Source organism: Lactobacillus helsingborgensis (assembly GCF_000970855.1).
Lineage (GTDB): Bacteria > Bacillota > Bacilli > Lactobacillales > Lactobacillaceae > Lactobacillus > Lactobacillus helsingborgensis.
Genome location: NZ_KQ034047.1, coordinates 166,551 through 223,324, shown reverse-complemented (window position 1 = coordinate 223,324; position 56,774 = coordinate 166,551). Strand labels below are relative to the sequence as shown.

General features: G+C 35.7%; 42 protein-coding genes and 1 riboswitch. Of the genes, 37 read left to right on the top strand and 5 right to left on the bottom strand.

The features are described 5' to 3' along the window. Positions 1-3,984 (bottom strand): pectate lyase-like adhesive domain-containing protein (locus JF73_RS06955; protein WP_179853387.1); only part of this gene is annotated, 3,984 nt, incomplete at its 3' end. Positions 3,985-4,335: 351 nt separating this feature from the next. Between JF73_RS06955 and JF73_RS06950 the strand changes: the two genes are divergently transcribed. From JF73_RS06950 to JF73_RS06895, 12 genes are all read left to right on the top strand, one after another. Next, entirely contained in the window at positions 4,336-5,679 is a 1,344-nt protein-coding gene (locus tag JF73_RS06950) for an MFS transporter (protein ID WP_046327559.1), read from the top strand. Between the two features lie 183 nt (positions 5,680-5,862). Then, positions 5,863-7,419 (top strand): SLAP domain-containing protein, encoded by a 1,557-nt coding sequence (locus tag JF73_RS06945; RefSeq protein ID WP_046327558.1) that lies wholly within the window; start codon positions 5,863-5,865, stop codon positions 7,417-7,419. A 423-nt stretch (positions 7,420-7,842) separates the two neighbouring features. Then, positions 7,843-9,198 (top strand): PTS sugar transporter subunit IIC, encoded by a 1,356-nt coding sequence (locus tag JF73_RS06940; protein WP_038523995.1) that lies wholly within the window; start codon positions 7,843-7,845, stop codon positions 9,196-9,198. Between the two features lie 18 nt (positions 9,199-9,216). Then, positions 9,217-10,314, top strand: coding sequence for a DUF871 domain-containing protein (locus JF73_RS06935; protein ID WP_046327557.1), 1,098 nt, complete (start codon positions 9,217-9,219; stop codon positions 10,312-10,314). Between the two features lie 129 nt (positions 10,315-10,443). Further along, a complete protein-coding gene (locus JF73_RS06930) occupies positions 10,444-11,514 on the top strand; it encodes a DUF871 domain-containing protein (protein ID WP_046327556.1) in 1,071 nt (356 codons plus the stop codon). A gap of 253 nt (positions 11,515-11,767) precedes the next feature. Beyond that, complete coding sequence (locus JF73_RS06925) at positions 11,768-12,661, top strand: alpha/beta hydrolase (RefSeq protein WP_046327555.1); 894 nt, start codon at positions 11,768-11,770, stop codon at positions 12,659-12,661. Between the two features lie 13 nt (positions 12,662-12,674). Beyond that, positions 12,675-14,111, top strand: coding sequence for a PTS transporter subunit EIIC (locus tag JF73_RS06920; RefSeq protein WP_046327554.1), 1,437 nt, complete (start codon positions 12,675-12,677; stop codon positions 14,109-14,111). Positions 14,112-14,150: 39 nt separating this feature from the next. Continuing rightward, positions 14,151-15,047, top strand: a complete 897-nt coding sequence (murQ, locus tag JF73_RS06915; RefSeq protein ID WP_046327553.1) for an N-acetylmuramic acid 6-phosphate etherase — start codon at positions 14,151-14,153, stop codon at positions 15,045-15,047. A 236-nt stretch (positions 15,048-15,283) separates the two neighbouring features. Next, a complete protein-coding gene (locus JF73_RS06910) occupies positions 15,284-16,258 on the top strand; it encodes a ribose-phosphate diphosphokinase (RefSeq protein ID WP_038523978.1) in 975 nt (324 codons plus the stop codon). Between the two features lie 157 nt (positions 16,259-16,415). After that, positions 16,416-18,017, top strand: coding sequence for an ATP-binding cassette domain-containing protein (locus JF73_RS06905; protein ID WP_046327552.1), 1,602 nt, complete (start codon positions 16,416-16,418; stop codon positions 18,015-18,017). Beyond that, positions 18,007-19,596 carry an ATP-binding cassette domain-containing protein gene (locus JF73_RS06900; RefSeq protein ID WP_046327551.1) on the top strand — a complete coding sequence of 530 codons (1,590 nt, stop codon included), beginning with the start codon at positions 18,007-18,009 and terminating at the stop codon, positions 19,594-19,596. Before JF73_RS06905 ends, JF73_RS06900 begins: the two co-directional genes overlap by 11 nt. A 91-nt stretch (positions 19,597-19,687) precedes the next feature. Continuing rightward, positions 19,688-21,280 (top strand): ATP-binding cassette domain-containing protein, encoded by a 1,593-nt coding sequence (locus tag JF73_RS06895; RefSeq protein WP_046327550.1) that lies wholly within the window; start codon positions 19,688-19,690, stop codon positions 21,278-21,280. A 53-nt stretch (positions 21,281-21,333) separates the two neighbouring features. Here JF73_RS06895 and JF73_RS06890 read toward each other — a convergent pair whose 3' ends face one another. After that, positions 21,334-22,692: an HD domain-containing protein gene (locus tag JF73_RS06890; RefSeq protein ID WP_046327549.1), complete on the bottom strand. Its 1,359-nt coding sequence runs from the start codon at positions 22,690-22,692 to the stop codon at positions 21,334-21,336. A 199-nt stretch (positions 22,693-22,891) separates the two neighbouring features. On the opposite strand from JF73_RS06890, the gene JF73_RS09345 reads away from it, so the two are divergent. From JF73_RS09345 to JF73_RS09430, 15 genes are all read left to right on the top strand, one after another. Continuing rightward, positions 22,892-23,722 (top strand): helix-turn-helix domain-containing protein, encoded by an 831-nt coding sequence (locus JF73_RS09345; protein WP_052727781.1) that lies wholly within the window; start codon positions 22,892-22,894, stop codon positions 23,720-23,722. Between the two features lie 475 nt (positions 23,723-24,197). Continuing rightward, positions 24,198-24,890, top strand: a complete 693-nt coding sequence (locus tag JF73_RS09860) for an ABC transporter transmembrane domain-containing protein (protein WP_257011504.1) — start codon at positions 24,198-24,200, stop codon at positions 24,888-24,890. 180 nt (positions 24,891-25,070) lie between these two features. After that, positions 25,071-25,802 (top strand): ATP-binding cassette domain-containing protein, encoded by a 732-nt coding sequence (locus tag JF73_RS09855; protein ID WP_257011503.1) that lies wholly within the window; start codon positions 25,071-25,073, stop codon positions 25,800-25,802. Between the two features lie 168 nt (positions 25,803-25,970). Continuing rightward, a complete protein-coding gene (locus tag JF73_RS09645; RefSeq protein WP_143435115.1) occupies positions 25,971-26,144 on the top strand; it encodes an MFS transporter in 174 nt (57 codons plus the stop codon). Positions 26,145-26,271: 127 nt separating this feature from the next. Continuing rightward, positions 26,272-26,676 (top strand): DUF1934 family protein, encoded by a 405-nt coding sequence (locus JF73_RS06875; RefSeq protein WP_046327548.1) that lies wholly within the window; start codon positions 26,272-26,274, stop codon positions 26,674-26,676. Positions 26,677-26,723: 47 nt separating this feature from the next. After that, entirely contained in the window at positions 26,724-27,278 is a 555-nt protein-coding gene (rpoE, locus tag JF73_RS06870; protein ID WP_046327547.1) for a DNA-directed RNA polymerase subunit delta, read from the top strand. A gap of 125 nt (positions 27,279-27,403) precedes the next feature. Further along, a complete protein-coding gene (gene pyrG / locus JF73_RS06865; RefSeq protein ID WP_046327546.1) occupies positions 27,404-29,023 on the top strand; it encodes a CTP synthase in 1,620 nt (539 codons plus the stop codon). A gap of 128 nt (positions 29,024-29,151) precedes the next feature. Further along, on the top strand, positions 29,152-30,426 hold the full coding sequence (murA, locus tag JF73_RS06860) for a UDP-N-acetylglucosamine 1-carboxyvinyltransferase (RefSeq protein ID WP_046327545.1): 1,275 nt from the start codon (positions 29,152-29,154) through the stop codon (positions 30,424-30,426). Between the two features lie 152 nt (positions 30,427-30,578). Beyond that, complete coding sequence (locus JF73_RS06855; protein WP_046327544.1) at positions 30,579-31,205, top strand: hypothetical protein; 627 nt, start codon at positions 30,579-30,581, stop codon at positions 31,203-31,205. A 269-nt stretch (positions 31,206-31,474) separates the two neighbouring features. Next, entirely contained in the window at positions 31,475-32,347 is an 873-nt protein-coding gene (gene scrK / locus JF73_RS06850) for a fructokinase ScrK (RefSeq protein WP_046327543.1), read from the top strand. A 221-nt stretch (positions 32,348-32,568) separates the two neighbouring features. After that, on the top strand, positions 32,569-34,608 hold the full coding sequence (locus JF73_RS06845) for a BglG family transcription antiterminator (RefSeq protein WP_046327542.1): 2,040 nt from the start codon (positions 32,569-32,571) through the stop codon (positions 34,606-34,608). Continuing rightward, entirely contained in the window at positions 34,605-34,910 is a 306-nt protein-coding gene (locus tag JF73_RS06840) for a PTS sugar transporter subunit IIB (RefSeq protein ID WP_046327541.1), read from the top strand. The genes JF73_RS06845 and JF73_RS06840 overlap by 4 nt, the downstream gene beginning before the upstream one ends. Continuing rightward, complete coding sequence (ulaA, locus tag JF73_RS06835) at positions 34,910-36,277, top strand: PTS ascorbate transporter subunit IIC (protein WP_046327540.1); 1,368 nt, start codon at positions 34,910-34,912, stop codon at positions 36,275-36,277. Before JF73_RS06840 ends, ulaA begins: the two co-directional genes overlap by 1 nt. A gap of 26 nt (positions 36,278-36,303) precedes the next feature. Continuing rightward, positions 36,304-38,304: a transketolase gene (gene tkt / locus JF73_RS06830; protein WP_046327539.1), complete on the top strand. Its 2,001-nt coding sequence runs from the start codon at positions 36,304-36,306 to the stop codon at positions 38,302-38,304. A gap of 94 nt (positions 38,305-38,398) precedes the next feature. Beyond that, complete coding sequence (locus tag JF73_RS09430; RefSeq protein ID WP_046327538.1) at positions 38,399-39,793, top strand: IS3 family transposase; 1,395 nt, start codon at positions 38,399-38,401, stop codon at positions 39,791-39,793. Positions 39,794-39,934: 141 nt separating this feature from the next. On the opposite strand, the gene JF73_RS06820 is transcribed toward JF73_RS09430, so the two are convergent. Then, positions 39,935-41,350, bottom strand: a complete 1,416-nt coding sequence (locus tag JF73_RS06820; RefSeq protein ID WP_046327537.1) for a C69 family dipeptidase — start codon at positions 41,348-41,350, stop codon at positions 39,935-39,937. A 376-nt stretch (positions 41,351-41,726) separates the two neighbouring features. Here JF73_RS06820 and JF73_RS06815 point away from each other — a divergent pair, with 376 nt between their 5' ends. Together JF73_RS06815 and JF73_RS06810 are read left to right on the top strand one after the other, a co-directional pair. Beyond that, positions 41,727-41,978, top strand: a complete 252-nt coding sequence (locus JF73_RS06815) for a hypothetical protein (RefSeq protein WP_046327536.1) — start codon at positions 41,727-41,729, stop codon at positions 41,976-41,978. A gap of 62 nt (positions 41,979-42,040) precedes the next feature. Next, on the top strand, positions 42,041-42,925 hold the full coding sequence (locus JF73_RS06810) for a phosphotransferase (protein ID WP_071196427.1): 885 nt from the start codon (positions 42,041-42,043) through the stop codon (positions 42,923-42,925). A gap of 72 nt (positions 42,926-42,997) precedes the next feature. On the opposite strand, the gene JF73_RS06805 is transcribed toward JF73_RS06810, so the two are convergent. Both JF73_RS06805 and JF73_RS06800 read right to left on the bottom strand, forming a co-directional pair. Continuing rightward, entirely contained in the window at positions 42,998-44,311 is a 1,314-nt protein-coding gene (locus JF73_RS06805) for a nucleobase:cation symporter-2 family protein (RefSeq protein ID WP_046327535.1), read from the bottom strand. Continuing rightward, positions 44,311-44,889: a xanthine phosphoribosyltransferase gene (locus JF73_RS06800; RefSeq protein ID WP_046327534.1), complete on the bottom strand. Its 579-nt coding sequence runs from the start codon at positions 44,887-44,889 to the stop codon at positions 44,311-44,313. The genes JF73_RS06805 and JF73_RS06800 overlap by 1 nt, the downstream gene beginning before the upstream one ends. 80 nt (positions 44,890-44,969) lie before the next feature. Beyond that, positions 44,970-45,067: riboswitch (purine riboswitch) on the bottom strand. Between the two features lie 164 nt (positions 45,068-45,231). Here JF73_RS06800 and guaA point away from each other — a divergent pair. The 8 genes from guaA to JF73_RS06760 all read left to right on the top strand — a co-directional run bounded on the left by guaA (position 45,232) and on the right by JF73_RS06760 (position 56,519). Continuing rightward, positions 45,232-46,809 carry a glutamine-hydrolyzing GMP synthase gene (gene guaA / locus JF73_RS06795; RefSeq protein ID WP_179853386.1) on the top strand — a complete coding sequence of 526 codons (1,578 nt, stop codon included), beginning with the start codon at positions 45,232-45,234 and terminating at the stop codon, positions 46,807-46,809. A 311-nt stretch (positions 46,810-47,120) separates the two neighbouring features. Next, positions 47,121-48,233, top strand: coding sequence for an ImmA/IrrE family metallo-endopeptidase (locus tag JF73_RS06790; protein WP_046327532.1), 1,113 nt, complete (start codon positions 47,121-47,123; stop codon positions 48,231-48,233). Next, positions 48,233-48,739: a DUF4411 family protein gene (locus tag JF73_RS06785; protein ID WP_046327531.1), complete on the top strand. Its 507-nt coding sequence runs from the start codon at positions 48,233-48,235 to the stop codon at positions 48,737-48,739. The genes JF73_RS06790 and JF73_RS06785 overlap by 1 nt, the downstream gene beginning before the upstream one ends. A gap of 136 nt (positions 48,740-48,875) precedes the next feature. Further along, complete coding sequence (gene budA / locus JF73_RS06780; RefSeq protein WP_046327530.1) at positions 48,876-49,586, top strand: acetolactate decarboxylase; 711 nt, start codon at positions 48,876-48,878, stop codon at positions 49,584-49,586. A gap of 488 nt (positions 49,587-50,074) precedes the next feature. Next, a complete protein-coding gene (locus tag JF73_RS06775; RefSeq protein WP_046327529.1) occupies positions 50,075-51,181 on the top strand; it encodes a hypothetical protein in 1,107 nt (368 codons plus the stop codon). A gap of 299 nt (positions 51,182-51,480) precedes the next feature. Next, a complete protein-coding gene (locus JF73_RS06770) occupies positions 51,481-53,082 on the top strand; it encodes an ATP-binding cassette domain-containing protein (RefSeq protein WP_046327528.1) in 1,602 nt (533 codons plus the stop codon). Further along, a complete protein-coding gene (locus tag JF73_RS06765) occupies positions 53,072-54,649 on the top strand; it encodes an ATP-binding cassette domain-containing protein (RefSeq protein WP_046327527.1) in 1,578 nt (525 codons plus the stop codon). Before JF73_RS06770 ends, JF73_RS06765 begins: the two co-directional genes overlap by 11 nt. A gap of 334 nt (positions 54,650-54,983) precedes the next feature. Continuing rightward, the gene (locus JF73_RS06760) at positions 54,984-56,519 is read left to right on the top strand and encodes an ATP-dependent nuclease (protein ID WP_046327526.1); all 1,536 of its coding nucleotides are present in this window, start codon (positions 54,984-54,986) and stop codon (positions 56,517-56,519) included. Positions 56,520-56,774 lie beyond the last annotated feature (255 nt).

The following is a 56,774-nucleotide window of genomic DNA, read 5'->3' as shown; positions in this document are numbered from 1 at the left end:
AGATACTCCTAAGTTGGTCTTAGCAGTATCTGCATCTTGTTTAACTTGTGCTTTAGCATTTTCTTTAAATGCGTTTAAGATATTTTCTTTAGCTGCTTTTTTTGCTTGGACAATATTTTGACTACTTGCAGCATTATCTTCAATTTTATCAATTGCCGCTAAGGCATCTGTCATGGCGGTTTCGGCTTTGCCAACTTGACCGAGGACATTTTCATAGACTTTAGTATAACCAACAATTTCTGCTTTAGCAGCTGCTTTGTTAATTAAACTTTTAGCAGCAGCTTTTCTCTTATTGATAATTTCGTCATCATCAGTGCCGTAAATAGATTTACTGGTATCACCAGTTGTAGTTGTCGTATCAGCAACCACTTGGTCTATTTCATCAAGATATTGTTTTTGTTCATCCTCAGATAAACCAGAGTTTTGAATCCGCTCTTTAGCTTGGGCAGCTGCTTCTTTAATATCTTTTGCTGCCTGGTCTTTTACTTTATCCGTATGTGTGCCATTAATCTTATCAATACAATTGTTAAGATTATCTTTAGGATTATTGCTGTTAATAATATCTTTGATAGCTTGATTTAAAGCAGCTTGAATTTCAGGTCGATCATCACCATACTGTGCTATTTGCTTTTTAGCAGCAGCTTCTAATGCTGCAATTGCATCAATAGTATCTTGCACACTTGGGAGTAGAGCTTTGGCTTCTTTTTGATGGTTATCAATAGCTTTTTCATTATCGTCTTGATCAAGATCACCGTCAGGAGCAACAATTTCTTTTGGCCGCTTGAGCTTGTCTTTTATACCGTTAATTAACTCGTCTACCGGTGATTTAACATTCTCATCCTTTGAGACTGCGTCAATAGCATTTTCGACTTTTGTAATTGACTGGTTAATATCAGTTTTTACATTATCTCGGTAATCTTTTCCTGCTTGATTAATGGCATTAATACCGTCATTAACAACCTGATCGATGTTGGTAGCGTTTGTTTCCGGAGCATCAACAGTGCTTATTGCCTTATCTTTTGCTGCATTTATTTTTTCTGTCTGTGAAGGAAACTTAGAAATTTGCTCATTAGCCTGGCTAGCTAACTTATCTTTTGCATCCTTTTTGGCATTTTCATATTCTGCTTGACTTTGGGCTGTTTGTACAGCCTTTTCTACCAAGTCTAAAACGGTCATTTTTCTATTATTTACTTCGCTAATTGCAGTCTTGGAAGGTTGCACCCCGTAAACTGATTTGCCGGAATCATAATTGCTGTCCCTACTATTTGCAGCATACTTAGCGGCTTCATTCAGTGCGTCAGTGAATGCTTTTTCCTGATCTGCAGTCAAACTATTTGGCTTATTGGTTTTAGCAGCATTAATAGCAGCTATAATTGCCTGAGCGGCTTCTTGTTGTATTGAACTAAATGGTTTAATTCCCAGACTAACTATAGTAGGTCGGTCGCCACTGGCAATGTCTAACGGACTATATTCAATGAAGTTTGCATGTGGAGTTAGTTGAATTGTGGCGTCTTTAGCCATCCTGGTAGTAATTTCGGCAGGAATGGTAATGGTGAAGGTGCCATCAGGAGCAACTTTAGCGGCAAACTTGGTAGGTAATGCTGCCAAATCATTTGCTTCACCGCGATAAGTATCAACAGTTTCAGCGTAGGGATTAGCGATTGTTGAATCAATAACAGCTTGACCATTTCTGTATACACCACTATCTTTAAACCTGGCTAAAACATAGGCTTCGGTACCACCAGGTAAGATGTTTTTGAAAAAGCTGTCACTATTTGGGCCGTCTTTTGCAGGATCATAGTATAATACATGGCCTTTGACCAGCTTGGAACCATCGTCTTGATTAGTTACTGTCACATCTTCTGGGTCAATGTCTAAGAAGCCACTTTGATTGGCTGGCGTAAATCTGATGTTATTGTAGCCTGGGTTGCTTTTACTGGAAAAAGCTGCTTCCACGATAGCCTGAAAAAGTTGGTCATAGCTTTGATGATTGTAAGCTTGCAACAATTCCTGGAAGTTTTCAGGTGCTTTACTAAGAATAGCGCTAAGCTGGGGACTATCTTTTTTGACTTTTTCCAAGTCGAAGATCCTTTGACCGTTTAATACTTCCAGTTTGTTAACTGCGACAGTTTTAGCAGTTTTTTCGACTTGTAAAACATGAAAAGGCGGCAAGACTAAGTTGCTGCCAAGAGCGGATCCATTTAAAAGTTCACCAAGGTTTAAGTACTGGCGAACATTTGTGACCGTGATTTTATTATCGCCGATAATGCTGGTGCGGTCATTGTTATTCAGATGGGCGTCCAACACAAGAGAAGTAGGGTTATTAACAATCAATTGCCCAGTATTGGCCACATCAACCAATTTTATTGCACCAGTACCGGCATCACCTACTAATTGAATTTCAAAGCCGCCGTTTTGCACGTTAGCTTTACCGTCAATTTGCACTAGCGAACCAGTATAATTACCCATGTTCTGTCCGGTAATCTTAAGAGCACCGCCAGAGTTAATGGCAAAATCGCCCCCAATATAAATCAGGTTTTGCTTATTTTTAGTTGAAATATTACCATTCGTGTTAACGGTAATTGCACCATTTTTGCTAATATTTACCTTTGAATTGGCGTTGTTTAAATAAATGGCTCTGGCCTGGCCATTATTTTGCTTGCCCGCATACTTAATTCCTTCACTTTGTCCGATGTTAATGTTCACCTGACCGTGAACAGTTACTTGCGCATCGTCACTAATGAAAATGGCACTGACTGGATTGCCGTGTTCACTGTTATTAGCACCATTTGAGCCATCGTACGTCTTAAGTGGGGTCAGGTTAACAACTGCTCCTTGTTCAACATTTAAAGAGTTGCCTTCTCCTCTCATTTCAATCAAAGTTCCGCCAAATGTTGAACCGTCAAAGTGGCAACCTGCTTTAAAAGTAATGCTGTTATTGCTATTGGTAAATTCTAAAAGTTGCTGATTATTACCGTCAAACCAACCGCCAATATTGCTTGGAATTTTGACAGTTTCCGCGTGAATTTGACCTTCAAAAATAATGTCAGTATTATTTTTGGTATATGTTAATTGTGAACCATAAAAATCAATATTTCTAAAAGTGATTTTAGCTGTTTGTCCTCTAGTCATATTATAGGTATCCGCGACACCATAGTAATCGGTACTTTTAAGTATTAAGTTTTCATAAGTAATATCTAAAGAAGAATTACCGGTAAGAGTAGGGTGGTTACTCTTGAAATCAAGAGTATATTTCGCATTACCTGCAGACTTAATTAATAATTTTCTACCTTGAAAAGCCTGGCGATTATGACCTGTCTCTCTGTCAGCAATAATATTATTGGTAATATCAATTTCACTTACATTACTATTGGTTAGGGCGCTAATAAAATCCTTCCAGTTACCCACGCTTCTTTTTTCGCCAACATCTCTTAAATCTCTGTTGGTGATTTTACTAGTTAAGCTGTCTTGCCTTTGTTCGGTTGGATCACTATCTGCAGTATTAACTACGGTAGAATCAACCATTTCATCTTGGCTTTTTTGCGCATTATCGTTTTGCATATTGCCAGTGACAGAATTCTGTTTGTCATCTTTAACCGCGTTGGTGTCTTCGCCGTCCGTTTTGACCCCTGCATTACTTTGCTCATTGTTGCTGCTATTTTCCCTTAAAAAAGAACTTAAGCCAGAAAACGTTCCTAAATTTGGTTCGCTTTCTGGCTTTGTGGTTTTGGTCATATTATTAGTAGCAGTAGTTGAATTTTGAGCAGCATTATCCCTAGGAGTAGGAGTAGGAGTGGGAGTTGCCTGAGCGTCAATTTTTGCTGTTACTCTTGACTTTTTGCTTATTTGTTGGGGCGGAATAACAGTATCAGCACTAACTGCTTTACTGCTAAGTCCTAGGTAAGTAAAGCCAAGCAATACTGAGGCAGCGCCAATACTCAATTTACGAATTGAGAAATGGTCTTGCTTAGCTTGCATTGCCATTTTTTTCACCCGTTCATTGTTATTATTCTTTCCTAACATACAAATGTCCTTTCTTATTTTCAACTACTATACAATTATCAATTTAGTAGATGCCTATATAAATGTCAATTATTGCGATTATAATATCATTAGTTTATACATAACAGGACTTAAAAATACAATGCTACTTATCATTTAGATAACAAAGTTTTTATAACTAAAACCAAATAAATTTAATAAAATTTTCATTTAGCAATTGATTTAAGCAAAATGATTAACAAAAATAGCAGATTTGTTAGGAGTCTGATATTGCAACACTATTGTAAAATACAAGAAAGTGCTATCATAAATTTAATAGAAGGAGGTTACATCATGTTTAAATGGATTATGAAACAACCTGACTCAGATAGGTTGGTTCCTCAAGCTAAAATTGCCAGTACCTACAGGTGGAGACAATTCGGGGTTTTGCTAGCAACATGTATAGGTTACATTGGTTATTACATTATTCGCTTGGTTTTTACAACTGAACAGAATGATATTATGAAAGAATATCATTTTACTACTGCTAATATTGGTTTGATTTTATCTTGTTTTGGTATTGGCTATGGAGTCGCAAAGCTTTTTATGGGCGTTTTAGCGGATAAATGTGATTCTAACCGTTACTTAATGATGGGACTTTTGTTATCAGCAATATTAAATATCTTTTTAGGTTCAACACGTAACCTGTATTTAATGATGCTGTTAATGTTCTTAATGGCTGTTACACAAGGAATGGGTGCTGCCGCATGCCAAAAAATGATTCAGTTGTGGTGGGGACCTAGAATGAGAGGAACAATGTATTCCATTTGGTCTTCCGCTCATAATGCCGGATCATTTATTTGTGTTGCGATTGTTCAATTGGCTGTTTTCTTGTTTTCAGGCTCAATACCCGCAGTCTTTTATACGTCATCTGCAATTTCATTTCTAATTTGTATCCTAATTTTGGTTTTAGGAGCTGATAGGCCTAGAGTTGTAGGCTTACCGGATATTTCTACTTATACAGGTGATAAAGTCATTTTGGATAACGGTCAGGTTTCTACTGCCGATCAAACGGATTTAAGTGTTGGTCAAATTTTTGTCAAATACATTTTACAAAATAAGTTAGTTTGGGCTGTTACCCTGACGTCAATGTCGCTTTACCTTGTTCGCTATGGGATTCAAAGCTGGATTCCATCATATTTAGTTCAAAATAAAGGTTTTGATCCTGCAGCTGCCAAATGGGTTATTGGTATTTTTGAATTGGCATCAGTTCCCGGAGTAATCATTATTGGTGCTATTTCGGACGCTCTCAAAGGACGCCGCGCACTAGTTTCAATTGCATGCGTGATTGGGACCCTAATTTGTTTAACGTTTTACTTTTTCAGTAATAATCATACTTTAATTATTATTGCGCTGATTATTATGGGTAATTTAATATATGCTCCATTGACTCTTGTAGGTTTAATGATCAATGAGGTTGTTCCCAAATATGCTGTAGGTGCTTCGACTGGTTTCATGGGCTTCTTTCAGTATATTTTTGGTGAAACTCTGGCAACAGCCTTAATTGGTATTCTGGTTGACAAGTTTGGCTGGATTGCCAGCAACTCGGTCTTATATATTGCTTCCTTTGCAGCCTTAATCTTTCTGTTTTACACAGCGATCAGTGAAAATAAACTGCGTAAAGAAGTAGCTAAATAATTAAGCTACCAGTAATTCGCGTTTTAACTTGCTTGAAAAAGATCAGTTTTACCGTATTTTTACATTTGTGCAATTGTATTAAGAAAAGGTAAGCAATTCTTTACTGACGGCTTGCGAACGATTTTTTAGTATACAATAAACAATGTTGATAGATTTTTAATATAATAACGAGGTAGAGAGTAAATGAAATTTAGTCATAAATTTATGATGGTATCGGCTGCTGCGTTAATTGGTATCAGCCCAGTATTAAGCGGCAATCAAGTTGCCGTAGTGCAAGCTGCTGATAAGCCTGCAGCAAAGAAAAACAATGTCAAACAAAATACGATCAAGTTAAATCATAATGCTTATGTTTATGATAAAAATGGTAAGAGGTTAAAAACCTATATGGGTAGTGCCAAAAGAACCAAAATTGGCAAGGGAATTACCCTAAACTTTAATACCAAAGTTACGATCAATAATAAAGATTACTATGATATAGGTGGCAATGCCTACGTTAAAGCAGCTAATGTAGGTTATGTTAATGGTAAAAAAGTTACTAAATCAGCACCTACAGCAAAAGCTAAGATTAAGCACAATGCCTATATTTATGACGCTAAAGGTAAGACAGAAAAGAAGAAGATTAAAAAAGGGCAAACAGTTACTGTTGATCAGTTAATTTACATTGGTAAAAAGCTTTTCTACAGAATAAATGGTCAAAATAATCAGTTTATTAAGGCAGCCAATGTGGGTAAAACAACTGGTGCAAAATTAAAACCTGTTAATAAAAAGCCCGGTAAAAATGATAATGCCCCGAGTGACAACCAAAATGATCCAACTGTAATTACCTTGAGCCACAATGCTTACATATATGATGGTAATGGTAAGTCTACTAAAGTCTTAATCAGAACAGGACAAAAGGTTACAGTTGATGAACTGAAATACATTGGCAAGAAATTGTATTATCACCTAAATGACACAAATTATCCGGGTGCTGATCAATGGGTAAAGAAGAATAATGTAGGAATTGTTAATGGTAAGCAATTAAAGCCTTCAAATTCCAAGCCGGAAAATGATACTGATATAACTACTGTCACTTTGGCACGGAATACAAATGTTTATAACAACAAGGGTGTAGTTCAACCTACCAAAACTTTTGCTAAAGGACATAGAGCACGAGTAACTGAACTTCGTTATATTTGGGTAAGTGCTGACAATAAGGCAGAATTATTCTATAAACTGCAAAGCGATAAGAATGGGTATCTTAAAGAAGAAGATATCAGCTTAGTAAGTGGTGCCAAGTTAACTCCGGTTAACACACCAGAAACTGCTAAGAGTGAAACTGTCACTGCCACAGCCACAGATAAAAAGGCACTTAGTGATTTACTAAGTCAGGATGCTGCAGTAAAAGCAAGTGATACCTATAAGCTTTCTGCTAAATCAGCTCGTGATGCTTATGATAGTGCAATTGCAACGGGCAATCAGGTTAACAGTGCAATCTCCACTGTTGCTCATATTACCGATTCTGTAAATCAGATCACCGCTACAAAAGCTGCTTTAAACGGTAAAAAAGTTATTGTCAATGACTTGAAGAATTTGTCTTTTGCAGAGTCCGAAGAAATTGTTAACTTGGTAGCTAGCGTGAATGGTGTAGACAAGAGTGCAGTGCAGTTTATTAATAATAATTCAATGCTAACTGTTACAAGTGCTAACGGTTTCCAGCAAATTTTAAATATTGCAGACTACGCTGCAACTAATAAATAGTTTTTAACAAATTTAAAAAAGGGTCTGGGAAAAAACTCTAACCTAACTAAAAAGGCTGACAAATCACGTCAATAAAACGTTGATTTGTCGGTCTTTTTAAATTGTAAATTTTTTAATTTAACTTCAAAGAGCACTTTTTTCCCAGACACTTTTGTTTGAATTATTTAGTATTCAATTGCATTTGCTGTGTTTAACTATGTTTATATTTTAATTTGTATATCTATTAAAATAAAAATGCAAAAAAATTATGGTATATACCACTTTTATATTGTATCAAAATACACTTTATGCGTACTGCACATTTTGGTGTATACCAAAGCCGAAAAACCTACGGCCGCAACAATTTTGGTGAAAAAAGTAAAGCGTTTCCAAACAATGTGGTATAATACAAGTGGAGTAAAAATTTAGTAGGAGGAAATAATTATGAATGCTTTGATTAACTGGTTAAATAAGCATGTCGTTCCGATTGCTGCTAAGATTGGTTCGATTCGCTGGCTTGTGGCGTTACGTGATGCTTTCATTGCAATTATGCCATTAACATTAGCCGGTTCTTTCGCTACCGTTCTTAATGCTTTAGTCAGGGACATCCCAACTAATTTTGGTTGGATTGGCTTTGTCAATTCGATGCAGTGGCTGATTAGTCTCAACTCACTAGTTTGGACGGGTACTATGGCCATTTTGGGTCTGTTATTCTCGTTCACTTTTGGTTATCAATTGTGTGTGCAATACAAAGTTGAACCAATCGCTGGTGGTCTAGTCAGTTTGGGTACTTTCATTATGGGATTACCACAAAACTTCACTGTTGATTTGAAGAATGCCTTAACTAAAGGTGATATTAAAACTTTAACTGACGCTGGTACTGCAGTAACTGGTAAAAATGTTAGTGCTTGGGGTTATTTTAACTTTAATAAATACTTTGGATCTGCCGGGTTCTTTACCGTCATGATTATGGGTGCTATTTCAGTTACAATATATATTTACTTGGTTAAGAAACATATAACTATTAAAATGCCTGATAGTGTCCCACCTGCAGTTTCTAATGCCTTTACTGGCATTATTCCTGCAACAGTAGGTTTGTACGCTGTTGGCGTAATTGATTACCTATTTAGTCTCAACCAAACAACGGTGATTGACTTTATTTCTAAGACTATTCAGGATCCTTTGCTTAAGATTGGTCAAGGATATGGTAGTGTGCTTCTTATCACTATTTTGGTCCAAGTATTTTGGTTCTTTGGTATTCACGGTACGAATGTACTTATGCCGATTACCGAAACTATTTGGATGACAGCACAGATTGCAAATATTAATGCTGGTCAAAATGGTAAACCGCTACCTTACGTTTGGACTAGAACTGACTTTGACTTTTATGTCTGGATCGGTGGTGCAGGTTCAACTCTGCTTCTAATTTTGGCTATTCTGGCATTTTCTAAGCGTGAAGATCAACGTGCAGTTGCTAAAGTTTCATTGGTTCCAGGATTATTTAATATTAACGAACCAGTAATGTTTGGTATGCCAATTGTTTTGGACCCGATTTACTTTATTCCATTCATTCTAGCTCCGATTGTAATGGTTTCAACTTCATACGCGGCACTAAATCTTGGTTGGGTAGCACCAATTAAGGCTAATGTGCCATGGTGTATGCCACCATTTCTAAATGCGTTTATCGGCACATTGGATTGGCGTTCAATCATTTTACAGGCGGTAAATATGGTTATAGGTTTCTTAATCTATGTACCATTTGTTAAAGCCGCTAACAATGTTAAACCTGCAGCTGAATAATCTTTTAAGGAGTTTTAAATGAAGCAATTAGGTATTTCACTTTATCCTGAGCAAAGTACATTTGAACAGGATAAAGAATATATGGATTTAGCCCATCATTATGGCTATAGCAGAATATTTACATCACTTTTGCAGTTAAAAAGTGCGAGTGGAGAAGATATCCTCGCAAAGTTAAAGAAAGATGTAGCTTATGCTAATGAACTAGGCTTTAAAACTGTAGTAGATATTAACCCTGTTTTATTTAAAGAATTAAAAATTGACTATAACGATCTGGTCTTTTTCAAGGACTTAGGTGTTTGGGGCTTAAGGTTAGATGAAGGCTTCAGCGGCATGGAAGAAGCTGCGATGACTCATAATCCCTATGGGCTTAAGATAGAGTTAAATATGAGTCGGGGTACAAATTATCTTGACAGTATTATGGCTTATGATCCTGAAGTTGATAATTTGATCGGTTGTCATAACTTTTATCCTCAGGAGTACACTGGATTAAGTGAAAAATTTTTTAATGAGTATTCGCAAAAATATCGTGATTATGGATTACATACAGCTGCGTTTATTTCATCAAAGAATGCGAAATTTGGTCCGTGGCCTGTTCATGAAGGGCTTCCGACTATGGAGAGCGATCGCCAACGCAATATTTTTAGTCAAGTTACTCACTTACGTTTGAGCAAAAAGATTGATGATATAATTATTGGTAACGCTTTTGCTAGTGAAGATGAATTAGCTGCTGCAGCTAAGGCTTTTAAGAGTCCTTTTGCCACTTTGACAATGGAATTTGATGAGGGAACTAAGCCAATTGAAAGAACTATTTGCTTAAAAGAACCACATTTATACCGTGGCGATGCTTCAGAATTCTTACTACGTGATACTCAGCCACGTGTTATTTATGCAAAGGAAGATATTCCAGCTCACAATAATAATAAACCAACTTTTGAACGCGGAGATATTGTAGTTGTTAATGACCAGTATCCTCGTTATAAAGGTGAATTGCAGATTGTCTTAACACCTTTTCCAAATGATGGTAGACGTAACTTGGTTGGACGTTTATGTGCAGATGATTTAGACTTATTGCAGAAAATTGAGCCGTGGAGTACATTCATTTTGCAAGAAAGTTAATACGTAGTTTTGTTTTAAAAACCGCGAACAAATTGTTCACGGCTTTTTTATTTGCTCATTTTTTACCATAAATAAAATAGTATAATAATTAATGTAAGTGATTTCATAAAAAGGGAGAAATAGAAACACATGCTAGGTTTTTCAATATATCTCAACCGCGATTTAACGGCTGCAGATTATAATTATTTGCTGGCAATGCGTAATGCTGGTTTAACCACTGTCTTTACCTCATTGCATATACCAGAAGATGATCAAAAAGTTGTTTTGAAAAGATTAGCTGAGTTAACGAAGTGGTGTCAGAATTTAGAAACAGACATAATTGCCGACGTTTCTGAGGAGGGATTAGAGCAATTAGGTATTGCATTAGATAACGAAAAGCAGATTGAAAGTCTGGGGTTAACTGGACTAAGAATAGATGATGGTGTGACGTCAGCTACTATAGCTAAACTTTCGCAGAAAATGCCCATTGCTCTGAATGCCAGCACTATAAATGAAGATGACATCACAGCTTTACGAGAACACGGCGCCAGTTTCGAAAATTTACAAGCTTGGCATAACTTTTATCCGCGCCCAGAAACTGGCCTAGATGCAAATTGGTTGGAACAAAAAAATAATTGGTTACACCAAATGAATTTGGAAACGATGGCGTTTGTTGCGGGCGATGATGTTCTGCGTGGACCTATTCATGCTGGACTGCCAACTCTTGAAAAACATAGGGGTGAGAATCCTTTAGCTGCCGCATTGGAATTGAAACAGCTTGGTTGCGATCATGTCTTTATTGGTGATGGTTCTCTAACAACGAATATGATTGACTGTTTTAAAAATTACATCAAACAGCAGACTATTACACTTCACGTTGATGGGAACCTGCCTGAATTATTCAATTATGAATGGAGCAATCGTCCAGATGTGGCGCGAGATGTAATTAGGTTGACGGAGGGGCGTAGCCGCCAGCTTTTTAACACAGAACCACAGACAAAAGTAAGTGCACGTCCTAAGGGAACAATTACCTGTGATAATAAATTATATCTGCGTTATCAGGGTGAATTACAAATAACTAAGCGTGATTTACCAGCAGATAAGAAAGTTAACGTTTTAGGACATGTCGTGCCTCAAGACTTACCGCTTTTAGATCAAATTGGTGCAGGTCAGAAAATTCATTTTGTGGAGCTAAAAAAAACTAGGAGTATTTGTGTATAAATTAAAAAGCCATCTAGCAGGAATGTCTTGATTTTTCCAGCTAAAATATTTGGGCAGGCAATCTATTAATCTTATAATTGGTATAGTGCAATAATTACCTAAAATTTAGATAATATATTTATAATATTGAAAATTGGTATAATTAATACTATACTTACTTTGTGTTGACACGGTTTTGAGTAAATATTTTTTCGAAGGATATAAAAATATTCACTTAAATTATTTTTCTGTAATCTTATTAAAGGAGTCGAAAATGAAAATTAAAAAATGCGGATTAGCAATTTTAACGCTACTTCCGATTGTCTTCTTCTTAGCTGGTTGTGGCAGTAAAAAGAAGGCAGCTAATCCTGCTGTCAAGCCAAATCAGAGTCAAGTAGTTACTACTACGATGTATTCCAAAAAAATGCACTTGGACTGGAATTATGATGTCTATCTGCCAGCGGGTTATGACCCTAGTGGCAGTAAAAAATATCCTGTTTTATACATGCTGCACGGTGTAAACGGCAATCACAGGAACTTACTTGAAAGGTTTAATTCTCAACAGATCTTGGATGGTTTAGTTCACCGCAAGAACAAGAAAATGATAGTGGTTTTTGTAGATGGGTTTAACAGTTTTTACGTTAATCAAAAAGACGGCTTGCCAATGGAAGATGCCATCGTTCACGACATGGTGCCGACAATTAATAAACTTTATAAAACTAAAACAGATCCTGATCACACGGCAATTGGTGGGATTTCAATGGGTGGCTATGGAGCAGCCAGATTTGTCCTGAAATATCCTAACTTGTTTGGTAAGGCAGTTTTGATTTCACCTTCAGTGTGGTATAACCTGCCTAACACTAACCCTATTAAAATGAGCATGCACGCGTTTACTGATGGAAAAAAGAGCTGGTCGGATAAAGTTTACCAGTCTTTATTCCCGACAAATTACCTTGGTGATCAATCAGCCAAAAGCAAGTTTTTTGTCGAAACCACATCATCAGATACTACTGTACCGGTAAAAGATGTTAACCGCTTTGTGAAAAAACTGCAAAGTAACAATATCAGTGTTAAATATGTCAAAGACAGTGGCGATAATCACAACTGGACTTATTGGGCCAAAGCTGCACCAAATGCCTATAATTGGGCTTTGGATGAAATGAACTAGTGAGGTGAGCAAAATGACAAAAAAATCTGATCAAGATTTAGCACAAGAAATATTAGAATTAGTCGGTGGTAAATCAAATATAAGTGAAATTGTTTCTTGTATGACAAGGTTGCGCTTAACTATCAAAGATAATTCACTAGTTAGTATTGATGCTTTGAAAAAAGTCGCTGGTGTTTTAGGAGTTGTACAATCAGAAACGCTGCAAATTGTTTTAGGACCCGGAAAAGTTACGAAAGTAGCTCAAATAATGGCTAATTTAGCAGATATCAACCTCACTACTGAAGATGGTAACAGTGATTTAGCAGAGGTGAAAAAACAAGCCCAGGAAAATAAAGCTGCCCAAAAGGCTAAGCATGACAAACCACTCCAAAGAGGGTTACATCATATTGCTAATGTCTTTGTACCGCTCTTACCAGGTATTATTGCCGCAGGTCTGGTAAATGGTATTACCAATGTTATTGACTACCAAACTGGCAGTGCATTTGCCAATAACTGGTGGTACATGGCTATTAAAACAATTGGCTGGGGCCTATTTGCGTTTTTACCAGTATTTGTAGGGATGTACGCCGCCAAAGAATTTAAAGGCAGTCCGATCCTTGGTGGTATTGGCGGCATCTTCTGTTTAAGTCTAGGTTTACCAACATTTCCTTTGGCTTCGCTTGCAATTTCTATGCCCTTCACAAATAAACCTTATGTTACGGGTGTCGGTGGCTTACTGACCGCTTTATTTATGGGTATTTTTATCGCACTGACGGAAAGATGGATTAGAACATGGATGCCTAATATATTCGATACATTTTTCACTCCGATTTTGACACTAATTTTTTGCTGCTTGATTTCAGTAGTTTTCCTGCAGCCTGTCGGAAATTGGCTAACAAATATTATTTATGTAGTCCTTGATTTCTTATATACCAAATTAAGCTGGATCGGTGGTTATCTGTTATCCTCAACATTCTTAGGCTTGGTTTCTGTAGGATTGCATCAAGCTCTAACTCCTATCCATGTTATGTTGAATGATCCTACTGGACCTACTCACGGAATTAACTATTTATTACCCATTTTAACAATGGCCGGTGGCGGTCAAGTTGGAGCTGGACTTGCTTTATACTTTAAGAGTAAGAACAAAAGGTTTAAGAAACTGGTCATGAGTTCAATTCCAGTTGCGATTTTAGGTGTTGGCGAACCTTTAATGTACGCTGTCACACTTCCATTAGGCAGGTCCTTTATTACTGCGTGTTTGGGTGCCGGCTTTGGCGGTATAGCAGCCTCACTCTTTCATTTAGGGACTGTTTCTCAGGGCGTTTCAGGAATTTTTGGTTTACTAATAATTCAACCAGGACAACAGTTACAATTTGTGATTGCCATGTTAATCGCATATTTAGGTGGTTTCATTTGTACTTGGTTCTTTGGTGTTGATCAAAACCGAATTAATGAACTATTTCCAGAATAAGATTTAACTCTGTCAATTAAAAAATAAGTTAGGAATAATATGGAAATAAAAAATTTAGTGACTGAAACTCGTAATCCAGCTACGACTCACATTGATACCATGTCCACACTTAATATGGTAAAGACGATTAATGCAGAAGATCAAAAGGTAGCTCAAGCTGTTGCACTTACAGAAAAACAAATTGCACTTGCGATTGATGAAGCTGCAAAAAGATATGCGCAAGGTGGCCGTTTAGTATATATGGGTGCTGGCACCAGTGGCCGTTTAGGCGTACTGGACGCTGCAGAATTAATGCCTACGTATGGTATTAAACCGGAGAGAGCAGTTGGTTTAATTGCCGGTGGTAAAGGTGCAATGTTTTCTGCCGTAGAAGGTGCAGAAGATTCTACTGTACTGGGCAGCACTGATTTAAACAAGATAAAAATAGCTATTAATGACGTGGTTATTGGATTGGCTGCTAGCGGTCGCACACCTTATGTTGTTGGCGGACTGGAATATGCCAAGAAAAAGGGTGCCTTAACCATTGCAGTAGCTTGTGTGCCAAACTCAGTTATTGGTCAAGCAGCCGAGATTGCGATAGAGGCAGTTGTTGGACCTGAGGTGGTCACAGGGTCAACACGCATGAAAGCCGGTACAGCACAAAAAATGATTTTAAATATGATTTCAACCGGTGTAATGATCAAACAAGGTAAAGTTTACCAGAATGTGATGATTGATGTGCAACCGACTAATGCGAAGTTGGTTGACCGTGCATGTCGCATTATAAGTGAGACTACAAGTGTTACCACTGAGGAGGCTTTAGCTTACTTAAAACAAGCCGATAACAAAGTTGATTTAGCGATAATAATGGCAAAAACTAAAAAAGATAAAAATGCAGCTGGCAAGTTGCTCACAAGATATCATGGCAATGTTAGCCGTGTATTACAGGGAGAATAAAATGTTTGGCTACGAATAATTTTGGCTAACCTTTCAGATGGTATTTAAACCAACTGAAAGGTTTTTCTTTGATAAATTATGAATTATTTTGTTAAAAAGTCCTATTTTACGGTTTAATCTAGTATTCAAGGCTTGAATGTCATTCATTAAAGTTGAATAATAATATAGGAAGTAACTTTTTCAGACAACTTTTGGTAAAATAATAAGTTGTTAACAATTTTAATACGGAGGAAATTATGTCTTATAAAGACAATATGATGTTGTTTGCCCTTAATTCAAACGTTCCGCTGGCAGAAAAAATTGCCGAACGTGTTGGGGTGCCCCTAAGTAAGTCCAGCGTTCAACGCTTTAGTGACGGCGAAATTCAAATTAATATTGATGAATCTGTCCGGGGTAAAGATGTATATTTAATTCAGTCAACCAGTGTGCCGGTTAATGATAACTTAATGGAATTGTTGATCATGATTGACGCTGTGCGCCGTGCCAGTGCACAGACGATTAATATTGTAATTCCTTACTATGGTTATGCTCGTCAAGATCGTAAAACAAGACCCCGTGAGCCAATCACTGCTAAACTAGTAGCTGATATGTTGCAAGAAGCTGGTGCAACTAGAGTTTTGTCACTTGATCTTCACGCCCCACAAATTCAAGGATTCTTTGATATCCCAGTTGACAATTTAATGGGTGCACCTTTACTTGCTGATTACTTTTTAAGGAATAATTTGCAAAAAGATGCCGTGGTAGTTTCACCTGACCATGGTGGTGTGACTCGTGCCCGCAAGCTAGCAGAGTTTTTAAAGACACCAATTGCAATTGTTGATAAGCGTCGCCCACGTGCCAATGTTTCAGAGGTAATGAATATCATTGGTAACGTTAAAGGTAAGCGCGCTATCATTATTGATGACATGATTGATACAGCAGGAACAATCACCCTAGCTGCACAAGCATTAATAGATGCTGGAGCAACAGAAGTTTATGCTAGTGCTACACATGCAGTTTTATCAGGTCCTGCTATTCAAAGATTAAACGATTCTCCGATTAAAAACTTGGTATTAACGGACTCCATCAATCAACCAGTTGAAAAGAAACTGGAAAAAACACTTTTAGTTTCGGTTGGTCCACTTATTGGGGATGCAATCAAGTGCATTCAAAAGCACGAAGCACTTAGTCCTTTATTTAATACCAGATATGAAAAAGATAAACACAAATAAAAGATAAACTAGAAGATCTGCTTAATTAAAGCAGGTCTTTTAGTTTGGGCAAATGACCACTTAGTTCAATAAAATGACCTTTTGGTAAAATTTGATTGCATTTAAAATTAAATTAAAGTTTAATAAAATCATAGTAAAAATGAAAGGACGAAAAGCGATGTCACTCAAAGAGCTATTAAAAACTAATATTCCACGAGCAATTTTCATTCTGTTTATCTTTTTTGCCTATGCCGTGGGTGGAACAATCTCGACCTATCTTTTTAAATATGCAATTAATGATTTAACTAAAGGTAATTGGGAAAGATTTGTATTGTGGATGCTTATTGATTTTGCTTTTTCGATATTCACAGTCTTGTCTTTGCCGTTAGGTACTTTTTTGTTCAATAAACAAATTCAGGAATGTGTGCACAGCATTCGTGCCCAAATAATGCAGCGGTATTACAATTCTGGCGATTATAAAGTATCAGAAATGCAAAATGAGTTAGGCAACAATCTCAAGATTTTAACAGATGATTATGCTACACCTTGGATTGAAATTTGGACCAATTTGTTAAGTCTTGTCTTTGCAATTGGCACATTGATAACTCTGCATTGGTCATTAATTTTATTTGTTGCTGTAGCGGCAATTATTGTGCTGATGCTACCTAAAATTATGACCAAAAAGTTATCGAATTCTACAGCTGCAGCAGCTAAGAAAAACGCACAGCTTTTAAATACCATTGAAAATTGGTTTTCTGGATTAGGAGAATTACGCCGTTACAGTGCGGGAGCTCGCTTGGACAGAGCACTTGGTCAAGACAGCCGGAAACTGGCAGCAGCCAATATTTATAGAAGAAAAGTGCAAGGAATTTCTATTAGCATTAATGGCTTAGGCAATGCCATTGGTCAAATAGGTGCAAGCTTATGGAGTGGGCTGTTATTTTTTGCACATGTGATTACTTTAGGTGATTGGTTTATAGCTGGTAGCTTCGCTTCAACAATTTTTAATGGTCTCTGGTCAGTTATTAGTGCAATGACGCAGATGAGATCCACCAAAAAATTGCGTCAGGAAATTGCGCAATTGACAGAACCACTACCTGAAAGAAAAAAAGGTACTGTTGCTTATGGCGTAGAGTGTCACAATTTGACAGTGCAATATCAAAATGGTGAAAGTATTACCTATCCTGATTTTACGATCAACAAAGGTGATAAAGTTTTACTTTCTGGTGATTCTGGTACAGGCAAGTCGACTTTATTCAAAGTTTTACTGGGACAACTTAAACCTGAAACAGGTGAAGTTTATTTCACTGCTAAAGACGGCACCAAAATTTTACCTCAAAACGCTCAGTTAGGTTATGTCGCTCAAGATGCAACTCTTTTTCCTGACACTATTGCTAATAATATTACGATGTTTAATCGTAAATTGACTAGCAAGCTCAAAGAAGTCATTCAAAGAGTTCAGTTAGTGCCAGATTTAGCCAAGTTTCCCAAGCAAATTGATACTGTGGTTGATCTGGATCAGGGCAACCTATCAGGTGGACAAAGACAAAAGGTAGTCTTAGCTCGAGCGGAAGTTCATGATGAGCCGTTTCTGCTACTAGACGAGGCTACTAGTGCAATAGACAGTAATGCCACTAGTGCAATCATTGGTGATTTACTTGATACTGATAAGACGGTTTTAATGATTGCTCATAATTTTAGCCCCGAATTAAAAGAAAAATTTGATTATCAAATTCATTTACAATCAAATAAAAAGAAGGGTAATTCGGATGACAATTAAAGACTTTTATCAACAAAATCCCTTACGTTTTATTATTTTACTTTTAATCAACGTTAGTTTCTATGCACTGTTAATTCTTAGTACGGTATTCAGTATTATTGAAACAACCGCAATTCAACAAGGCAATTTTAAAATGTTTTTAATTGCTATTGTATGTGCTTTTGTCTGTGCAATGTCAGATTATTTACTGCAGGGGCTGTCACAATACATTTTGTCTCAGCAGGAAGAACAATATAATGTTGCAATTAGGGATAAAACCACTAAACATTTTTATGCAGATCAAAAAGACCATGCAGTAGCACAAGTCCAAAACCGCTTAACCCATGACTTGGTTCAAAGTCAGCAAAATTTTCTGTCCCCTCTTTTTAGTTTAATTGGCGGAATAGTCATTATAATTGCGACTGTTGTCTTATTGCTCTCATTACATTGGAGTTTGCTCATAACAATATTAATCATGGTGCTAATCTCTTTAGCTTTACCCAAGCTGCTTGAGAAGCCGTTACAAAAGTCAATGCTTAATATTTCAAAGAGTAATCAAAAGTATCTTGACAAGTTGGAAAAATGGCTGAATGGACTTGCTGAACTACAAAGTTATCTTAGTGGCGCAAAATTATTTAAGGTAACAAGTGCTGCAGCGAAGGAATTAGAAGATGCTAATGTTAAGCAAAATGGAGTCATGCAGTTATTGACTATCATTAATGGCTTGGTATCAACAATTTTCTCATTGATTTTATTTTTACTGGCAGGTTATTTGTTCAAACAACATCTGGTTGTATTCGGCGTCATTACAGGAGTGGGCAATTGCCTAAACTACTTGAAACAAGGAATTCAGTTTATAGTAACCTCTTACGGCAGAATGAAAGGTTCGGGCGCTCTGAGCAAGGAAATTGCCCAAACGGCCGCGCCAGTAACAACAAAAGAAATAAAAGAAGTGGCGACACCTGCTGCAATTACTACACACGATCTCAGTTTGCAATTTCCTAATGGTGAAAGCTTGCTGTTTCCTGACATTGATGTAAAAGCCGGTGAAAAAATTCTTTTAACCGGTGACTCTGGAGCAGGTAAATCAACGTTATTCAAACTCATTTTAGGGCAAATTAAACCTAGTTCGGGACAAATCACTTTTAAAAACAAAAATGGTAATATAGTTAACCCCGACATGAGTAAAATTGGCTATATTCCCCAAGATCCGGTACTTTTTCCAGTAAGCATTGCCGATAACATGACAATGTTTGCCGATAAACTAAAAAGTGCTCTACCTCAGCTGGTAGAGAAGGTGCAACTAGCAGGTGATATTGCTAAATTTGATGAAGGCTTAAACCAAAAAATTAATTTAAATAAATTGAATATTTCAGGTGGTCAAAGACAGAAAATTGTTCTGGTGCGGGCATTAGTTCACCAAAGTGAAATTATTTTAATCGATGAGGGTACTAGTGCTATTGACCAGCAAGCAACAATGCAAATTTTACGGGAAGTTACAGCAACACCAGCCACAGTGATTTTTATTGCTCATAGTTTTAACAAGCAAATGAAACAGCTGTTTGATAGAGAAATTCACCTAGTTAAACAAACAAAATAAAAATGTGACTTGCAACTCAAGTTGTATTTTCACATTAAAAATTTAACCCAGATAATAAAAATAAACTAAAAGAAAGGAGAGACAAACCACTATGACAATCAAAGACTTGTACAGACAAAACCCTTTACGCTTCATGATACTGATTTTGACCACGATTTTGGAATGGGCTTTACCAATTGTAACTACACAATTAGTTATGCTGGAAACTACAGCAATTCAGCAACAAAAATTGCACCAGTTTTTACTTATGACAGTTATTTCCTTTATCGCTTTCCTATTTCAATATTTAATACAAGGACTGAATGCGTTCCTTCTATCAAAACAACAAGAGGAATTTAATTTTCATATCAGAAAAAGATCTGTATCTCACTTTTATGCAGATCAAAAAGAACATTCTGTTGCTCAAATTCAAAATCGGTTGACAAATGACTTGGTTCAAAGTCAGGAAAATTATTTCACGCCATTCTTTACTCTAATTGGTGGTGTCATCAATTTAATATCTGTAGTTGTTCTACTGATCTCATTACACTGGAGTTTACTTTTGACAATTGCTTTAATGGTAGCTATTTCATTAGCTTTACCCAAATTATTAGAAAAGCCATTGCAAAAGTCGATGAATCAAATTTCTGAAAGTAATAGTAAATATCTTGACTGCTTGGAAAAATGGCTGAACGGTCTGGCAGAAATTCAACGCTATTTTGCGGGAGATAAGCTATTTAAAATAACTAGTGCGGCTGGTAAAAATTTAGAAGATGCCAATATTAAGCAAAATGGCGTGATGCAGTTACTGTCTATTATTAACGGATTAGTATCCATTTCTTTTTCTATAATTTTGTTCATACTGGCAGGTTATTTGTTCCAAGCTAAAGTAGTAGCATTTGGTGCAATCACTGGAGTAGGCAATTGTAATTTCTATTTAAGGCAAAGTATTGAACTTATAGTTAGTCGCTATGGTCAAATGAAGGGAACCGAATCTTTAAATAAGGAAATTGCTAAAACGTCTGCACCGATAGAAAAAGTAGAGACCAAAAAGGTAGCAACGCCTGCTGCAATTAGTACGCATGATCTGAGCCTAAAATTTCCTAACGGTGAGAGTTTGCTCTTTCCTGATGTTAATGTGAAACCTGGCGAAAAAATACTATTAACTGGTGATTCTGGAGCAGGTAAATCGACGTTATTCAAACTCATTTTAGGTCAAATTAAACCAAGTTCTGGTCAAGTCATTTTTAAAAATAAAGACGGTGTCGTGGTTACACCCGATATGAGTAAAATTGGTTATATTCCCCAAGATCCAGTTCTCTTTCCCGTCAGCATTGCCGATAACATGACGATGTTTGTCGATAAACTAAAGGGTGCTTTAACAGCTCTGACTGAGAAGGTGCAATTAGCTGGAGACATTGCCAAATTTGATAACGGGTTGGAACAAAAGATTGATCTTAATAATTTGAATATTTCAGGTGGTCAAAGGCAAAAGATTGTTTTGGTACGAGCTTTAGTTCATCAGAGTGAAATTATTTTGATTGATGAAGGCACTAGTGCCATTGACCAAGAAGCAACAATGCAAATTTTGCATGAGGTTATAGCTACCCCTGCTACAGTAATTTTTATCGCTCACAGTTTTAACAAGCAAATGAAACAGCTGTTTGATAAAGAAATTCACTTGGTAAAAAATGTTAAAGCGTAAAATTGTCTTCGAATAAAACAGCAAAAAACTGAATCTAGCGTGATTCAGTTTTTTTACTTTTTGGGTTTTCTAATATAGCGTAGAGTACCATTTTTGACGTAACGTTGAAACTTTTGATACAGGGGATCAAAAATTTGTGGTTCAAGGTTGTTAGACATCATAACTTTGGGGAAGAAAAATCTTTCATCTCCCTGCAATGTCCCGTTAAGTGAACGGACAAGCGGACTTAGTTGTGATAGTTCTATTAATTGACCGTCATTCTGCATGATTTCAATTTGACTGTTAGCATTTTTGCCACTTGGTTTATAAGCGTCATAGGGTTCATCAAATGCAGAGTTGGTATCGGTATAATAATTAGGGTCAAAACCTGCTTGTTTTATTAACGTTTTTAGCTTGGGCAGCAAGCTTTTAGTTTCTTCATCAATGCAAACACTGGCAAGCGGTTGTCTGAAAAGGTAACGTTTACTCAAATCAGCTAAGATAGGATCACTTGATTTAGTCCACATTGAAAAGTTGGTTTCCATCACACCGTCATCCAATTTGAGATAATCGGTAAGATCCCAATTGCCAGCTAAAAATTTTGCTAAGCTAGGTGTGACCGGCAAATTGCTTTGTTGGTAAGCAATTTTTGCTCGTTCAAGTAAATGTTGCAAAATAACTTCCATTGAGCGTCCAACTCTATGAAAGTAGACCTGCTGGTACATTTGGTAACGGGAAACGATGTAGTCCTCAACAGCGTGCATTCCAGCCATAGTGAAGCAAATGCCATCACTATATGGACGAATTTCCTGTAAGATTCTGGACAAGTCAAATTCACCGTAAGTAACACCAGTAAAATAGGCATCACGTTTAAGATAATCCATCCGATCAGCATCAGCTTGGCTCGAAATCATTTTTACTACTTGGGGATTAGGGTACGTTTTTGCAATCACGCTGGCAACTAAGCCAGGAAAGTTGGGCGAAACTTGGCTTAAGACGCGGTTAATATCGGTGCTAGGGTCCATAATAATTTTTTGCCCGATTTTTTCATGATCAGTTCCAAAAAGGTGTTCAAAAGTGTGAGAATAGGGCCCGTGACCAATATCGTGAAGAAGACCAGCACATTCCACTAAAAGCCTGTTATTGTCATCCCAAAGCCCATCACCTGAGCGCCTTGAAGGGTACTTTTTGGCAAAAATATTACAAATGCGGCGGGTTAATTCATAAACACCCAAGTTATGCTCAAAGCGGGTATGAGTAGCACCGGGAAAAACATAGGCAATCGGCCCTAACTGCTTGATACGACGCATGCGCTGAAATTCTTTAGTCTTTAAAATGTCCAGGATAACCTGATCTTCAATGTGAATGTATTCGTGTACTGGATCTCTTAAAACTACTTCTTTAGCTAGTCTATTACTATGAAAGTTTGGCATGTATATCCCCTATAGCTATTTAACAAATCTGTTTAAAATGTTATTAATTACTTAAATTATAGCAAATTTAAGCCTTATAGTTTAACTAGTTTATCTTTTTCGCGTTTTTTATTAAAATTAAATAATAAATTTTGCTAGTTTGAGCAATTGTGAGCATAATTGTAAGTGCATAAATAAACAAAAAGAGATAGGTGAGTTAATGAATTATATAGGTGATAAACTTAAAAATTTGCGCCAACAATTGGGATTAACACAAACAGAAATGGCAGCTGGCGTTATTTCTGTGTCCTTTTACTCTAAAGTGGAGCGGGGTTTGAATGATATTGGTGTAAATGACTTCTTAGAAATTTTAAAAAGTCATAATGTTACACCTAAGGAATTTTTCGAAGACATTATTATTAAAGATAATGACGAGAAAAAATTAAATGGCTTGGTTAACAGATTTATAAAAGTTGCAACAGAAGATAATGATGTCGAGATCAATAAAGTAATCAAGGAACTGGATAAAATCAAAATACAAACACCTTTTATTAAGTTCTCTAAACTTGCTGCCAAATTGATAGCTAATACTCATGACAAAAAAGCTCTCAAAAGATTAACGACCAAACAAAAAAACCAAATTAAGAAAATGATTTTCCAAAAAGATACTGATGAAAATGAATATTATCGTATTGTAATTTTAGCGAATATCATTCGAATATATTCTTTTGAAGAAGCCACTTTTCTAGTTAAAGGGGTAATCAGACGATATGATAGTTCTGAAAAAGTAGAAAGCAAGACTGAAGTAGCTTTAAGTGGTTTAATGATTAACTATATTAATTGGTGTATGGAATTAGGGAAACTTGATTACTGCTATGAACCACTGAATTTTTTAAAAAGATTGCCAGAAAAAATAGATCTGGCTTTTACCAAAATACTAGGGTTATATTTTGGAGACCTTATTAAGCAAAAGAAAAATGAAGCTAAAGAAATTAGAGTTATATTAGATAAAGCTGGATATTCCACATTTGTTAATAAGATAGCTAAATAGGTTTTCAAATATGAAAATATACTTGTAAATAATGCTATTAGTAGTAGCATAAAAGGTGTTAAAGATATTGATATAAAAGGAGATATATTATGGATTTGTTGAGAGATGTAATCGTTGTAATGCCTCAACGTTAATATCAGTTTTATTGTTACTTCAAATTTTTTAAGTAATAGAACTGCTATCGAGTTTGATGCAAAAAAATTAAAAAGTTTATACCTAGTTTATATAACTTATATCTTTGTATTAATTTAATGAATATATGTTATATGATCTTAAAAGAGTAAAAATATTTTTAATATTTTTACTCTTTTTTTGCATCTTCTTTTTTATAATAATTTAGCTAATTTTTACAGCCTAAATTAATTGAAAATGAGATTTTAATTTAGGATTAATCATGATACACTTATTTACAAACAGCTTTTGCTATAGCATGTCAGATAAACTATGAAATAAAAAACTTATAGGTCACATTACTATGAAAAATCTATTTAAATACGTTAAACAAGAACCGGGAAAAGTGACAGTGGTAGTTATTCTACAACTGATTTGTTCTGTTTTTCGGGTGCTTAATTCATTAATTAATGTTTTTATTTTGAATAGCTTGATAAAGCTTGACTTTCAAGGCTTTTTTAAGTACATTTTGCTCAACATTTTACTATTTTTGGTAATGACCATTTTTCTAATTAGTGAGCAGGTTTTAAGTGTAAAAACAGTTCAATTCCTAAGTTTAAGATTACGGCAAGATATTATTTTGCACTTAGAGAACTATTCGGTTTCACGTTTTGAACAACATGATACTGGAGTTTACACCTCATGGCTGACTAATGATATGAATTTAATTGAAGAAAATGGTTTTACCAATTTATTCTCTATGGTGCAAATTTTTGGCGATTCAGTTTTCTCTTTAATTGCATTGCTCAAATTTAATTGGACTTTTTTACCACTAGTGATCATTTTAACCTTTTTTACTTTAGGATTACCGCAACTTGTGCGTAAAAAAGTTGCCAGCAGCAACTTCACTACTAGTAAGGAAAATGAAAAAGTAGTTAATGTAATTAATGATTGTCTGCAAGGCTTTGCCACCTATAATATTTTTACCGCTGAACAGCAGATAGAAAAGCGGATCACTAGCGCCGTTAAAAAGTTAATTGGGGCAAAGGTTCGGTAAGCAAAGTACAGTTCATATAATAGCAGTATAGCTGGCGCCAGCAATGTTATTAGTCAAGTAGCTATTCAGGCTTGGACAGGTTTTCTGATTTTAGAAAAGCAGGTAACTATTGGGGTAATTAATTCATCTACTTCGCTGGCCTTTAATGTTTTTAATTCATTAGCTGTTATTGCACCGATTTTGACTGAGTTGCAGGCACTCAATCCGATTTTTAGCAAATATCAATTAGATGAACCGATTAAAGCTAATATTGAAGGTGATAGAAAAATTGCTACTATCAATATTTCAGCTAAAAATTTACAAATTGCATATCATCCAGATAAACCAGTATTTAAAAAACCACTTAATTTTAAAATAGATGACGGGCAAAAAATTGCGGTGGATGGCGAATCAGGAAGTGGCAAGAGTACTCTTCTAAAAATTTTGGCTGGCCGTTTAACCGATTATACGGGAGAACTTGAATTAGATAATACTGAGTATAAAAATATTGCTAATAGTACCTTACGCGCCAATATAGTTTATATTGATCAAACTGCATATCTTTTTAATGATACAGTGCGCTATAATCTGGAACTAGGTCAACATTTTACTGATGAAGAAATAAAATCTGCACTGGAAAAGGCTGATTTATGGGACTTTGTGAGCTCTTTGCCGCAAAAGTTAGATACCCCAGTTGGCGAAGGTGGTGCTAGTTTATCAGGCGGACAAAAGCAGCGTTTGGCACTAGCTCGTGGGTTACTTAGAAATCGCAAGTTATACTTACTCGATGAATCGACCAGCAGCTTGGACAAAGCAGGCGCAATTAAAGTAGAAAATGACTTTTTAAATCTGCCTAAAATTACTGTTGTATTCGTCAGTCACCAGTTACACGAAGAAAATAAAGATAAATTTGACCAAATCATAACTGTTTAGTTAACTAATAATTACCGTTTTTGGTAAATATAACTTAAATGCGACGCAAACCATTAAAAAATAATTGCTTATTTTAAGCAATTAATGGGAAATGATATTATTAAAAAGAAAACCTTTAGAGGAAAATCATGTTAGAAAAAGAGAATAAGATGAAGGCTTAACAAAATATTGGTAAAAAATTCTCAAAAAGTTACCGCTGCCAATATTGGTGAGCCCGCTTCGTCAATTGTTGCTGGAATAATTCTTGATCATGTTGGTGAAAAATTTATTATTGTTGTTTGTACAAGCCTAATTATAATTGGTGGTATTAATATTTTGCTATCAGTGCCTAAAAAGAACTAATTAGAGTAATTACTGGCATAATAAAATAATTTATTTTATAATGTTGTCTGCTAAAATGATATAAAAATAATGAGCTATTTTAGCTAATCAACCTGATTAGCTTTTTTATTGTAAAGAAATCAAGTATATGACTAAAGTAAAAATCGATTTTACTAGTAGAATTATTCAGGGTAAAGAAAGTGAAACTTTTAAAAAACAAGCTCAAGGTAATTTAACTGACTCAGAGGGAGCTGTCAGAGTTTCATATTTGGAAGACAATCAAATTCCAGTTAAAATTTTAATTAGAGAAAATAATGTAATAATTAGGCGTGGAACTGATAAGAATAATTACTCGCAATTACATTTTATTGTTGGTGAGCGGATGAATTGCCGCTATATTGCGCAAGGTTATCAGATGGACTTACAAAGCACGACAAAATTTATTAAATTTTTCCCTAAAAATGATGGTTCACGTGAACTTCAGATTGAATATGACCTTTATAGTGGTCTATACTTAATAGGTAACTATACCATCACATTGATTTTTACTTGAACGCCTAGTAAAATAAAAAAGACTGTTTAAGAGAGAGGAATACAATTGTGGGATTAAACGACTTTAAAAATAAAAATCGCAATGAATTATCAATGATTGAAGTTGCTCGCGCAATTCTGGAAGACAACAATAAAAGAATGGCTTTCGCTGATATTGTTAATGCCGTGCAAAAATACTTAGGCGTGAGTGATGAAGAAATAAGGGAACGTTTGCCCCAATTTTATACTGATATGAACACTAATGGTGAGTTCATTTCTATGGGTGAAAATGTCTGGGCACTTCGTTCATGGTTTCCTTATGAATCAGTGGATGAAGAAGTTAACCACCCTGAAGATGAGGACGAGGAGGATACTCGTACCCACCATAAGAAAGTTAACGCCTTCTTAGCAACTGCTACTGGTAGCGATGATATTATTGATTATGATAATGATGACCCAGAAGATGAAGATTTAGACGCCACCGCAGATGATGAAACTGATGACTTTGACGATGACGAAGATTATGTCAATACCGATGATGAAGATGATGAAGATTTACCAGACGGCATTGAAGGTCAGTTATCTGAATTAAATGATGACGGCGATGAAGATGAAGACGAATAATTTTCTTGACTTTGAGTCTTAAAATAGATAGTATTTTATTTGGGCACGTTATGTGCGTTTAAGCTCCCGTATGGGAGCTTTTTTTATTTTTGATTATTTCTATTTTTTGCAAAGGAGTTTGGCTAATGACAAAATATATCTTCGTTACTGGCGGTGTCGTTTCTTCACTGGGCAAAGGAATTACCGCTTCTAGCTTAGGTCGACTATTAAAAAACCGCGGATTAAAGGTTACGATGCAAAAGTTTGATCCCTACATTAACATTGACCCCGGAACAATGAATCCTTATCAACATGGTGAGGTATTCGTCACTGATGATGGTACTGAGGCGGACCTTGATCTGGGTCACTATGAAAGAATCGTTGATGTAAGGACAAGTAAATATTCAAACGTCACAACCGGTAAGATTTATAAAGAAGTATTGGAAAAAGAACGCCGGGGCGATTATCACGGTGCGACCGTTCAAGTAATTCCTCATATTACAGACATGATCAAGCAAAAAATTATGCGAGCCGGTTTAACTACTGATTCTGATGTTGTCATTTCAGAAATTGGTGGTACTGTTGGCGATATTGAATCTACTCCTTTCATGGAAGCTATTAGACAAATGCGGCGTGAAGTCGGTGAAGAAAACGTGATGTACATTCACTGTACTTTAGTACCTTATCTCCACGCAGCTCAAGAAATGAAAACTAAGCCAACTCAACATTCAGTAGCTGAATTACGGAGTATCGGAATCCAACCTAATATGCTCGTTTTACGTGCAGAAATGCCGATTGACCAAGAACATAAAGATAAGATTTCGAACTTTACTGATGTACCGGTTGACCGTATTATCGAGTCCATTAACGCTCCATCACTTTTTGATTTGCCACTAGCTTTCCAAAAGCAGGGAATGGATCAAAAAGTTTGTGATTTCTTACATATCAAGAGTCCTAAAGATGAAGCTGATATGGAAGAATGGCAACGACTTGACGAGCGGGTTAAGAATCTTAAGCACACCACTAAGATTACTTTAGTCGGCAAGTACGTTGAACTTGAAGATGCTTATATTTCTGTAACCGACGCGCTCAAACATGCCGGCTATGCTTATAACACCAATGTTGTAATTAACAAGGTGCAAGCAGAAGATGTTACTGAAGATAATATTGCTGACTACATGCAAGGATCCGACGGTTTAATTGTTCCTGGCGGCTTTGGTTCACGTGGCTTTGAAGGAATGATTACCGCGATTAAATATGCCCGTGAAAATGATATTCCATTTTTGGGTGTGTGTTTGGGTATGCAAATGGCTACTATTGAATTTGCCCGTGATGTTTTGGGATATCAAGATGCGAACACAACTGAAGCTGATCCTAAAACTAAGCACAATGTAATTGATATTATGGCTGATAAGCGAGATGAAGAAAATATCGGCGGCACGCTGCGTTTAGGTCTTTATCCTGCAACCTTGAAGAAGGGCACAAAGACAGCTGCTGCTTATGACAATCAGGATGTCATCCAAGAGCGTCACCGTCACCGTTATGAATTTAATAATGAATTTCGTGATGCTTTTGAAAAAGCGGGTATGACTTTTGCCGGTGTTTCACCAGATAATCATTTAGTTGAAATTATTGAATTGACTAAAAATAAATTCTTTATCGCTGCACAATATCACCCAGAATTTTTAAGTAGGCCGCAAAGACCAGAAGGTCTATACAAGGCATTTATTGGCGCTGCTAGCGGTCTTCCTGAAGAAAAGCTTTAATTGGCGTAATTAGATAATACAAAATCAAATTTTTGGACGGGGGAAGGCGAAGGTCTTCTCTTGTTTTTTCTGTTAAATTCCTTTAACATTATTATGACTAAACGAAATAGAAAAGGATTTTTTCGCCAATGAAGCAAATGATTATTCATGGTGGAAAGCCCCTGCAGGGTGATGTCTGGATCGGTGGTGCCAAAAACTCAACCGTTGCACTGATTCCAGCTTCAATTTTGTCGCGAACACCAGTAATTTTGGAAGGCGTTCCCAGAATTGCAGATGTTGACAACTTAATGGATCTGTTAAGTGAAATGGATGTCGTCAGTGACTTTAATAATACGACATTGCGTATCAATCCAGAACACATTAAGATGAGCCCATTGCCAAGTGGTAAAATCAAGAGTTTACGTGCTTCCTATTACTTTATGGGAGCTCTTCTTGGTCGTTTTGGTAAGGCTGTTGTGGGCTTCCCTGGTGGAGATGATATCGGTCCCCGCCCCATTGACCAACATATTAAGGGATTTGAAGCCTTAGGCGCATGTGTAAAAAATGAAGATGATCAAATAAAAATTACGGCTCCGGCTGATGGTTTGCATGGAGCCACAATACATTTAGAAATGCCTTCCGTGGGCGCAACGATGAATATAATAATGGCTTCCGTTACTGCTCAGGGCCAAACTATTATCAACAATGCTGCTAAAGAACCTGAAATAATTGATTTAGCAACTTTTTTGAATAATATGGGAGCTGTTATCAGAGGTGCTGGAACGGATTCCATTAGAATTGAGGGCGTCAAGCGGCTTGAAGCCAAGACACCTCATACAATTATCCCTGACCGGATTGAAGCCGGCACTTATATTTCGTTAGCTGGCTGTATTGGAAATGGTATTCGCATTCATAACATTATTGAGGAGCACTTGGACTCATATTTAGCCAAAGTTGAAGAAATGGGTCTAGTGATAGATGCTACTGAAGATTCTTTATTTGTCTATCCTGCTGGTGACTTGAAGATGACGCAGATTAGAACGGGTTCTTATCCCGCATTTGCGACTGATTTACAGCAGCCGGTTACACCTCTTTTACTATCTGCTAAAAGCGGTGAAGGCGTGATTATTGACCAAATATATCCTAAAAGGATTGGCCATATCAAGCAATTATGCAAAATGGGTGCAGACATCAAAGTTGAAGACAGCATTATTTTAATTCATCCTACTGCTAAACTTCACGGTGCTACAGTTTCTGCAGGAGAAATTCGCGCAGGAGCTTGCCTTATGATTGCCGGATTAATGGCAGAGGGCAAAACGGTAATTAATAATGCTGGCAATATCTTACGGGGTTACGACCGAGTACAAGAAAAATTGCGTTTGCTAGGTGCTGATGTAAAAATTCAGGATGTACCTAATAAATAATTTAATAGTAACTGATAAGTAGGCTAATCTTAATGATTAGTCTATTTGTTTATATTTTTAAATTATAAAAAACACTTTATTATTTCTTTTGTAATAAGAACGTAATATAATTACATTATTATTACTAAAAGATGAAATAATGAGGTATAAAAATGAAAAAGGACTTTCATAAATTTTCTAAAACTGTCATAGCTGCGGTTTTGCTAAGCGTTCCTGTCGGAACAGTTTTTTCTGTAAACAATGTTGGAGCAAAAGCTGTTACAAGCGCAGAAACACTCTTTCACTATTCAAAAAAGACTTTGTCCAAAAAGTTTGCTAAGGCCGGTTATGTTTTTAAACTAACTGATGCCACAAAGGGTGCCTTATATAAGGCTACTGGTAAACCCTATAGTACTAAAGTCATTAAAAAGATTGTCAAGAACAATACACTTTTTAAAGTTAAAAAAGTTAGGCCAATTCATAATGGCATGTTTGTTGATTTAGTTTCAAAAGATGGTAAATATAAGGGTTCTACTACATATCTAACTGGTATATATAACAAAAATACAGAAGATGAAAAGCTGAAACCTTTGGTGCAGGCAGAGCTGGATGTTACGACGGCTAGAGATAATAATAAGCCAACTGCAGAACTATTAGCTAAAGCTGAAACATTAGCTAATGAATTGACAGGACACGAAAAGAAAATCGCACGGACATCTATCAAAGAACTAAAAGAATTTGTTAAGTATGGGACTATGGGAGAAATACCAGTGCTATTAATTGGAAAGTATCCTGATTAATTAAAGGAATAGATCAAGTATAGAATTATGTGGTAATACCGCTACTACTGATTGAAAATTGTTCAAAGACTTAATATAGATAAGATAAATAACATTATTTAAATAAATTATAAAGCCTGAAGTATGATTGCTTCGGGCTTTTTTAATAAGTAACTGTTTTATATGGCTTGCAAGAGAGAACACTCTTTATTTGAAAAAATTTTTTAGATTCTGATTCAGAGTTATAATAAAAAAGTAATTGAAACGAAAGGTCAATTAAGGAGTTATAAATGTTATTAGGATCAATTGAAGCTGGCGGTACCAAGTTTGTTTGTGCTATTGGTAATGAAAATTATCAAATAAAGGATCAAACCACTTTTCCCACGACAACGCCGGCAGAAACGTTGCAAAAAACCGTAGATTATTTTAAGCAATTTGCTGTCGATGCAATTGGTATTGCATCTTTTGGACCAATTGAAGTCAGAAAAACAGCACCTAATTATGGTTATATAACTGATACTCCCAAAAAAGGTTGGGCTAATACAGACTTTGTAGGGCGATTGACTAAGACAATTAAAGTTCCGGTTTTCTTTACTACCGATGTTAACGGCTCTGCTTATGGTGAGTACGTCATGGCGCAACTTGCAAATGAAGACGTGGATTCTCTGGTTTATTACACCATTGGTACCGGTGTAGGCGGCGGAGCAATTATTAATGGTAAATTAGTGGGTTCTTTAGGTCACCCTGAAATGGGTCATGTCAAAGTTAAACGTCATCCGGATGATATGAATTTTGCTGGCGTTTGTCCTTTTCATCAGGATTGTTTAGAGGGTCTGGTTTCAGGTCCAACGTTTGAGGCACGCCTTAACAAGCCAGGCAAGGAAGTACCGTTATCAAATCCAGTATGGGATGTCATGAGTTATTATGTGGCACAAGCTGCTTTGCAAGCCACGTTAATTTTGCGCCCAGACAAAATTGTTTTCGGTGGCGGAGTTACTAGTGAACAATTCTTAGAAAAAGTGCGGCGTGACTTTAAGGTCTTGCTAAATGACTATGTCCATGTTCCTTCATTAGAACAATACATCACAATGCCCGAAATAATTAATAATGGTTCAGCAACAGTCGGTGACTTTGCTTTAGCAAAAAGATTGTTAAGAGAGTAAATATTTTTTCGTAAAGCGCTAAAAAACGGCACTTTAGCAGTTTAACGTGCATATTTTAGAATTGATTTTGCATAAACAGAAAGTAATAAGATAATTAATAATTGCATGAAGATAAAAATCTTCATGCTTTTTTTGTTAGTTCAGTTTTTGTACTGAACTTTGTTAACTTTTTTCTTGGAAGCGATTTATTCATAATAAAAAATAACAAGGAGGCATTGCAGATGCAGGTACAGTTTAACCAGAGTCAACTTAAAATTATAGATCTCCTTGTAAAAGTTAAATATTTCATGACGGTTGGTGACATGTCTGAAAAAGTTAAAGTATCAGAAAGGAGTGTTTATAAAAATCTAAGTTCACTCAATAAGAAATTAAAGACATTAGACATTGAAGGAACACGCAATGTCTATGGTCAAGGCTATTATTTGAGCGAAAAAAGCAAACAACAGATACAGAAGTACTTAGCCACTGAAAGTTCAAGTAAATACAGTTCTTTAGAAAGGCAGTACATAGTTTTTATTAATTTACTGATTGACAGTAGATTCAGTGTTCAAAAAATTGCGCAGGGATGTGGTGTCAGTAAACAAACAATTTTAAAAGATATTCAAAGTCTTAAACAAAAAATGAAAAGTTTTGAAATAACGATAGTTTCGAACTATCGGGGACATTTTCTGCAGGGACAAGAAATAAAAATTAGGCAGTTCCTTTTTTCATGGCTTTATTCTGATCATGAATTAGCAGGTATTTACGAAACGCGGGAAATAAAAGAGTTAAAGGTATTAATCAGTCAATGGTTGAGCTCATTTGAAAATTCTAACAACATCATTTATTCTGATGAATTCATTTATGTTTTCGCTAATTTTTATGCACTGATTTTAAAAAGAATTTTTAATAATAATGCTGTACTTAAAGGCAAGAAGTATCCGATTAGTGCAAAATTGCAGGAAACACCCGAATATAAATTTTCTTCCTCATTTTTATCCATCCTTTTAGGAGATAGATACAGTGAGTTTGAGAATAATTATTTGACTTCTGTTCTTTTAGGAGGTCAAAAACGCAAACTTCCTAAAGACAGTATTAACACAGAAATAAGTAAGATTGTTTATGTCATTATTAATAGTTTCAAGAATTTAGCAGATTGTGCTTTTAAAGATGAAAATAAATTGCATCAAGATTTGGTTGTCCATTTGGCAACTACTTTCTTCCGTGTTAAATACCGGCAGCAATATCAAAATAATGACTTTGATTCAATCAAAGAAAATTATCCAGATATATATATTTATACCAAAATGAGTATTCACCCTTTTGAACGATTTATTGGTGCCAGTTTAAACGACTACGAAGTTGGTTTAATTTCAATTTATTTTGCATCAGAAATTTCACGTAAGAATGAAAATGATCCAAAAGTACTTTTAGTGAGTTCAGGTAGCAATGGCTCTGCCGGGTTTCTCATGACCCAGATGGTAGAACAGTACCCTAATGTCAATTTTAGTTTACCAATAGCTCCTTCCGAATTAACAAATAGACCAATTGAAGAAAGGGCGATTATTACTAATATTTCTTTGACTGACACAAAATTGCCGTGGTTAAAGGTCAATTCAGTCTTAACCAGTAAAGATTTTGAAAATATTGACAATTTTTTCCAGCTTAACGGTATTACTAATTCAGAAAACCTCCAGACTGAATTTAAAGCAATCATGGAAACTATCTATGACAATACGAACGTTATTCATGGTAAGGCTTTGGAAAAAGGAATTAAGCAGATATTGGTAGATAAAAAGAAACATGAGAAAAAGAAAAAAAGGACTGGACCATTGCTAAGTGAAGTATTAACAGAAGACAAAATTAAATTTAGTCATGACAAAACCCTAAATTGGGAACAGGCAATTGAATTATGTTCCCAGCCATTATTAACAGCAGGTAACATTACAAAATCCTATGTGACTGCGATGATTAACAACGTTAAAGATAACGGACCATATATTAATATTGGTACTGAAATTGCCTTGGCACACGCAAGACCAAGTCAAGGTGTTAACAGATTAGGAATGTCTTTGTTGTTATTGGATCATGACATTGATTTGGTAGATAAAGAACACAAAATTAAATTGATTATTGTGCTTGCAGCCCAAGACTCAACTTCACATTTAAGGGCTCTTTCTGAGTTGGCCAAAATTTTAGGTAACAAAGAAGATGTAAGCAAGATAATGAATGCTAAAAATGCAAGTGAAATAGAAGAATTGATTAAGAAAGGCGAAAAATGAAATTAGGAGCATGTTGTAGTACAGGAGTTGGGTCATCTTTCATGGTAGACATGAATATGCAAGATGTACTTAAAGAAATAGGAAAGTCGGATGTAGAAACTACTCACATTGATCTTTCTGGACTTAATCCGAGCGTGGCTGATCATTTTTTTGTAGGACGCGATATGTATGATGCTGTAGCGAACGTTGTGGGTAAAGATAATGTGACAGAGTTAAACAGCATCATTGATAAAGAAGAATTAAAGGAAAAAATTCAAGCTTATTTGAATAGTGTTGATCAGAAAAGTGAAGGTGATAACTAATGAATGAAATTTTAAACTTCTTCTTAAGTATTGCTAGAACTCCCTCAATTTTAGTTGGACTGGTAGCAGTTTTAGGTTTACTTCTGCAGAAAAAAGATTCAACAGAAGTAATTTCAGGTGGTTTGAAAACTTTTGTCGGCTTTTTAGTCTTAACTGGTGGTTCGGGAGTAATTACAGATGCCTTAACACCGTTTGGCAAAATGTTTATGCAGGCTTTCCACGTTCAAGGCGTTGTCCCTAACAATGAAGCTTTTACTGCCACTGCATTAACAAAATACGGTAGTGCTACTGCGATGATCTTGTTGATTGCGATGATAGTCAATGTTATTTTAGCCAGAATATCGCACTTTAAATATATTTATCTTTCGGGGCATGTCATGATTAACATGTCATGTATGTTGGCGGTTCTGCTTGCAGTTGCAGGTTTTACAGAAATACCTTCAATTATAGTTGGTGGTACTTTTTTAGGTCTGTTTGACACGATTATGCCGGCTTTAATTCAGCCCTTTGTTAAAAAGGTGACTAAAAGTGATGAAATTGCGATTGCGCATACGGGTGACTTTGGGTATTTAATTGCCGGTTTAGTCGCAAAGGTTGTAGGTGATCCATCCAAATCAACAGAAGACTTGCACGTTTCTAAGAAAGTATCATTTTTAAGAGATAACACGATTGCCGTTACAATCACGATGGCAGTGGCATATCTGATTATTGCGTTGTTTGCAGGTCCCGTTTATGTTGAAAAATTGAGCGGTGGAATCAATTATATAATTTATGCCTTAATTGAATCTGGTTCATTTTCTGCCGGTGTTTACATTATGTTAGCCGGAGTAAGAATGATCTTAAACGAATTAATTCCTGCCTTTAAGGGTATTTCAACTAAATTAGTTCCTAATGCTAAAGCCGGTTTGGATATCCCGATCCTGTTTACATTCGCACCTAATGCCGTAATTATTGGCTTCTTTTCTAGTTTTGTAGGCGGCTTGGTTGCCACATTACTAATGGTTTTATGCCACACGACTATCGTTATTCCCGGCGTTGTGGCTCACTTCATGTGTGGTGGTGCTGCCGGCGTTATTGGAAATACAGTTGGTGGTCGTCGTGGTTGTATCATTGGTTCATTTATTCATGGATTACTAATTTCTTTTGTACCAATTATTTTAATCCCAGTGTTAGGCCACTTGGGCTTAGGCACAGCTAGTTATGCAGACGCTGATTTTGGTATTGTCGGCTCCTATGTAGGCTATAGTGGTTTACTTGGCGGTCGTTCATTAATCATTGCTGCATTGGTAGCTGCTTTGGTAATTTTCTTTATCGTATCAATTATTTTAGATAAAAAGCAAAAGAACGCAGTTAAATCAGCTAAATAAAATTTATAAAAATTAAGGAGTCAAAAATGAAATATACAAAAAAAGATAACTTAGCAGTTAATGCTATTAGGGCCCTAAGTATTGATGAAATCCACAAAGCCAACTCAGGACATAGTGGTATTACTTTAAGTGCTGCTCCGTTAATTTATACTATCTATCAAAATATGAAGTTTGACGTGACTGATCCGCACTGGTTCAATCGTGACCGTTTTGTACTTTCAGGTGGTCACGGTTCAGCAATGTTATATGCTACTTTACATTTACTTGGTTTTGATATTTCAATCGCAGATTTAAAAAAATTTAGAACTTTAGGTAGTAAAACTCCTGGTCACCCGGAAATTACTACACCGGGAGTTGATGTTGCTACTGGCCCATTAGGACAAGGCTTCGGTATGGCAGTCGGTATGGCTATGGCAGAAAAACACATCAGTTCGCTATACAACAAGCCTAATTACCAAATAATTGATAATGAGGTGTATGTGATTGTTGGTGACGGGGACTTAATGGAAGGTATCAGCCATGAAACTGCCAGTTTAGCTGGACACCTGCAACTGAATAATTTAATTGTGTTATACGATTCAAACCGCAATACTATGGATGCCAGCATGACGCAAGAATGTGATGATAATGTTGCGCAAAGATTTGAAGCGTATGGCTGGAATTACCTTAAAGTTGCTGACGGCAATAATCTAAATGATATTGATGCGGCAATTAAAGTTGCTCAAGATGAAAAGAAAAGACCGACCTTAATTGAAGTAAACACTGTTTTAGGCTATGCGTCCCCACTCGCAGACAGCCACTTAGCTCACGGTGCGGTTTTGGATGCAGAACAAGTTACTGCTACTAAAAAACAATTGGGCTATGAATATGGTCCATTTGAGGTTCCTCAAGAAGCTTATGCCGCTTTTGAGAACGTTAAAGCAGAAGGTCAAAAAGCTCATCAAAAATGGTCAGAACTCTTGCAAAACTACATTGAAGCTAATCCAGAACTTGGCGGTCAATTAATTAAGAATATTAACAATAATGTCAAACTTAATTTTGACGAAAATAAATTAGAAATACCAGATACTCTTTCAACAAGAGATTCTATTCATCAAGTTTTACAGCAAACTAGCAAGTCAGAATTAAATCTTTGGGGTGGTTCTGCAGATTTAGGTAGTTCTGACAAAACCTACTTTGATGATGATGAAGGTTTTCAACCAAATTCATACGATAAAAACAACTTATACTTTGGTATTCGCGAGTTTGCTGAAGGTGCAGCAATTAACGGCATTACTTTATACGGTGGTTCCAGAGTATTTGCCAACACATTCTTTATCTTTTCAGACTATATGAAAAATGCGATCAGAATGTCTGCCCTAATGCAAATACCGTCAATCTTCATTTTTGGTCATGATTCCATTTCTTTAGGACCCGATGGTCCTACCCATCAACCGATTGAACAATTAGCAGGAATAAGGGCAATCCCTAACTTAATAGTATTTCGTCCGGCTGATTACTTGGAAACAATTTATTCTTGGCAATACGCGATTAATCAAAAAGACCACCCAGTAGCATTTATATTGGGTCGTCAGAATTTACCAACTCTCTTGAATTATCAAGACAGTGTTAAAACTGGCGTTTCAAAAGGCGGTTATATCCTAGCGGAAGCAGAAAATGGTGCACCAGAAGGAATTTTACTGGCTACCGGTTCAGAAGTAAGTTTAGCTTTAGCAGCGCAAAAAGAATTGGCACAAAGTGGCAAAAATGTCCGCGTGGTTTCAATGCCAAGTTTTGAACTATTTTTAAAGCAGGACCCAGAATACCAAGAAAAAGTTCTACCTAAATCAATTAAGCACCGTGTATCAATTGAAATGGCATCTACTTATGGCTGGGGACAATTTGTAGGTTTAGATGGAGCAGCTATCGGCATTAATCACTTTGGTGAAAGTGGTGATGGTGATGAACTGATAAAGAAATCTGGGTTCACGGTTAATAATATTGTCAAGACGTACCTAGATATTTGTAAGTATCACAGTAAGCTGTAATGCTTTGTTTAAATATGATTTAAGTGAATAATAAAAAAGTGTTGGGAGAAATGAAGTGACCCCCAAATTTAGGACAAATTTGGGGGTCATTTTTATGTCTAAATTATCTAAACAAGATAAAGTTGAAATCTATCATCTTTGGCACGATTATCAAATCAGCCCTGCTGAGCTAAGTCAGCGTTATCAGGTTGGCAAGACTAATATTAATTACTTGTTAGCTTTAATTGGCCGTCACGGTCTAGCTATTTTAGACCAGCCTTTCACTGCTTATACAAGTAATTTTAAGGAGCAGGCCCTTAGGCGAATCATAGTTGAACATGAGCCTGCTCGTCGAGTATCTATTGACTTGGGCTTAAAAAGTAGTGGCATGTTGTACAACTGGCTGCACGAATATCGTAAAAATGGGTATAATATCGTTAACAAGCAGAGAGGACGACCGCCCCATGACCAAAAGAGAACAGCTGATCAAACAGGAAAATCATCGGCTCAAGCAAGAGAACGAACGCTTACGCCAGCAGAACATAAAGCTGAAAATCGAGAACGAATTCGTAAAAAAATTGAGCGCCTTAGTCGACCAGCGGACCAAGAACCGCAAGCCGCGGAAATAGCCCAGGCAGTTACCCAACTAAGGCGCGAGCTTAAAGTCAGCGTAACTTTTATTCTTGATGCCATTAATGCCAATCCCAATCTGCCCGATCTATCCCGTAGTAATTACTACTACACTTTAAAGAAGAAGGACAAAGAGCGAGATAATCGAGAAATAATGGCTGAAATCAAAGCTATCTATGAAGAACACAAGCACCGCTATGGCTATCGCCGCATTACTGCAGAGCTTAGGCGTCGCGGTTTATTAGTCAATCATAAAAAGGTGCAGCGCCTAATGAACAAGCTGAAGCTGTTCGGCATAGTCAGTAAACGCTGGCACAAATACAGCAGCTATCGCGGCACTCAGGGTCCGATTAAGCCTGACCTGATTAAACGCAGCTTCAGTGCGGTTTATCCCAATCACAAATGGTATTCAGATATAACTGAATTTAAGCTCAAAGGGCAAAAGACCTATTTATCACCGATCATTGATGGCTGCACCCAAGAGATTGTTTCCTATACCATTTCCCGCAGTCCTAATCTTGAGCAGACCATGGATATGTTAAGAAAGGCCTGGGACAAGCATCCAGCACTGAATGGCTTGATCTTCCACACCGATCAAGGCTGGCAATACCAAAATGGTCAGTTTCAAGCGTGGCTGAAAAATCATGGCATTAGCCAATCAATGTCACGCAAGGGCAATTCGCTTGATGATGGGTTAATGGAAGGCTTCTTCGGGATACTCAAGCGAGAAATGTTTTATGGCTTTGAAAAACAGTTTAAAAATCTCACAGAACTGGAAGACGCAATCAGAGACTACATTGAGTATTACAATCAGAAAAGAATCAAAATCAAACTAAAAGGACTAACTCCGCTTGAATATCGGAAGCTAGTCCTCGGTTAGCAGCTAATAAAGTGTCCTAATTTTAGGGTTCACATCAGAAATCCCAGCACTTTTTTGTCAGAATTGTCAAAAATAAAAAGCCGTTGACATCTATTTAATGTCAGCGGCTTTTAAGTAATCTATTTACAAGACACTAAGAGTTTAATCTAATAAATCGAACTTAAGTGTTGCTAGGTTGTGGCCTTCATTGACCATATTACTGAGCAGTTCAATAGTGTTCTTGTAAACTTGGTCAGCCATCTTTTGGTTAGCTGCAGTTAAAAGGTCTTCAGCTTCTTTGCCCGAAAGACCGGCTGCTTTTTTATCAGTTTCGTGTTGAATAAAGTGGCATTGCGCTAAAGATTTTTGTTCAAAGTCATTTTCGAGTTCTCCATAAACTCTAAAGTTAGTATCACCAAGTTGTGCTGTTAATTTGTTTAACCAGAAAATCTTGTTCAAATCAAATTTAGGTCCAGTTTGGAAACTTGCTGGTGTGTCATTAACGTTGGTGTAGAATGGGACAAAACTGTTAAAGGTGTTTGGACCAAAGCAAAGCCATTGCACACCTGCAATTTCTTCAGGAACGTCATTTCTAACTTGCAGAATATGAGTTTCAAAGTTCCGGTTAAGAGCAATTGGACGGAATGTCTTCTTTTGTTCTGGTGTGCCTTGATCGCCATAAGGATCAAATGGCGTATCTTGATAGTGTGAACTCTCGATAAAACAAATGTCTTCAATGCTAATCTTGCGGTTAGCATGACAAATAAACGGCTGATCTTGGTCGCCCGGCTTGCCACCAAATTCTGGATCAAAGTAATTATGAACAAACCAAGCGCGCGGATTATTGTAATGGGCATCTTTGATAGTTGAACTACCGAAAATGTGACGCATGTTGTAACCTTTATGGTCAGGGTTGAGGTGATATTCAGCGATTAAATCTTCTAAGGTATCGTCAGCTAAGAAACCATCTTTACCAAAGTGGAATTCATCAATGTTTAAACGGTTAGGAGCAACAACGTAGGCGTCATCAGGAATACGGCGTGCAATCCAGTGGTGACCACCAATAGTTTCTAGGTACCAAACTTCATCGTGGTCGGCAAAAGCCATACCGTTCATTTCGTAAGTACCGTATTTTTCCAGTAAATAGCCGATGCGCTTAACGCCATCAAGAGCACTATGGATATAAGGCAAAGTTAAAGTAACAAAGTCTTCTTCACCAAGTCCACCCTCAGTAACCAGTGGATCGATCCCTTGAATACGTGCGTTAGTGGTAATAGTTTCAGTAGCAGTCATTGCCACGTTTTCTGAGTTAATTCCGGCTGCAGCCCAGATGCCGCTTTCGCCAGAAACATCAGGTGCACTGGTATAACGTAAAGGCTTTTCTGCTAAATCTTCATCGTCAATCTTTTGGTGACTAATGACACTTTTATAATGCTTGGGTTGCTTTTCAGGGGTAATAAGTTCAAACCCTTCAGGAATTATTTCACGACCGCCGTCTTCGCTTCTGGCAATCATTGCTGAGCCGTCAATTGATGCGGCTTTGCCGACAAGAATAGTCGTACATTCTGCTTTTTTCATTTAATCTGTCCTTTCAAAATTACTTAATCTATATTGTATTAAAAAAAGCAGGTTGTTTGCAAAAAAATAAGTAAACTTAAACCTAAATTATTTATTACTCTTGTCAATTATTGCTTTTAATTAAATTCTAATTTATGATTGACATAAAATGTAAAAGAAGTTTTACTAAAATTGTCCTAACTTTAGGGTTATAGTGCGTTTTTAATTACACTTGTGTTTAATTTGACGGTTTTATTTGCGATTTCCCCAAATTTTCCTTTCTTTTTTAGATTGACCATTATCCCATTGGAATTGGTGTGCATAGTTTTAGAAAGAAAGGCTAGGTTTAAACCACAAGCGCACATCAGATCGGAAAAGTGATAGGTATCCAGTCGGTATGTCACATAATGATGAACGTAAATGGAATTTAATGCTGCGAGCATACTATATTAGTGGTAGAGTAACTTTATTCTGCTTTCCTGTTTTACTTTTTATTTTGCTATTTATTGAAAAGTTGCCGTTACAACGCGTAGTTACTCCTATTTTATCCTTCTTACTGAGTATTTTAGTTATTAGTGGAATAATTATTTTGAAGGAACGGGCTTTTGCGTTTTCAGACTGCTACCTTGATTGGCAAGAAAATCGCTAAACTATTTTTATGCTATGTTGCTTTGGCATTACCCATATTAGTGAAATGAAAGAATTAGGCTAATGACTATAGAAAAATTTTTACAAGAAAAACTGCAGGCTGACTTAACAAAGATCACGCATGAGTCACAAAACAGCACCTTTGTTGGTGATAGTGCAAAGTTTAAGCAAAAAATTTTTGTCAAAGTCTTTGCACAAAAGGGAAAATTTTTAACTGAAAAAGCTGTGAATGAGCAACTAAATACTCGTGTCTTAGACTCCTTTGCTGTCAAACAAACGCAACAATTTGTTTTGGTCATGAAAGATTTGGCGCCAACTGATATTAAAGGACAAATTACCTCTGATTTAGCATTTAAGATGGGAATACAGTTAGCTCGTTTTCACCAAACCGTCAAACCATTTTCTGGAATATACCTTAATAATCGGTTGTTTGAGAAAGCAAAATTTGACAGCAATAGTTTGCAGAATGAAGAAATTAAAAGCAGATTGCTGCAAGTGTTAGCTTTATTTACAGTGCGAAAAGCGGATATTGCAGAAGATCTAACAGCTCATGCAACTACAGTTTTACACGGGGATGTTGGCTTACGTAATTATAAAATTGTTGGAGGCCATTTGAGTTTAATTGATTTTGAACGAGCTCGCATGGGGGTAAATTATCAGGACTTCATTAAACTCTTTTACCAAGATTTCAGGTTAAATCAAGGATTAATTACTTCCTTTATCAGCGGTTATCAGGAATGTGGCGAAGAAGTGGTAGTTACTCCTCTGACGCAAGCTTTTCTCATTTTTATAACTGCAATTGGTATTATGAAATATACTGAAAAAATTGTGGACGAACCTTTTAAGGAAATTGGCAAGCAAATGCTGGCAACCTGTTTTTCATTTTTAGGTGTCGGCAGTCACGATAGCGACAAGGCTAACATGCACGCTTTAATATTTACCAATTAAAAAAGTATCTTCTTATAAGAAGATACTTTTTTGGCGCAAATAAAATTGTCTCAAGGGTAAAAACAATCTTATTTACATGATATTTGCAGGTTGTGTTTCTTGTTTTGTCTTCCGATCACCTCCTTTAAGTAAGAAATTCAGAATTGTTGCTGACAAGCTGGTAATCACGATGCCGTTGCTTAAGAACAGTTGAACGGTTGCCGGCAGGTTTTTAAAAAATTGCGGATAAATAGTAACGCCTAGTCCCAGTCCAACTGAGATCGCAATAATCAAGACATTGTTGTTGTCAGTGAGGTCAACTTTAGCTAAAGTCTTAATGCCCTGAACAGCTATCATGGTAAACATGACAAGCATGGCTCCACCTAAGACTGGGGTAGGGATGATTGTTACCATTGCGCCAATTTTAGGTAACAATCCCATAGCCATGAGTAAACCACCGGCCCAGTAAATCGGGCGCTTGGTTTTTATGCCTGATAGTTGTAAAAGGCCAACATTCTGCGAAAAAGTGGTATAGGGAAAAGCATTGAATAAACCGCCAAAAATTTGGGCGATACCTTCTGCACGGTAACCTTTTTTCAAATCTTCTTCAGTGACGTCATGGTGTAAAAGGTCACCAATTGCAAAGAATACTCCGGTTGACTCAACCATTGAGACTAGAGCAATGATGATCATCGTCAGGCTGGAAGACCATTCAAATTTTGGTACGCCAAAGTAAAAGAGTTGCGGCAAGTGAAACCAAGATGCTTCCATGACAGGAGTGAAGGAAACAAGTCCCATGCAGGCTGCAATAGCAGTTCCAGCAACTAAGCCGATTAAAACTGAAATTGACCTGATAAAGCCTTTGGTCCAAACTTCTAAAGCCAAGATAATGAACATGGTGCAAAAGGCTAAAAAGAGGTTCTGACCACTGCCAAAACTTTTAGCAGCTGAATTGCCGCCACCCATGTTTTGGATTGCCACGGGAACTAAAGTTAAGCCAATAGTAGTGATTAATGTGCCGGTGACAACAGGTGGGAAGAATTTTTTGATTTTAGCAAAAACACCTGAGATTAGAACCACGAAAATGCCGGCAACAATGATAGCGCCATACATATCATTGATTGAAAACTTTTGCCCGATCATTTGCAGTGGAGCAACGGCTTGAATAGCGCAACCTAAAATAACTGGGAAACCAATCCCAAAGTACCTGTTGCGTAATAATTGCAGCAGTGTAGCTAAGCCACACATGAAAATGTCAATTGAAACAAGATAGGTCATTTGGGCAGCAGAGAATTTCAATGCATTACCGATTAGAAGTGGTACGGCGACTGCGCCGGAATACATTGCTAGTAAGTGCTGTAAACCTAAAACTGCTGCTTTTTGTTGGCTAACTTCTTTTTCTGCCATTATTTCTCTCCCACAAAATGTACTTGATTATTGGCTAAACTATCGATTTCGGCAAGTGCTTCAAGGCGATAGCCATGATTTTTAAGCCATTCGCTACCACCCTGAAAAGTTTTTGCGACTACAATTCCGACACCGGCGACTTCAGTTTCTGCTTGGTTAGCAATGTTAATCATGCCTTTAACTGCTTCTCCATTAGCCAGAAAATCATCAATTATCAGTAGCCGCTCACCTTTATGTAAAAATTTTTGTTCAACGCAAATTTGGTTAGTGACTTTTTTAGTGTAAGAATAAACATCAGCCCAATAAACTGCGTCATTAAGCGTAGCCGGCTTTTTCTTGCGGGCAAAGACCAGTGGTACGTGCAATTCATAAGCTGTCATCACTCCCGGAGCGATTCCCGAGGCTTCGCAGGTCAATACCTTGGTGATGCCACTATCCTTAAACAAATGACTAAATTCCTCTCCGACTTTCTTCATTAGTTCGGGATCTACCTGATGGTTCAAAAACGAGTTGATTTTTAAAACGTTACCTGGTAGAACGTCTCCGTCACTGCGAATACGGTCTTCCAATAATTTCACTTTTTCCTCCTTCATAGCAAAAAGGGCTTTTTCTACCAAAACTATGGTAAAAAAAGCCCTTAAAGGCAGTAACCGGCTGCGTTAAATGCTAAATTATCCATAGTTCAGAATTTACGGTTCTGAGTAGAAACTACCGACCTTATTACGGCAATATATAGATTTTTTATTTTCCTGTTGCAAGCATTGTAACAGAGTCACAAAGTATGTGCAAGATTATTTTTTTGAGATATTAACGAATTATTTGCGCTAGCCGCTATAAAATAGTTCGTAAAAACTATGCTTTTCTGTAAAAAATTATTGACCATGACCGTATTTCTTAGTAAAGTTGACGTAGTATTAAATATGAATAGTGAAGGAGTATTGGTGTCGGTGAAAAAGAATATTAGTGACTTTGATGAAATTATTGTGCTCGATTTTGGCAGTCAATATAATCAACTAATAACGAGGCGGTTGCGGGATTTTGGTATTTATTCTGAATTGTTGCCCCATGATATTAGTATGGACAGAATAAAACAGATTAACCCCAAGGGGATTATTTTTTCCGGGGGTCCTAACAGTATTTATGACCAAAATGCCTTGAAAGTTGACCCTGAAATTTTTAAATTGGGCATTCCTATTCTGGGCATTTGTTACGGGATGCAATTGATGACTTCCTATTTAAACGGCAAGGTTGAAAAAGCTGCTAATTCTGAATATGGTCGTGCCGACATCGAAGTTGAAGATACTAACTCCGTTTTATTTGCCGGATTGCCCAAAGATGAATACGTCTGGATGAGTCACGGTGATTTGGTCACAGGGGCTCCTGCTGGCTTTGAAACGGTCGCTTCAAGTAAGAATTGCCCGATTGCCGCTATTGCTAACGATCAAGCTAAAATGTATGGTATTCAATTTCATGCTGAAGTGCGGAATACCCAGTATGGTCTTGATATCTTGCGTAATTTTGCTTTTAAAGTCTGCGGCGCTAAAGCTGACTGGTCAATGACCGATTTTATTGACTTGCAAGTTGCTGAAATTAGAAAAACTGTGGGGGATAAGAAAGTAATTCTGGGACTATCTGGCGGTGTAGACTCCAGTGTTACCGCGACTCTTTTACACAAAGCAATCGGCAATCAGCTGACAGCCATTTTTGTGGATCACGGCATGTTGCGCAAAAATGAAGGCGATGAAGTAATGGCTGCCTTGAACCGTGATTTAGGCGTTAACATTATTCGAGTAAACGCTCAAGAGCGCTTTTTAAATAAACTCAAAGGTGTCACCGACCCCGAGCAAAAGCGGAAAATCATTGGTAAAGAGTTTATTGAGGTGTTTGCGGACGAAGCAAAGAAAATTAAGGATGTGGGCTTTTTAGCACAAGGCACCCTGTACACCGATGTGATTGAAAGCGGCACAAATACTGCCCAAACAATCAAGTCGCACCATAACGTTGGTGGGTTACCTAAAGACCTGCATTTTAAATTAATTGAACCTTTGCGCAAGTTATTTAAGGATGAAGTGCGTGAACTGGGTGAAAAATTAGGCATTCCGCATGATTTGGTTTGGCGGCAGCCATTCCCGGGACCTGGTCTTGGCATTCGCGTTCTCGGCGAAGTAACTGAGGATAAACTGAAGCTTGTGCGTGACAGTGACGCAATCTTGCGGGATGAAATTAAAAAAGCCGGTTTACAGGAAAAAGTGTGGCAATACTTTACCGTTTTACCTGGTATCAAATCCGTGGGCGTGATGGGTGACGGTCGCACTTACGACTATACCATTGGTATTCGCGCCGTTACTTCAATTGATGGGATGACCGCTGACTTTGCCCGCTTGCCGTGGGATGTTTTGCAAAAGATTTCAACGCGTATTGTCGACGAGGTGCCCAGCATTAACCGCGTAGTCTATGATGTCACCAGCAAGCCACCATCAACGATTGAGTGGGAATAAAAGGGATGATGTTTGTTAGGAATAGAACACTGATATAACAGCATTTAGCATGAATTAATCTGTTTAAAGTGGTATTAATTGACATAAAAGTATGCCCAAAAGTAAAAGCTCTTAGCCCTGAAAGGCTAGGAGTTTTTTGTTTAGAAAGGTGAGTACGTTTAATATTTTTAATTCTATAAAAAAGTGTTAGAATAATACCTTTAGTTGTTTAAAACAAATTTAATAATGTAAAATATTAATAACCATTGCATTAGTACGAGTTTTCAAAGAGAATAATAGTATAAGTGCATATTAAAAGGGGGGTGTTCTTAATGGTAACCAGATTAAGCATAAATCCACGTACTTTGGCATACTATATTGACAATTCTGATGTTTCTAAAGAATATTTACAAACGAGAATTCAGAATATTGATGCTTTTTTGGATGGCAATGTAAAACCAACTTTTAATCAACTTTCAGAAATTGCTAAACTTATTGATGTTCCGACTGGATTGTTACTTCTTTCAGATCCAGTTGATACCGATAAGAGTATACTCAAGTTTAGGACGATTAATTCAAATCGGATTGAAAAAATTAGTAATGAACTTAGAGATACGATTATTGAAATGCAAACAAAGCAGGATTTTCTTAGAAACGAAATTGATTATGAACTCGATTTTATAGGAAAATATTCAATTAAAAATGATTACCAAAAAGTTGTAGATGATATTCGTAAGTATCTCAATATTCCAGTTAGCTATCAACAAAATGTAGGAAAGAATGCGTTGAAATATTTTAGAAATAAAATGAGTCAAATAGGCATTTTTATCTTCCTTAATGGATCGGTAAAAAGTAATACGCATAGAAGTTTGTCACTAGACGAGTTCAGAGGCTTTGTCTTAAGTGACAAAAAAGCCCCCATTATTTTCGTTAATACTAAAGACAGCGAAACAGGTAGATTATTTACACTTGTCCATGAATTAGTTCATCTTTTTCTAGATAAAGAAGAAATATTCAGTTTAGTTGATACAGGATCATACAAGTTTGATCGCACAGAAGCCTTTGTTAATAAAGTAGCAGCAGAAATATTGTTACCAGCTGAACAGATTAGAAAACTAAATAACTATGATGTTGAATTTTTGGCTCACAAATTTCCTGTTAGTAAATTTGTCATTGTACGTAAACTATATAATATGAAGATTTTGACAAAAAGAGAGTATGATGAAAAAGTTTCACAGTTAGAAGAGGAATTTGCAAAAACTCCATCAGATAGGAAATCTGTGAAGGGGAATTATAAAAATAATATTAGATTTCACTTTGATCCGACTTTTGTACATTATATTGAAAATGCTATAAAACAAAATAAGATTACTTATACGGATGCATTTAATATTGCTGGTGTCGGTTATAAGTCGTTTAAGATTCTGACAGGGGGCAGAATGTAATGGAAAAATATTTGCTGGATACTAATATCTATATAAATTTTTATGAACGGTATTATCGGGTAAAGTATTTTCCAAGCTTTTGGGCTAAGCTACCCGCCATTTTAAATAAATACGTTGTCATTCCCAAAATAGTGGTTGATGAAAACTACCAAGCCCCTAAATTTAGAAAATGGTTAGATACAAATTATTTAAAAGAAATAATAAACCATAAAAACTATGCAATACAATGGGCACAAGTACTTCAATATATTGACGACTGTGAATATTACAAAGAGGAAGCTTTATCAGCTGACAGAGGATGGGCACATGAGAAAATTGCAGATCCTTGGCTTATTGCTATTGCAAAAGAAGAGAATTTAACGATTGTAACAAGTGAAATTCGGAATCCTAATTTGCACAATCCAAATGGTAATAAGGCCGCAAAAATACCTGATGTGTGCGATGACTTAGAAGTTGATTGTATTGACATGAATGATTTCTTTGAAAAAATCAATTTGTGCATTTGATTTTTTAGACCGAGTTAATTATTTGCTAAACTTAAAATAGCAAGAGTTGAAAAGCAATCAGACATAATAATTTGTAAAAATTAATTTTGTTCTGATTGTTTTTATATATGAGTTTTTGAAAAAAAGAGCAGTAGATATGACGAAAAACACATTATTTCAATACGGGACTATGCAAATGCTAGTTGAAGGTTTATTGGAAGGCACTTTACCGTTATCAGAATTGTTAAAACATGGCAATATTGGTATCGGAACTGGTGATGGCGTTGATGGTGAATTAGTGATATTAGACGGTGTCGGTTACAAAATAGATGTTAGTGGTCCGGCTGTAAAACTACCAGAGGACTTTAAAGTGACATATGCAGATGTTAGCTTTGCGGATTATCACAAATTCAAAAGCTACCAAAATGTCGAATTGGTGGAAATGCTAAAAGATGTTTTAACCAAAAATAACGCCCAAAATCAATTTTTCGCTATTTTGACTAAAGGCGTTTTCAAAAAAATCCGTACAAGGTCTTCTAAAAAATCTCATAAGCCATATCCGTCTCTGGAAAAAATTGCTGAAAATCAAGTTGAATTTGAGACTGAAAATATCACTGGAACAATGATTACTTATTACACACCGCCTGTTTTTCAAGGTGTTGGAGTTTCTGGATTTCATAATCACTTTTTGGCAGATGATTTAAGTTTTGGTGGTCATGTTTTGGCAGCTACGATGAAAGGTGTAGTAGTCAGTATCCAACCAATAGAAAGCTTTAAATTGCATTTGCCAGTTGATAATCAGGAATTTTTAAATGCCAATTTAACTGATATTAGCAAGCTAGATAATGTTATTTCGAAGTCGGAATAGTAGAAAAAAGATTCATAATGATTTAAATCTTCATTTGAGCTATACAAGAATACAGCAGTGTAATTAAGTTATTATACAATCTAACTAGGTGTTTAAAAAAGTAAGATTTTTTATTTTTAATTTTAAAATGGTAAACATGAAAAGTGCAAATATAAGTATTATTACATACATAAAATAAAATATATCAGTGTTTATCTTAAAATAATATACAATATTTATTAGATGGGAACTTATTAGCTACAAAATCGAAAATTATGAAAAAAAGAATGTAGTCCTATTTTTGACAATAGTATAAATATTTAAATTTTATATTATGCAACAACTTATTAAATTTAATTAATAAGTTATATATTGATAGCTTATATTACTAGCATCTGAAAAAACTTACTATTACTAGTTTATTTGAATACGTGTAAGTATTTTAGATAAATCTATATACCGATATAAAAAACAAGACTTATGTTAAATAGTTTATTGGAGGAAGTATAATGCAGAAGAAAAATAATTCTTATTTTTGGATAGTATTTTTTGTATACATTCTTCTTTTTAAAGAACTATTAGATAACAATCACTATTTTTTAACTATATTAATGACTATAGCTAGCATTGCATTTTTGCTTTTAAAAAATAGCAAAAAAATAATAAACAAAATTTATAATTTTGATAGCAATATAAAAAAAGTAAAAGATCTCGAATATTACAAAATAACAGATGATGATAAAAAAGAAGATTTAAAAGAAAGAAAGGATACATACAGTTTTTTTAGTGAGGTAACGATTTCTTCAGCACTTATTCTATTTATAAATATTATATTTTTTATGTATTTGATTAATATGTTTTTTGATAACAATAAGTTACTTCAACTAATAACCCCTTTAATAATAATTATAATTGGCTTAGTACTTTTTGGTGGAATGATAATTGGTATCATTTATAAACACACAAATTTGTTATATATTTCTATTCCAATATTCGTATATGCAATTGTATATGAGTATAGAGACATAGATACTAAAAATGACCGTGATCTCTTTTTTGCTGCAATTATTTTAGTAATATCTCTTATTTTGTACTTCTTATTAATATTAATTCTTCCTCCACATGTATTGCGAAGATTAAGTAGTAAAACTGCAATTATTAGTGTTTCGTTAGCTATTCTAACATTTATATCTACACAATTTCTAATTCCGAGCATGTTGAGTCAGCCAGATAATGCAGCTCATATAACTATAAAAGTAATAAAAGAATCAAATTATATTTCAAAGGATCTAAAAAGGTTATTTATCAATAATCCTGCTTTAATAGATACATACAATTATTTAAGAGATTTAAAAGACTATAATAAGGAAATTTGCGAATTTAACATAGATATAACATCCATGACCATAGCTTATACTCTTGGTGGACTAATTGTTAATTGGAAAAATAATAGGAATAAAGAAAAAGCCAAGCATATCTATAGAAATGAAATTATGAGAAATACTAATGTTAAATATAAGACCATAATACAATGTGCTTTTTATGGTGGTGAAGAATATGAAAATTTGCTCTTAAATAATAATCATACACGAGCAATTATACTAGAAAACGAGTAATAAATTATTGGATTATAACTTGATAATTGGCACATTTACGACTTTAGAAAAAAGGCATTTTTGTAGAATTTAAACACTAATAATTTTGTTTATGGTGATAATTTTTCATTAAATTACTATCTATATTATTGACCACCTGTCAAAAAATAGGCACCTTCCCACTAATTCTTTTTAAAGAATTAGTTTTTTTATAACCAGCGATTATATTTTGCCCGCTAATTTGACACCCTTGCTAATTCATTTTATTATTAGATAAATTTAATAAAATTGATTTAGCATAAAATGAAAGACGCAAGCATATGACATTAAAAAGACTGATTAGCTCCAATAAACAACGAGCAATTTTTATTATTTTACTTTATTTTATTTTCGCTGTTACCGGCTCACTTGACCAATATTTTTTTCAATTTGCAGTTAATGGATTAAGCGTCGGCAATTTGCCAGTTTACATTCGCTGGCAATTAATTGAATTTATCCCGGTAGTTTGTGGTGTATTTATTCTACCTTTAGCGACTTACCTTTTTAACGCACAGATTCAGGAATATCTTGATCAATTAAGAGGGCAAATGGTAGACCATTTTTATACTGAAAACGATGCGACAGTGGCGCAAATGCAGAACTATCTGCAAAGCAATCTCGATACTTTGACCAGCGATTTTGCTCTGCCGTGGGTTAATGTTCTTAGCAATTTATTTATTATCTTGCTTTCTGCTGGCGTCCTTTTTAGCTTAAATTGGTCTTTTGTTTTACTAACTGCAATTTTTGTTCTAATAGATTTAAACTTGCCCAAAATAATGGCGCGCATGACTTCAGAGGCAAGTAGAAAAGTGATGAAAAATACTAGCACTTTTTTAACTGGTATCGGTGAATGGATCAATGGCTTAAATGAACTGCGGCGGTATCATGCGTGGACGATCTTAAATAAAGAATTGAGCAGTTACGCTGAGAAGTTGGAAAAGTCCAAAGTCAATCAAACCAACAAAAACTGTGCTTCCAATACAATTAACGGAATTGGTAACACATTAGGGCAAATGTCCATTGCCTTTTTAGCGGGTATCCTATTTTTAACTGGTCAAATAAAAATTGGGGCGGCATTAGCTTCGACTTCTTTTGCTTTTGGTATTTTTTCAGCTGTATCCTCTATTACAAGTGCTGCCGTCAAGATTAAATCCACTAAAAATATCAATCAAACTACGGCTAGCCTGATTTCTAACACTAAATCAAGACAAAAAGGTTCATCTACTCAAATTGCCCAAATTGAAATTAAAAATTTGGCGCTTAAATATCCTAATGGTCCAATAATTAAATACCCTGATTTTGTGATCAATAAGGGTGAAAAAGTTTTACTTGCAGGCGATAGCGGAACTGGCAAGTCAACACTGCTTCAAGCTCTTTTAGGTAAGATCAGGCCTTATCAAGGTCAAATTATTTTTAGAAATAATGCGGGGCAGATTTTTCAACCAAATTTAAACCGGATCAGTTACATTGCTCAAGATCCGCAATTATTTCCAGGAACGATTGCGGAAAATATCGTGATGTTTCACCAACAGTTGTTGGATCAAGTACCTAATTTAATTAATAAAGTGCAATTGCAGAGCGACATTGCGAGATTTCCCCAAGGAACTGATACCCAAGTTGATTTGGATAAAAATAATTTATCCGGTGGTCAAAGGCAAAAGATTATCCTTGCCAGATCAGAAGTTTTCGCTGATGAAATTATTTTGCTGGACGAAGCGACAAGTGCCATTGATAGTAAAGCAACTAAGCAAATTATTGCTGAACTTGTTCACACTAATAAGACTGTGATCATGATTGCTCATAATCTTAATTCTGAAGTTAAAAATATGTTTGATAAAACGATTCGGTTAGCAAGCCAGAAGGAGAACCACAATGACTTTTAAAAACTTCTTTCATACCAATCGAATTCGTTTCATATTTATGGTGCTTTTTAGCCTCTTGCAACCTTTTGTTTTAATCGGGGCATCTTACTTAAATATGTGGGAATTTACTGCCTTGCGTCAACATGACGGTCAAGCGTGGCTGTTAATCATTGCTTTTACTACGTTAGCTTATCTCTCATCGTATGCTTTTGACTGGGGCTCTGAATATTTACTGACACGACAAGTTCAAGAATTTAATCACACGTTAAGAAGTAAAATAGTAAGCCACGTCTACCATGACCATAAAAATTATCAAACTTCGCAAGTTAAAAATCGCTTGACCAATGATCTTAATACGGTTAACAATCAGTCCTTTAACTTAATTCCGGTCATTTGTAATTTTCTTGGCTATGTTATTTTCTCAGTAATTGCCTTGCTGACGATGCACTGGAGTTTGTTGCTGCTCATCTTAATTTCGGTAGCCGTTTCCCTTATTTTGCCTAAAATGATTGAAAAGCCGCTGCAAAGAGCTACGGAGAAAGTATCTCATCAAAATAGGCAGTATTTGGATCTGATTGAAAAATGGCTAAGCGGTATTGCTGAACTAGAGCGGTATCTTGCTGGCGATAAACTAACTAGCGTAATGCATAAAGGTGCACGCGACTTAGAAAAAGCAAACCTCAAGCAGACACAGGAACAACAAGTTCTGTCCATTATTACCAATGGTGTTGCGCAAATTATGATCCTGATATTGTTCGTCTGGACGGGTATTTTAATTAAAAGTGGATTGGTCACGTTTGGTGCGATTGCGGTTATCGGTAATTTTAGCCACTATATTTCGCTGGCAATCGAATACTTGCCATTCTATTTCGGCTTAATTAAGGGCACCAAAACTTTAAGAGATAGAGTTACTGCAGCGACTTTACCAGTAAAAACTGATGAGCAAAATTTAGCAACACCTTATGCTTTTAGTACAAAAGATTTGGCAGTTAGTTTTCCTAATGGTGAGACTCTAAAGTTCCCTGATATCACCGTCAATTTTGGCGAAAAAATTTTGCTATCAGGTGACAGCGGAACAGGCAAATCAACTTTATTTAAACTACTTTTAGGGATTTTGCCACCGAGTTCGGGGAAAATAGCATTTAAAGATCAAGAGGGAAAAGTGATTAAACCTGATTTAGCTAAAATTGGCTACATTGCCCAAGATCCTGTTTTATTTCCCAGTACCATTAAAGACAATATTACAATGTTCAATCCCAAGTTGAATCAACTGGCTGAATCAGCTGCAGTTGCCGTTGGATTAAAACCAGATTTGACGCAATTTGCTCAGGGTATAGAAACCAAAGTAAATTTGCAAAAACTGAATGTTTCAGGCGGTCAAAGACAAAAAATAATTTTAGCGCGTACCCAGATACATGACAGCAAAATCTTACTGATTGATGAAGGCACAAGTGCAATTGATCAGGAGGGAACCAGAGCGATCTTGCAAGAACTCCTTAAAATGCCGAATACTGTCATTTTCATCGCCCATAATTTTGATAAAAAATTGCAGCAATTATTTGACCGTGAGATTCATTTAAGTAAATAGTGATATCATAAAAGTATTGAAAGTAGTAAAATTGAGAACTTTTTTACAGAATTAATTAAATTAGATAATTTTTTTGTGTCAAACAGTAATAGTAATTTTATTAAATTTGTTCAAGTATTTGAAAATTAATGATGATGAAAAAATATCTAGAATGTTATTTATGATTGATAATCACGTTATTTTTTAATTAAAAAAATGCTGTAAAACCATATTATATAAATATATATATAAATGTGAGTCCCAATAAAGAAATTATTTTTGAAATATAGTTTTATATAGTTAATAAATTTGCTATAACTATTATAAAAGTATTTTTTATATGGAGGACTAGCTTATGTATATATCAAATATGAAATTAGAAAACTTTAGATGTTTTCCCGGCACTACGTCTTTTGACTTCTGCAAAGGAATTAATTATTTTGTTGGAAACAATAATTGTGGGAAAACAACAGTCCTAAAAGCAGTAGATTTTTTGCTGTCTGCGAATAGCAAAGAAGAATGGATAAACATAGCAAATAAAAATAAAGAGGTTTCAGTTGAAATCACTTTAAAGGATAAGAATTTTGCAAATATACTGAGTGGAGAGAATCTAAAAAAATATAATAAGTATATTGATAATAAAAAAATAACCCTCAGAAGAAGCTCTGAAGAAACAACATGGACTGATTCTAAAAATAAAGAGAAGAAATTGACTATAAAAAATATAGGTATATATAATCCTATTAGTAAAGTTTTTGAAAATCCTACTGGTGTTGATAAAATGATTGGTGTACTTTTTGATGCTCAATTTGTTTATTCAGACTTAGATAATGATGACTATCAGGATTTTCATAAAACTAAGATAGTTGGGAAACTTATTTCGAGTTATACAAAGAGTTTTCAAAAAGGTCAAATTTGGAAAAACTTTGAAAGTGCTCATCAAAAAGCTTTTGGAAAAAATGGCTTAAAAAAGCAATTAATACCTTTAGAACAAAAATTAGAAAATATAATGTCCGCCCAATATGGTACAACAGGAGTATCTTTTTATTTTGATATTCCTAATATGGATTATTTCTTTAATGTTGGAAAAATTTTATTAGACGATAACGGTACACTAACTCCTGCTTCTGAAAAGGGTACCGGTATGCAAAGGGCTTTAGCACTCAGCTTAATTCAAGTTTACGCACAGGTTAATCATAGTGATGATGAAAAGCCTATTATCTTTTTAATTGATGAACCTGAAACTTTTTTACATCCACAAGCACAAGATAAATTATTGTCAGCATTAAATAAGCTTTCCGAACAGTCACAAATCTTTATCACTACTCATTCACCTTATTTATTAAAACATTTTAATAGTAAAAAGGACAAGTTAATAATATTATCAAGACAGAATAATATTCCTCAAATTAATTTGGGCGTAAATTTAAATTTATTTCCAAATAGTCCAACTTGGGGTGAAATTAATTTTCTTGCTTTTAATATTGGTAGCGAAGATTTCCATATTGAATTATTTGGATATTTGCATTCAAAAGCTATAAATGCAGTTAAAACTTATCAAGATAAAAATAATAATATTTGTAAAGTTGTGAAAAGTATAAAATCGTTTGATGGTTGGTTGGCTTCACAAAAAGGCTGTAAATTAACAGATAACAATCATTATAATAATTATAATAATTATAACAACTATACAGATAAATCAATGACTTGCTATATACGAAACTGGATCGATCATCCTGGAGAACCAAATGATTTACCTAAAGGTAAGCACAGAAAAAAGCCAACTAGTGAAGAAATAAAAGAATCCATAGATTTTATGATAAGCCTGATTAAAAAAGAAAAGGAAAAAGAAAAGGAAAAAGAAAAGGAAAAAGAAAAGCTTAGTAAATAACTATTATAGCTGAACTCCTTAAAATGCCGTGTACTGTCATTTTCATCGCGCATAATTTTGATGAAAAACTGCAAGGTTTATTTGACAGCGAGATTCATTTAAGTAAATAGTGATAGTTAAAAGGCGTTAATCTGAAGTTAACCCCTAGAATTGGACGTTAACATTAATTCATGTTTGCTAAGGTCGTATTCCGATATTCAATCGGGGTGCGGCCTTTTAGCGTGTGCCTGATTCTAGCTTGATTGTAGTATTTAA

Coding starts and splice junctions, on each gene's coding strand:
- JF73_RS06950 (WP_046327559.1), top strand. CDS start 4,336: ATGTTTAAATGGATTATGAAACAACCTGACTCAGATAGGTTGGTTCCT.
- JF73_RS06945 (WP_046327558.1), top strand. CDS start 5,863: ATGAAATTTAGTCATAAATTTATGATGGTATCGGCTGCTGCGTTAATT.
- JF73_RS06940 (WP_038523995.1), top strand. CDS start 7,843: ATGAATGCTTTGATTAACTGGTTAAATAAGCATGTCGTTCCGATTGCT.
- JF73_RS06935 (WP_046327557.1), top strand. CDS start 9,217: ATGAAGCAATTAGGTATTTCACTTTATCCTGAGCAAAGTACATTTGAA.
- JF73_RS06930 (WP_046327556.1), top strand. CDS start 10,444: ATGCTAGGTTTTTCAATATATCTCAACCGCGATTTAACGGCTGCAGAT.
- JF73_RS06925 (WP_046327555.1), top strand. CDS start 11,768: ATGAAAATTAAAAAATGCGGATTAGCAATTTTAACGCTACTTCCGATT.
- JF73_RS06920 (WP_046327554.1), top strand. CDS start 12,675: ATGACAAAAAAATCTGATCAAGATTTAGCACAAGAAATATTAGAATTA.
- murQ (WP_046327553.1), top strand. CDS start 14,151: ATGGAAATAAAAAATTTAGTGACTGAAACTCGTAATCCAGCTACGACT.
- JF73_RS06910 (WP_038523978.1), top strand. CDS start 15,284: ATGTCTTATAAAGACAATATGATGTTGTTTGCCCTTAATTCAAACGTT.
- JF73_RS06905 (WP_046327552.1), top strand. CDS start 16,416: ATGTCACTCAAAGAGCTATTAAAAACTAATATTCCACGAGCAATTTTC.
- JF73_RS06900 (WP_046327551.1), top strand. CDS start 18,007: ATGACAATTAAAGACTTTTATCAACAAAATCCCTTACGTTTTATTATT.
- JF73_RS06895 (WP_046327550.1), top strand. CDS start 19,688: ATGACAATCAAAGACTTGTACAGACAAAACCCTTTACGCTTCATGATA.
- JF73_RS06890 (WP_046327549.1), bottom strand. CDS start 22,692: ATGCCAAACTTTCATAGTAATAGACTAGCTAAAGAAGTAGTTTTAAGA.
- JF73_RS09345 (WP_052727781.1), top strand. CDS start 22,892: ATGAATTATATAGGTGATAAACTTAAAAATTTGCGCCAACAATTGGGA.
- JF73_RS09860 (WP_257011504.1), top strand. CDS start 24,198: ATGAAAAATCTATTTAAATACGTTAAACAAGAACCGGGAAAAGTGACA.
- JF73_RS06875 (WP_046327548.1), top strand. CDS start 26,272: ATGACTAAAGTAAAAATCGATTTTACTAGTAGAATTATTCAGGGTAAA.
- pyrG (WP_046327546.1), top strand. CDS start 27,404: ATGACAAAATATATCTTCGTTACTGGCGGTGTCGTTTCTTCACTGGGC.
- murA (WP_046327545.1), top strand. CDS start 29,152: ATGAAGCAAATGATTATTCATGGTGGAAAGCCCCTGCAGGGTGATGTC.
- JF73_RS06855 (WP_046327544.1), top strand. CDS start 30,579: ATGAAAAAGGACTTTCATAAATTTTCTAAAACTGTCATAGCTGCGGTT.
- scrK (WP_046327543.1), top strand. CDS start 31,475: ATGTTATTAGGATCAATTGAAGCTGGCGGTACCAAGTTTGTTTGTGCT.
- JF73_RS06845 (WP_046327542.1), top strand. CDS start 32,569: ATGCAGGTACAGTTTAACCAGAGTCAACTTAAAATTATAGATCTCCTT.
- JF73_RS06840 (WP_046327541.1), top strand. CDS start 34,605: ATGAAATTAGGAGCATGTTGTAGTACAGGAGTTGGGTCATCTTTCATG.
- ulaA (WP_046327540.1), top strand. CDS start 34,910: ATGAATGAAATTTTAAACTTCTTCTTAAGTATTGCTAGAACTCCCTCA.
- tkt (WP_046327539.1), top strand. CDS start 36,304: ATGAAATATACAAAAAAAGATAACTTAGCAGTTAATGCTATTAGGGCC.
- JF73_RS09430 (WP_046327538.1), top strand. CDS start 38,399: ATGTCTAAATTATCTAAACAAGATAAAGTTGAAATCTATCATCTTTGG.
- JF73_RS06820 (WP_046327537.1), bottom strand. CDS start 41,350: ATGAAAAAAGCAGAATGTACGACTATTCTTGTCGGCAAAGCCGCATCA.
- JF73_RS06815 (WP_046327536.1), top strand. CDS start 41,727: ATGTCACATAATGATGAACGTAAATGGAATTTAATGCTGCGAGCATAC.
- JF73_RS06810 (WP_071196427.1), top strand. CDS start 42,041: ATGACTATAGAAAAATTTTTACAAGAAAAACTGCAGGCTGACTTAACA.
- JF73_RS06805 (WP_046327535.1), bottom strand. CDS start 44,311: ATGGCAGAAAAAGAAGTTAGCCAACAAAAAGCAGCAGTTTTAGGTTTA.
- guaA (WP_179853386.1), top strand. CDS start 45,232: ATGAATAGTGAAGGAGTATTGGTGTCGGTGAAAAAGAATATTAGTGAC.
- JF73_RS06790 (WP_046327532.1), top strand. CDS start 47,121: ATGGTAACCAGATTAAGCATAAATCCACGTACTTTGGCATACTATATT.
- JF73_RS06785 (WP_046327531.1), top strand. CDS start 48,233: ATGGAAAAATATTTGCTGGATACTAATATCTATATAAATTTTTATGAA.
- budA (WP_046327530.1), top strand. CDS start 48,876: ATGACGAAAAACACATTATTTCAATACGGGACTATGCAAATGCTAGTT.
- JF73_RS06775 (WP_046327529.1), top strand. CDS start 50,075: ATGCAGAAGAAAAATAATTCTTATTTTTGGATAGTATTTTTTGTATAC.
- JF73_RS06770 (WP_046327528.1), top strand. CDS start 51,481: ATGACATTAAAAAGACTGATTAGCTCCAATAAACAACGAGCAATTTTT.
- JF73_RS06765 (WP_046327527.1), top strand. CDS start 53,072: ATGACTTTTAAAAACTTCTTTCATACCAATCGAATTCGTTTCATATTT.
- JF73_RS06760 (WP_046327526.1), top strand. CDS start 54,984: ATGTATATATCAAATATGAAATTAGAAAACTTTAGATGTTTTCCCGGC.